The following is a 56815-nucleotide window of genomic DNA, read 5'->3' on the forward strand; positions in this document are numbered from 1 at the left end:
ACGGACGCCAGGTCTCGGACCCGAGCAGCTCGGCGGTGACCACGCCGTCGGCGCGCAGGCGCAGCACCCGCCCGCGCAGCCGCTCGCCCTCGTACGTGCCCTCTGCCGTGCGCTCGGCCTTGTGCCCGGGATCGGCGACCCAGGTCTCGCCGTGGTGATCGACCGCAAGGCCGTGCAGCTCGGTGCCGGGGAACGGCACGCGTTCGACCGTCTCGCCGCGGAGGATCACGAGATGGCGAGCCGAGGCATCCGCTGTGTGGATTGCGCCGTCGGGCGCGATGGCGACGCCGTGATGCGCCCAGGCCGTCTCGCCGGGCTCATCGATGATGACGGGCTCCTGGCGGTACTCGGTGCGGTCGAAGACGGTCTGGACGCCGAGGGCGGGAGATGGGGTCATGGTCTCACCCTGCGGCACCCGTCCGAGAAGCTCCATGGACTCGGTTGCGCGCCCGCTTGGACTTTCGCACGACGCCGCCGGTCCGGACACACGAATGGCCCCGCGGTGAGGATCGCGAGGCCATTCGTGCCGTGCCGGGGCGGTCCCCACCGCCCCGGCACCGGTCGATCAGTCGGTGCCGAAGAACTCCAGCTCCGCGATCGAGGCGAACGGCTGGCCGTTGTGCGAACTCGTCGCGACGACCTTGACGAAGCCGGCCGTCGCCGGCGTCGCGAACATCACCGTCTGCGCAGCGGTGCCCGCGCCGAGCTCACCGGTTGCGACCGGTGAACCCCAGTCCGTGCCGTCGGCACTCACGTACACCTCGTATCCCTTGATGCGGCCGTTGGGCTCGGTGCCCGGTCGCTGCTGGATCGAGATGCCGCGCAGCTCGTGCGAACCGCCCAGGTCGACGGCCACGTGGTGCGGATACGCCGGCGAGGCGTTCAGCCACTCGCTGTGCCAGCAGCTCGCGGCGTCGCCGTCGAGCACGTTCGTCGCGGCGCCGTCTTCTCCCTCGGTCTCCTCGGAGTCGACGTCGGAGATCGACATGGCGTCCTTCGGCAACGGTGTCGGTGCCGCCTCACGGGTGCCCCAGACGTTGATCTCGTTCGCGCCGGCGAAGGCCGCGCCGTTGATCGCGTTGAGGCCGACGAGCTTCACGAACCGTGCGTTCGCCGCCGGGAACGACAGGTGCTGCACCTCCGTCGCGCTCGCGAACTCACCCGTCTTCACGGGCGTGCCCCAGTTCGTGCCGTCGGTGCTCAGGTAGAGCTCGTACTTCTTGATCGAACCGTTGCCCCGCCGGACCTGGTAGTCGAACCCGTCGACGGCGTACGTGTCGCCGAGGTCGAGCGCGATCCAGTGGGGGTAGGGCGTGTCGGGGTTCACCTGCGACCAGGCCGAGTGCCACATCGTGGCCGCGTTGCCGTCGATCGCTGCACGCGCACTGCCGTCACCGGTGCCCGGCTCGGCATCGCTCACGCCCGCGATCGACAGTCGCGACTGCGGGATCAGCCCCGGCGGCAGGGTCGCCACCGAGACGGATGCCTCGACCGCGCGCGTTCCGCCGCCGACGCCGTAGCTCGTGGCCGCCGAGACCTCGTAGCTGCCCTGAGCGATGTCGGCCGGTGCCGACACTCGCCACGTGGTCTTCACCGTGGCGCCGGGCGCGACCGACGCGAATGCCGCGGCGCCCGACGGCTCGGCCGTCCAGCCCTCGGGGACCGCGAGCGTGGTCGCGACCTCGGTCGCCGTCTCCGCCTCGTGGTTCGTGAAGCTCGTGGTGAAGGCGTTCGCCTCGCCCGGCACGATGCCGCTGGCCGGTGCCGCGAGCGTGAGCCGCGCGCAGGCGCCCGGCTCTTCGCTCTCGCCGAGGTCGACGATGCGGAGGTCGTCGAGGATCAGGTCGGCGCCCGTGCTGCCGACCGCGTTGCGGCGGAGGCCGACGAAGGTGTCGCCGCACGCCGGGGCGTCGAACTCGTGCACGAACTCGGTGGTCTCGTGCACGGCTCCGAACTCCGTGGCCGTCAGGTCCGTCGGCGTCGAGGCGCCGGCCGCCCTCTGGTCGATGCCGGTCACGAACGAGTAGGCGCCCGCGACTCCGCTCTGGTAGTCGAACGAGACCCGATAGCGATGTCCGGCCTCGAACGGCACGGTGTACTCGGACGTGCGGTACACGAGGCCGCGGTTCTCCTCGTGCGCCATGAGCGAGTAGTCGCCCGAGAGCACCATGTCGAACTTTCGTCCTCTCCAGCCCTGCTGGGTGTAGGGCTCGTTGCGCTTCGCGATGTGCGTGCGCGGGTCGGTGGCACCGCCGGAGTCGCCCTTGAAGAACGGCCCCCAGCCCTGGTCGACCCGCTCGAAGTCCTCGTCGATCAGCACGTCGTCGCCGATCGTCGGGTCGTCGGTGGCGACCACGCGCACGTTGTCGATGTGCACCGCGGCGTCGCCGTCGCCCGCGGCGATCGTGAGGGTGGGGAGGGTCTCGTCCGTCACGGTGAGGAAGGTTCGCAGGCGTTGCAGGTTGGTGCCGTGCCAGGTGTCGGAGCCGACGAGGTTGGCCGCGCCCGAGCTGTCGACCGTGATCGAGGCATCCTCTCCGTCGTCGTCGCGCACGTCGACCGAGAGCGTCGTCTCGCGTGTCTGGCCTGCCGCGATGCCGACGTCCGCCGAGACCGCGTAGGTGCCGGGCTTCAGCAGGTCGAGGCGCTGGCTGATCGAAGCCTCACCGGCCCCGAGCAGCGCGGAGCGCCGTCCGAGCTCGTCGCTCACCGCGGTCGAGGCTCCGGTCGGGTTCCACGCGTCGAGGTCGCCCGCGTTGAAGCCGGGGTCGTCGACGGTCGTCCCCTGGCCGAACGAGACCTTCGTCGGCAGCGCCTGGGCGGCGGTCGCCTCCTCGCCGGCGGCCAGCAGGTACGGCTGACCCGCCACGGCGTCGATCGTCACGGTGCCGTCGACGACCGGCACGTCGGCGAGCTTCTCGCGGCCCGTGTCGCTGAGCTCGAACAGCTGCAGCGACTCGAGCCCGGCGAACTCATCGGTCAGGGTCCACGTGGTCGCTCCGCCGGCGGGGTTGTAGTGGTAGAGCTTGTCGGCCACGTCATCGGCGGTCGATGACCAGGGCAGCAGGTAGGTGCCACCGCGCAGCACCTCGGCGCCGTCCACGGTGATCGAGCGATCGGCGGCGGTGGTCCCCGTGACGCTCACGCCGTCTTCGAGGTCGATGCGCTCGGGCGTCCACCGCATGATCTCGTGGTGCTGCAGGAACTTCGTCGGCACGTTCGCGACCCACACGTTCTCGAGGAACGCGGTGAAGTCGTTCTGATTCGTCCAGCCCTCGAACTCGACGATGTGGCTCGTGCCCAGCTTCGGGTCGGGGTTCCACACATCGGCTTTCGTGTTGTTGACGAACCGCAGGATCTGCGAGTTCACGCCCTTGTTGGTCGCGCCGCCGTAGTTCTCGTCGTTCGCCCAGTGCGACCACGTGTTGTTCTCGGACAGCTTGTCGGCCCATTCGGAGCCGACCCGGAACCCGTGCTTCACGAGCGAGTCCTGGATCTTCTGCGCGAGCCATCCGTGCTGGTAGTACACGTCGACGTAGGCGAAGTCGAGGTTGTCGTCGGTCGCGTCGGCGAGCTGCCCGATGCGCTTGTCGAGGTCACCCGAGACGATGTCGTGGCGCTGGTCCATGTAGTACGACTGGTCGAGCCAGTTCCACCCGTTCGACGTCGTGGCGACCTCGTCGCTCATCGAGTTCGCCTCGGGGTAGATCTCGGTCGCGTTGATGTGCACGCCGAACGAGGCGTTCCACTTCGCGCCTTCCTTCGCGAGCCGGTTCAGGTCGTTCAGTCCGCCCGCCCGCTCGTTGAAGTTGTCGCCGTAGTCGGTGTTGGCCGAGTCGTGTCCCTCGCTCGTGAAGCCCTTGAGCATGGCGACCTGGCCGAGGCCGTCGGTCGCGAGCGCGATGCGCTTCACGTCGTCGAGGGTGCGCAGGAACGGATGCGTCGCCTGCGACGCGAAGTTGAACGGGATGTGGGTGATCACGTTCTCGGGAGTCTGGCCGCCCTTGAACGGGGCGACGCGGATGCCGCGCATCGCGATCGCGCCGTCCTGCCAGTCGACCACGTCGTCGTCGTTGGCGTCGGGAGTGATCGCGACCTTGACCCACGGCAGCTCCTCCGCGACATCCGACCCCTGTGCACGGTAGAGCCACGGGCCGCTCGCGACGCCCACCTCGACGCCGCCGTCACCGTCGGCGACGGCCTGGCGCCAGAAGTTGCCCGCATCCTTGCTGCTCGGTCCCGACGAGGTGTCGTAGAGCGCGTTCGTCGCGAACGCCGCGGCGAGCTCGCCCGTGTTCGCGATGATCGCCGTCGAACCCTTCGGGGCGGCGTCGATCGGGGTGTCGACCGTGACGGGGAGGAACGCATCACCCGAGACGCCGCGGTCGACCGAGAGGTTCGCCGCAGCGACGGCCGCGCCGGGCTCGTCGGAGGAGACGGTGACCAGGCGGTGATCGGGAATCTGCAGGCTCTTCACCACTCCCTGGGGGTCGACGATCTTCGTCACCTTGATCGTCACGACCCGGTGCGAGACCGAGAGACGCACGGCGATCGAGACGCCAGGAAGCGCGGTCGGCTTGAGCACGTAGTCGACCGCTGCGCGGCCGCTCGGCTTCGACACCACGCCCACGGGCTGGGCCTCGCCGTTGATGGTGATCGTCGTGATCGTCGTGTCGTTGCCGTGCAGGACGGCACCGGACTCACGATCGGTGTACGTGACGACCTGAGGGAACCCGGCGTCGGCCGCGACGGTCAACTCCTCGCTCCGAAGGTTGAGCGCTGCGCCGGCCGTGGAGGCGGCGAACGGTTGGATGGCCAGGTCCGGGGCGGCCGTCGCCGGCGCGGCCGCGAACGGCACGAGTGCGCCGCTGACGATCGCGCAGCCGAGGCCGAGCCGCCAGAGGCGGCCCGCTGGGCGAGGTGAAGGCATCTTCGTCTCCAATTCCTGCGTCACCGGGGGCAACGCATCCGTCGACCCGCACCGTCGGTGCGATCGGATCCAGTCCCGGCGCAGCCTCGAACGGGGCTCCGTGGGGGTGGTCCGATCGTGCCACAATTTGTTACCGATACCAAGGATTATTTCCGCACGAACGCTGGATTCTCGACGAGATCGGATCGCACGCTTGTTCTCGGTAGCATCGATGCTCCCGCCCAAGGCGGTCGCCCGAGACCGTGAGCGGTCGCCGTTCTGCGGGGTCGACGACGTAGCACTGGCATGACCAGGACGGGCTCTGACTCCAGCCGGCAGGCGCGCCAAAGGTCCTGTCAAGCCGCTGACCGCATGAATCGCATCGGCGTAGCATCCCGGCATGCGAGTCAATGATGAGAACCGAGCGCCCGGGAATCCGGAAGTCGCGAAGTCCGAGCCCGCACCACTGAACGACACCCAGCAGATACGGAAGGATGTCGCCTACAGCCCGTCGAGCGAGGCCGAGACGGCAGCGAAGCAGGACGGCGTCGACCCGGAGGACCTCGACGACGGCATCGATCCCGACGACGTGCGCGCTGTTCCGGGAACGGGCGGGCCCGACGATACGGGCGACGTCGACGTCGACCCCGATGATCTGAACCTTCCGTCCCGAGAACCGGGTAGCCGCGGGCCGAACTGAGGGGAGGCTGCTAGCCGAAGCGGAGAAAGGAGGTCCCCAGCCCCACCCGTCGAGCAGGCGATGAACGGGCGGGTGGGGCGGAGTCGAGAGGCGAAGCGATGTCGAGCGCGAAGGCCTACAGCGCTGCGAGCACGCGGCATCGCTCCGCGAGCGTTCGGCGCGACACGTCGATCTCCACGCTGACGCGGTCGTGACCGTGGGTGACGCCGGGCAGCACATGGAGTTCGCACGGTATGCCGGCCGCGAGCAGGCGCTGGGCGTAGCTGATCGATTCATCCCGGAAGATGTCGAGATCGCCGACCTCGATGTACGCCGGCGCCAGGCCGGTGAAATCGGCGAGACGTGCGGGAGCCGCGATCGGCGACACGGTGTCGCCGCCGACGTCGGCTCCGAGCACGGCACTCCAGCAGGTCCAGTTGGAGTCCCAGTCCCACGCAGCATAGGGGGCGATGTTGGGGTCGGGAACCGTGGTGCGATCGTCGAGCATCGGGTAGATGAGGACCTGTTTCGCGAGCGCGATGCCCCGGTCTCGAGCGAGGATCGCCGCTCCGGCGGCCACGCCGCCCCCGCCACTGTCACCCATGACGGCGATTCGCTCGATGTCGACACCGAGCTCGTCGGCGTGCTCGATGAGCCACTCCATGGCGTCGACGGCGTCGGTGGCCATGCCCGTGCCCGGGTTCTCGGGTGCCAGTCGGTAGTCCACCGAGGCGAAGGGTACTCGCGATTCCTGCACGTAGTACCGGACGAGGCCGTCGTAGTACTCCGCCTTTCCGGCGACCATGCCGCCGCCGTGCAAGTAGACGACTGCGGGCCGGATCTCATCGTCCTGCCGGGTCTCGGGCTCGTACCAGCGGAGGTCGAACCGTCCCTGCCGCGACGACGTGATCGTGTGCTCTCGCACGGAGACGCCCGTCGACAGCGGGGCGGGACATGCGGGCATCGACCCATCGATCATGGCGCGCAGCCCGTGCACGTCGCCGCGCACTGGAGGTGTGAAGTCTCCGAGCGATTGCAGATTCTCGGCCAGGGCTCGGTACATGGCGGCGATCTGTGGATCGAGCATCATCGTTGACATCTCGACGTCCTTTCAGCGGAAGTGGTGCGGATCACACTAACGGACATCTGTCCGATTGTCATCCGATACGCTCGTGCTGAGGAGGCGGACCGATGGGGCTGACAGGCATTCCACCCGCGGCGTTCATGCGCGACGGCGATCCGACCGACCCGAGGTCGGTGCGAACACGGAGTCAGTTGCTGTCCGCATACGAGCGACTCCTCGCCTCGTCGAGTTCACCCACGGTCGCCGACCTCGTGCGCGCAGCCGGGGTGAGCAGGAGTTCGTTCTACACCCATTTCGCGGGCATCGAGGAAGTGGGCGTCGCCGCACTCCGTTCGATTCTCGATTCCTTCGACCCGGTCGACGAACGCGAGCACAGGGGGCAGGTCGCGCCGACGGCGGCGAGTTTCCAGGACCTCTTCGACCACCTCGCCGCACATCGGGATCTGTGCGTCGCGGTGCTGGTCTCGGATGAGCAGATGCCCGCGCTTGCAGAGCTCCACGCCGCGCTGGTGACGCACGTCACCACCGCGATCGAACGCTCGCCGGCCATGCCCGTCGGCTTCGACGTCGACCGCGGGGCGCGGTTCCTCGTCGGCGGGATCCTCTCACTGCTGCACGAGGACCTGCAGACCGGCGCGGACGTCGACGGGGCGGGAAAGCTCGTCTCGGCGATGCTCCCCGAATGGCTGGCGCGCGACAACCTGCTCGACGCACCGCTGTCGGTGGCGCCCAGCGGCCTGACACCGACCCGCTGATGTGTCGGAAGCCCGTCGATGAGGGGGCGGGGCATACCGTCACCGGCTGCCAGGCTGGTCGCATGCCAACGGACCGATTCCGCGACAAGCCGAGTCCTGATGTTGTAGCGAGGGCGGGACTCGAACCCGCGACACCACGATTATGAGCCGTGTGCTCTAACCACCTGAGCTACCCCGCCGGGTAGGCTTCCCCGCTCAGCCGAACGGCCGAACGAAGTGAACCAGAGCCCCGAGTCAGGATTGAACTGACGACCCCTTCCTTACCATGGAAGTGCTCTACCACTGAGCTATCGGGGCATGTTGCCGCACTTGGCAACCGTACGAGGATATCACCTCTCGGCGGCACCTCCGAACCAGCGCGACCATGCCCTGCAACTAGCCTTCTGCGAGTCCCCAGAGCAGGTACGGCCAGAGAATCACCAGTGCGATGAGCACGAACCCGACCACGAACCACACCGCGGTCATCACATAGCCACCGATGATGCCGGTCAGGGCGAGCCCTCGCCCGCGTTGGGGAACTCGCCGCAACTGCGCCCACGCGAGATGGCCGAAGATGACGGCGGTGATCGAGGCGTTCAGTCCCAACACGAGGGTTCCGGCGAGCAGCGCCACACTCACCTTTGCGAAGGCGTTCGTGGCGTTCGGATCCGCCGACGGCGCGTGTCCGAGCCTCATGGGCGCCGGGGGCGTCGCGGGAGGCTGCATGAGTCGCGGGAGGCTGCATGAATGGTCCTCTCGGTTGGGGATTCCGACAGTAGCCATCCGCCCGCGACTTCGTCGAAACTATCCCCAGGACGGCGCCGAGATGCCCGGCAGGCTCCACGCGGCGAAGCCGGCTTCGTCGGCCTGAAGGGTCACGAGACCAGCGGATGCCTCGACTCGCGCGTGCCCGTACAGCGGCGCCGGGGCATCCGCTGCGGTGAGCTCCGCGCCGAGCGCGACCGAGTCGATCGACAGCGTCGCTTCCGAACGCGCGGCGAACACGAGCACCGACTCCTCGGCCGACTCGCGCACGAACGCCACCGCGTCGTCGCCGATCGCGAGCCAGCGGATGCCGCCGGTCGCGAGCACCGGGCGCTCGCGGCGCAACCGAAGCAGCGAGCGGTACGTCTCCAGCACGGGCACGACCTCGGGGGAGGTCTCGCTTCCCCACGGCATCGGCGTGCGCGAGGCCTCGCCGTCGACCCCGGTGAGCCCGAACTCGTCGCCGGCCCAGACCACGGGGATGCCGGGCAGCGAGACCGCGAGGCCGAGGGCCACGGGCAGGGCTCCGGGTCGCGCATGCGTCGCGAAGCGCGGGGTGTCATGGGTGTCGAGCGCGTTCATGGTCGCGAGGCGCGTGCGCCACGGGAAGCCCGAGGCGAACCGCAAGTGAGCCGAGTGGAAGTCGCCGCCCGTGAAGGCGGGCACCTGCTGCAGCGCGAAGCCGAGGCCGCCGCCGGCCGGGCTGCCCGGTTCCAGCAGCCAGCTCCAGAGCGGGCGGGTGAACGGCGTGTAGGTCATCGCCCCGTGCCACGCATCGCCCTGGAAGTCGCTCGCGGCGTCGTTCGTCGACTCCCCCAGCAGCAGCGTGTCGGGCTTCGCGTCGAGCATCGTGCGGCGGATCGTCCGGCGCACCTCGGCGTTCAGGTCGGCTGAGCCCAGCCGGCCGGTCATGTTGGCGACGTCGATGCGCCATCCGTCGAGGTGGAACGGCGCTCCGAGGAACCGAGCCACGACCGAGTCGGGGCCCTCGATGAAGCGGCGGCGCAGTTCGTCGGAGCTCCAGTCGAACTTCGGCAGGCTCGGCACCCCGAGCCACGACTCGTAGCCGCCGCCGTCGGCCTCGTCGCGGAAGAAGTAGAACTCGCGCTCCGGCGTCTCTCCGTCGGCCTGCGCCGCGCGGAACCATTCGTGCGCATCGCCCGAGTGGTTCGAGGTCAGGTCGCCGATGACGCGGATGCCTCGGGCGTGCGCCGCCTCGACGAGACGCACGAGCGCCTCGTCGCCGCCGAGCAGCGGGTCGACGAGGTCGAAGGTCGTGGCGTCGTAGCGATGGTTCGAGCGCGCCGGGAAGACGGGCGTGAGGTAGAGCAGGTCGACGCCGAGCGACGCGAGGTGGTCGAGCTTCTCGCGCACGCCGTCGAGGTCGCCCCCGAACAGCTGCTTCGACCGCCCGGGATACACGGGGTCGACGGTGTCGCCCCAGTCGGCCGCGATCGCCCATTCGGGCAGCTCGCCCGCCGCACGGAGCGCATCGAAGGGCGCAGCCCCCGACTTCGCGAAGCGATCGGGGAACACCTGGTACATCACGCTCGACGCCGCCCACTCGGGCGCGGGCTCGTGCGCGACGAGCCTGAAGTCGTCGTGGTCGCGGGTCTCCACCGTCGACAGGCCGAGCTGGTTCAGCCAGTGCTGGCGGCCGTCGTCGCCGACGAGCAGCCATCGGTACCCGTGCACGGGGTTCTCGACCTCGACGGATGCCTCCCACCACTGCCAGCCGTCGACCGAGCCGCCGCTGCCCGAGCCCGTCGAAGGCAGCAGCACGGCCTCGTCGAACCGCGGCTCGCGGTTCGGGTTCGACCGGGTGCCGACCCACGAGACCGGCCCGAACGACTCGGGCACGCGCAGGCGCAGCCGCACCGTCTCGCCGAGCGCGGGCGTCTGCGTCGAGACGTGCAGCGGTGATCCGTCGTGGTGCGGAGCAAGTGGAGTCGGCGGGGCCAGTGCGGTCGGCGGGGTCATTCCATCACCTTTCCACCTGCGCATGACACGCAGGTGACAGGCCGCACCGTCCGGGCGGGCGGCTGCTACTTCACGGCGCCGGCGGTCAGCCCGCCGACGATGTACTTCTGCAGGAAGAGGAAGAGCGCCACGACCGGCAGCGCCGCGATGACGGCACCCGCCGAGAAGGCGCTCCAGTCGGCGTAGCGCGGGTTCGACACGAGCTTCGTGAGGCCGACGGCGAGCGTCTGCTTGTCGGTGTCGATGAGCAGCACGGATGCCACGACGAACTCGTTGACCGAGGCGATGAACGACAGCAGTGCGACGACCGCGAGGATCGGGGCGACGAGCCGCAGGATGATCGTGAAGAAGATGCGGGCGTGACCGGCACCGTCGATCTTCGCGGCCTCGTCGATCGACGCCGGCACCGTGTTGAAGAAGCCGTACATGAGGTACGTGTTCACCCCGAGCGCGCCGCCGAGGTACACCATGATCAGGCCGATGTGCGTGTTCAGGCCGATCGCCGGGAACCAGTCTCCGATCGCGCTCATCAGCAGGAAGATCGCGACGACGGCGAGCAGCTGCGGGAACATCTGCACGACGACGATCGAGATCAGGCCGAAGCGACGGCCGGTGAAGCGCATTCGCGAGAACGAGTACGCGGCGAGCGCCCCGAGGAAGACCGTCAGCACCGCCGTGATGCCGGCGATCATGAGCGTGTTGCCGAACCAGGTGAGGAACGGCACCTGCGGGTCGGTGAGGATGCGCACGTAGCTCTCGAGGCCGATCGCCGAGAAGAGGGCGTTCGAGCCGGTGAGCGTGCCGTGCGGGTTCAGCGACGACGAGATCACGAAGACGATCGGGAAGAGCGAGAACACGACCATCACGATGCCGACGATGTGGCGCCACCCGGTCGCAGCGAACCAGCGACGAAGGTTGAACGGCCGGCGCGCGATCTCACGGCCGGGGCCGCCGTCGCCGCCGTCGCGTGCGATCGAGACGCTCGCACGCGTCGAGGCATCCGCGAACTCCGCCGCCTCGCCGATGACGAGGCCGGTCTGGGTTCCGGGAACGGGCTGCTGGGCGGCCATCAGTTCAGCTCCTCGAGGGACTTGGTGCGTCGGAAGGCGATGACCGAGATCACGGCCACGATGATGAAGATGATGATCGAGTAGGCGCTCGCGAGACCGTAGTCGCGCGTCTGCCCGGTGAACGCCACCTTGTAGACCATCGAGATCAGGATGTCGGTGAACCCGACGGGGATCGGGGCGTTCGAGTCCCTCGGCCCGCCGTCGGTGAGCATGTAGATCACGTTGAAGTTGTTGAAGTTGAACGCGAACGACGCGATGAGCAGGGGCGCGACCGAGACGAGCAGCAGCGGCAGCTTGATGAGCCGGAACACCGCCCACGGCTTCGCGCCGTCGACCGTCGCCGCCTCCTGCAGCTCCTCGGGAATCGACTGCAGGGCGCCCGTGCACACGAGGAACATGTATGGGAAGCCGAGCCACAGGTTCACGAGCAGCACCGAGAACTTGGCGAGCACGGGATCGGTCAGCCAGGGAATGGATGCCCCGCCGAAGAGCACCTGGTTGATGAAGCCGAAGCTCTCGTTCATCATGCCGGCCCAGATCAGCGCCGAGAGGAACGACGGCACGGCGTACGGGAGGATCATGAGCACGCGGTAGTACTTGCGGCCCTTCATGCGCATGTCGTTGAAGACGATCGCGAGGAAGAGGCCGAGGAAGAACGTCGACGCGACCGAGATGAGCGCGAACGCGAAGGTCCAGAGCGTGACGTAGACGAGCGGGCCGGCGAGGCGCTCGTCGGTGACGGCGCGCACGAAGTTGTCGAAGCCGACCACGATCTGCCAGCCGGGCAGGAGCTCTTCGCCGCTCTCGGAGGTGAAGGCGCCGGTGCCGACGTCAGAGTAAACGGTGCCGGTGTCGAGGTTCGTCATCGTGCCGGCGGCCTCGTCGTACTCGAGGTTCGAGAGGTAGAGGTAGGCGCTCGAGCCGTCGGGGGTGCGCAGCGCTCCGTCGTTCGGGTCGTCGGAGAACGGCACGGCGAGTTCGGTGATCTCGTCGGTGCGGGAGATCACGTCGGCGAACTGCAGGGTCGTCCAGCCGTCGACGGCGACGGCCTTGTCGCCGTCCATCTCGGCGTCGACGGGGGCGAGCGGCTGCTCGCTGGTGCCGAGCAGCGCCTCGCCGTCGGGGTCCGTCACGAGCAGGCCGAGCGTGCCGCCCTGGTCGACGACGGTGACGGGGTAGGTGGGCGAGTCCTCGACGCGCTGGAGCGAGGAGGCCATGAGCGACGAGACCGCCTGCTCCTTCGACCCGTTGTGGCCGGTGCCGTAGTTCGTGAAGGCGATGTAGCCCGTGTAGACGAGCACGAACACCTGGAAGACGACGAGGAAGATCACGCCGGGCGTGAGGTACTTCGCGGGGAGCTTGCGACGCGAGAAGTAGATCCAGTTGACGATCACCGCGACGACCGCGACGATCGCCGCGACGAGCCACTGCTCGGCGCTCGCGAGGATGATGACCCCGTAGATCGCGATCGCGTCGACGAGGCCGAGCATCAGCAGCTTCACGAGGAGCATCTTCAGCCCACCGGATGCCGCGTCGGCGATGTTCGCGGCACGCCGCTGCTTCTTCGTCGGCTTCTGCGGCGTCGCCGCGGAGACCTCGTCGTCGATCGTGGTGCTCATCCTGCTCGCTCTTCTCGTCGAACGTGAGTGCTCCGGGCCGGATGCCGCAGCGGCATCCGGCCCGGAGCTTCTCAGTCGTTACTTGCTGATCGCGGCCTGCACGTCGGCGGCGAGCTTCTGCCACGTCGCGACGGGGTCGGCACCGTTGATGATGTCGGCCTCGGCGATGCCCCAGTACTGCCACACGGCGCCCATCGCGGGGATCGCGGGCATCGGCACTGCCTCGGCGCCGACGGCGGCGAAGCCGGCGACGATCGGGTCGCTCGACGCGGTCTCAGCGGCAGCCGAGAGCGCGGGGAGCACGTTGCCGGCCTTGAACAGCTCGAGCTGAACGTCTTCGGTGCCGATGTAGTTGACGAGGAAGTCGTTCGCGGCGACCTTGTTCTTCGACTCGGACGAGACGAAGAAGCCCTTGACGCCGGCGAACGGCGACGCGACCTCGGCGGTCGGGCTCGGCACGGAGTCGATCGCGACGTTGATGCCGGCGTCGGTCGCGGCGCCGACGTTCCACGGGCCGGTCAGCCAGAAGGCCGCGGTGCCGTCGATGAAGGCCTGCTTGGCGATGTCGCCGTCGATGTCGGTGTTGAAGACGCCGGTGCCGTTCTTGCCCTGGCTGCCGAGCCACGTGGCGAACTGCTCGCCGCCCGCGTTGCCGAGCTGCAGGTCGGTGGGGTCGTAGCCCTCTGCGCCGCTGCCGAAGACGGGAGCGCCGAACGCGGTCTGGAACGGGTACAGGTGGTAGGGGTTGCCCTCTGCGCCCTGCTCGACCACGAACGGCTGGGTGAGGCCGGCGGCCTGGCCCTTGGCGATCATGTCGTCGAAGCTCGTGGCGGCCTCGGGAACGAGGTCGGCGTTGCGGAGCACCGCGATGTTCTCCACCGCGTAGGGGAGCATGTAGGTCGTGCCCTCGTAGGTCGACGCGTCGATCGCGACCGGGAGGTAGTCGGCGGCCGAGTCGCCGAGTTCGATGGGGGCGACGACGCCGTTGGTCGAGAGCTCGCCCAGCCAGTCGTGGGCGCCCATGGTGATGTCGGGGCCCTTGCCGGTCGGAACCTGCTGGATGAAGTCGTCCTTGATGTCGGCGTTGTCCTTGCCGACGAGGTCGACCTTGACGCCGGTCTTCTCGGTGTATGCGTCAGCCGCGCCCTTCAGCGCGTCGACGCGCTCGGCGTCGACCCAGACCGTCAGCGTGCTGCTCGCCGAGGCTTCGCCCTCGGAGCCGCTGTCGCCGGCGGAGCAGCTCGCGAGCCCGAGCGTCGCGACAACCGCGACGGCCCCGGCAGCAAGGAGGCTCTTCGTGTTCACCCTCATTGGTGTGCCCTTCTCAGTGTGCGTGAGACGGCGCCTTCGCCTGGTGAGAGTCGCCCGTTCCGCTGTGAAACGGGGCACCGCGCCCGAAAGGCCGTTCTTCCGTATGGAGTGCTCGCTTGGTGCAAGCGATTACAGGTATACCTTGCCTCGTCCCCTTTACCAAATGAGGTAGCGCGTATTGATACCGGTTTGTAACCATCGTGCGACGAGTAGAAACTGCAAGCGTTTCCATCAGGTATCGAGATGACGTACAGTTTCCGCATGACTTCCGAATGGTGGCGCACCGCCGCGATCTACCAGATCTACCCCCGGTCGTTCGCCGACGCGAACGGCGACGGCATGGGCGACCTCGCCGGCATCACCTCGCGCCTCGGTGCGCTGCAGGAGCTCGGCATCGACGCGATCTGGCTCTCCCCCTTCTACACGTCGCCCCAGCGGGACGCCGGCTACGACGTCGCCGACTACTGCGACGTCGACCCGCTCTTCGGCACCCTCGCCGACTTCGACGCGATGGTCGCCGAGGCGCATGCCCGCGGCATCCGCGTCATCGTCGACCTCGTGCCGAACCACTCCTCCGACGAGCACGAGTGGTTCCAGGCAGCACTCGCCGCAGCGCCGGGCAGCGCGGAGCGCGCCCGCTACCTGTTCCGCGACGGCCGCGGCGCCGACGGCTCCGAGGCACCCAACAACTGGGAGTCCGTCTTCGGCGGGCCGGCATGGACCCGCGTCGTCGAAGCCGACGGCACGCTCGGCCAGTGGTACCTGCACCTCTTCGACAGCTCGCAGCCCGACTTCGACTGGACGAACCCCGAGGTCCGCGAGGAGTTCCGCAGCATCCTGCGCTTCTGGCTCGACCGCGGGGTCGACGGCTTCCGCGTCGACGTCGCCCACGGCATGATCAAGGCCGAGGGACTCCCCGACTTCACGCCCCCGGCCGAGGGCGGCAGCATGGGCGGCGCGGCGACCTCGGGTGTGCCGCTCGAGCCCGAGATCTCGGCGGAGCCCGGCGACGGCGCTCCGTACTGGGGTCAGGACGGCGTGCACGAGATCTACCGCGACTGGCGGAAGCTGCTCGACGAGTACCCCGACGACCGCGTGCTCGCGGCCGAGGCCTGGGTCGATCCGCTGCCCCGACTCGCGAAGTGGGTGCGCCCCGACGAGATGCACCAGGCGTTCAACTTCGCCTACCTCGAGACGCCGTGGAACGCCGAGGCGCTGCGCCACGTCATCGACGACTCGCTCGCCGCGTTCGCCGCGGTCGGCGCGCCGTCGACCTGGGTGCTCTCGAACCACGACGTCGTGCGCCACGCCACTCGATTGTCGGTCACCGAGGCGAACCCGCAGGGCCACGGCCTCGGCCCGCGCTCGAAGGGCCTGCCCGAGTACGCACCCGGCCTCCGCCGCGCCCGCGCCGCGACCGCGCTCATGCTCGCGCTGCCCGGTTCGGTCTACCTCTACCAGGGCGAGGAGCTCGGCCTGCCCGAGGTCATCGACCTGCCCGACGACGCCCGCCAGGACCCGACGTGGTTCCGCACGAACCACGAGCGCTACGGGCGAGACGGATGCCGCGTGCCCCTGCCCTGGGAATCGGCGGCGCCCTCGTACGGCTTCGGCCCGACGGATGCCTCGTGGCTCCCGCAGCCCGAGCAGTGGGCCGCGCTCGCGCGCGACGTGCAGCGCGGCGACGCCTCATCGACCCTCTCGCTCTACCGCGACGCCCTCGCGCGGCGCCGGGCGCACGACCTCGGTGCGGGCACGCTCGAGTGGCTGCCCGGCTACCCCGAGTCGACCGTGGCGTTCCGCAACGGCGACGTCGTCGTGGTCGCGAACGCCGGGGACTCCCCCGTCGACCTGCCTGACGGCGACGTGCTGCTCTCGAGCGAGCCGATCGACGGCCGCACGCTGCCCGCCGACACCACGGTGTGGCTCTCGGCGTAGCCTCACGCGTCACCTGCGGCGCCGTTCCCGTCTCGACGGGGGCGGCGCCGTCGTCGTTCGTGCTGCGCGCACCGGGGCCCGGGCGCGCGCCTGCGCCTATGCCTACGCCTACGCCTACGCCTCGAAGTAGAGATCCCAGTGCAGGCGGCAGCGCGGGTTGAAGTCGGCGGCGCAGGCGGGGCAGGAATCGGTTGACCGGTACGCGGTCACCGAGAGCTCGGTGCCGCACGCTCCGCACAGGATGCCGGGTTCGTCCCACTCGGCGCGCGGCCGGACCACGACGGGGTGCCCCTCGGCCTCGGCATGACAGGCGTGGCACGGGTAGTAACGATCGCAGCACGCGAAGCGGATGGCGACGATGTCGACGTCGGTCGCGTAGTGCACGCACCGGGTCTCACCGTCGACGGTGCGCCCGTGGACGTGCGGTCGCATGTCAGTTGGTATTGGCGTACAGCCAGTCGAGCGGGTCGACCTTGGTGCCGCTCATGCCGCCGAGGCGGATCTCGAAGTGGAGGTGCGGGCCGGTCGACATGCCGGTGTCGCCGGTCTGGCCGATCACGTCGCCGACCTTGACGGTGTCGCCCGTCTCGAAGCGGCGGGAGTTGTACTCCATGTGCGCGTAGACGCTCGTGACGAGCTCGCCGTCGATGATGTGGTCGATCATCATCACGACGCCGAGCGATCCGCCGGAGTCCGTCGAGTTGGCGACGACGCCGTCGGCGATGGACTGGATCTCGGCGCCGAGTCCGGGGTTGAAGTCCTGGCCGCCGTGGTCGCTCGAGCAACCGGCGCAGTCGCGGTACCCGAACCGGTCGCCGATGTGGACGCCGACCGCGAACGGCCACTGGATGGTGCCCGACGGGTTGTTCGTGAACGTCGCCTCGGGCCGGATGCCGGCTGCGCGCGCGTACTCGTCGATGGTCTGCGTCTCGTAGCCGTCGCGCTGGACGGTCTGCGCGAGCGTGCCGCCGGTGATCTCGACCTGCTGGCCGGGCTCGCTGCCGATCGTCGCCTGCTCGAGCGCCATGGCCTGCACGTCGGCGGGTGAGAGGAGCGAGAGCGAGGGCACGGATGTCGCGACGGCGAGCAGTGCCGCGAAGCTCATGGCGACGAAGCCGCTGGACATGCGGGCGACTCGCCCTGCGCGCGTCACCCGGCGCTTCGCCGTGGGCTTCGGGGAGCCGGTCGTGGCCCGGGGAGCCGACGACCCCTCGCGAGCCGTGGAGCGTCGCGCACCGACGGCGTCGGGACCCGCGGAACGACGAGGCCGTTCCTGCGCCGCGGCGACGCCGTTCGACGGCTGCCAGACCGCGGTGGGCACGAACTGCTCGGCGGACTGCGAATCGGGCGCGGGTGCCTCGGCGCCGCTCGGGATGCGCGTCATCGCAGAGGCGGCGATCACCGCGGCGAAGTCGGCGGTCGCCGACGGAGCCGCCTCGGGCGCTGCGACCGGAACCGCTGGGGTCGTGGCCACGGCGGCGGAACGGGAGGACTTGGCGGCCTTGGCGCCCTTCGGCGCCTTCTCGGCCTTCGCGGCCTTGCGCTCGGCGCGCGACGGCCGAGCCGAGCGAGCGGATGCGTCGGCACGGCGCCCGCCGGACGCCGACGCGTCGGGCTCGTCTCCGAGGTCGGCGAAGAGGTCGTCGAAGGCGGCGCCCGCCTCGGAGCCGGCCCGTGACACGGAGAAGGCCGAGTTCCTGTCGACCGGGAGGTCGACCGGCTCGGCCTGGGGGGTCGGAGCGGGGGCTGCGATGACGACGGGGACTGCGGGAGCTGCGGGGACTGCGGGGACCGCGTGTGTTGCGGGGACTGCATGTGTTGCGGGGGCGACGGGCGCGAACGGTTCCGACTGCGCCTGCGATGCCGGGATCTCGGCCGCCGATCGCCTCGGCCGCAAGGCCCCGGGAACCGGAACGGTGGGGGCCGCGGCGAAGGCCGGAGCGGGCGATGCCGGAGCCGGGGTATGCACCGGGGCCGTGGGATACGCGGGAGCGGGGGGAGCCGTGAACGCGGGAGCGTCATACACGGGAGCCGTGGGATACGCCGGTGCGGTGAACGCGGGGGCCGGCGGCGCCGGCTCGGCCGCAGCGGCGGGGGTGAAGACCGCCTGCCACGAGGCATCCGTCTGCCGCTCGAACGGAGCGCCCTGTGCGGCCGCCGGGGCCGTCTGCTGCTGCCCGAAGGCCGCGGCACGCTGCGCCGCGGCGGTCTCGGCCGACTCGCGCTCACGCAGTTCACGACGAGTCAGGGGTCGCTCGGGCCGCGAAAGGGCCTGGGTGCCTGGCGTGGAATCGTCGGGCACGAGGGGGGACTCGAGCACGTGGGGGAAAACTCTCGGCTTCGTGGAAAACGGACAACGCGGGGAGGTGGACATCCCGACGGGGCCGAGATAACAGGTTGGTAAAGACTACCCGTTCTCAGTCGCTCATGCCACGTCGAACCGCGAACTCCGCCTGTCAGAACGCTGCACGTCCACGAGATCCGCGGCGATCGCCGGAGATGCGTCAGGCATCGACACCGGCGCGTCGCAGCGCCTCGGCGATCTCCTCGTAGAGCCCGGGCGCCGCGGCGATCACGAGTTCGAACGTCGCGGCTCCCCCGCCGGGGCCACCGACCTTCGCGCCCGCCTCGGCTGCGATCAGCGCGCCGGCCGCGTGGTCCCACGGGTTCAGTCCGCGCTCGTAATAGGCGTCGAGACTGCCCGCGGCCACCGCGCACAGGTCGAGGGCGGCCGAGCCGATGCGACGGATGTCCCGCGCGAGCGGCAGCAGCTCGAGCAGCACCTCGGCCTGGGCGCGTCGCACCTCGGCCGCGTACCCGAACCCCGTGCCGAGGAGGGCGTGGCTCAGCGGGACATCCGTGTTGACCTGCAGTCGCCGACCGTCGAGCCACGCTCCGCCGCCGGCGCGGGCCTCGAAGACCTCGCCCGTGCTCGGATTCACGACGACGGCCGCGAGCGCCGTCCACCGCGCCGGATCCGCCGAGCCCTCGACCACCGCGATGCTGATCGCCCACGCGGGAATGCCGTAGAGGAAGTTCACGGTGCCGTCGATCGGGTCCACGACCCAGTTGACGCCGCTCGTTCCGATGCGGGCGGCGTCCTCCTCTCCGACGAAGCCGTCGTCGGGTCGCGCCTCGAGCACGAGACGCCGGATGAGCGCCTCGGTGTCACGGTCGACCGCGGTGACGACGTCGACCGGCGACGACTTCGTCTCGGCGATGCTCACCCCGCCGCGTCGCGCCTCGAACGCGAACTCCGCCGCCTGCAGCGCGATGCGCCGAGCGAGGTCGAGCAGGGCAGCGGATGCGTCGTCACTCATGTTGACACGCTAGCCCGACGGGATCCGCGGCGCACCGGGGCATCCGCCCCTGAAACCACGAAAGCCCCGGCTGACCGGGGCTTCTTTGGTGGCGAGTGAGGGATTCGAACCCCCGAATGCTGAGCAGTCTGATTTACAGTCAGATCCCTTTGGCCGCTTGGGTAACTCGCCATCGCACCCGACCACGTTCTGCACACAACCGGGGGCCTGTCAAGGATACCCGCCGAGGGCCGGTGCGAGAAATCGACGGCCTACGACCGCCACCAGGGCATCTCGGCGGTGTCGTTCGGGTCGCGCGGCGGGGTCGTGTCGTAGCGATCGGGCTGCGGCGCGGGGTCGTAGCGCGGCGGTACCGGCGTCGGCGCGGGCGCCGTGTCGAACTGCTCGCTGCGGCCGATCTGCCGGGCGGGGCCGCGCAGGCCGGAGCGCTGGATGACGCGCTGGATCGTGGCGCCGCGCTGGTCCGGCGACCCGACGAAGCGGATCTCGCGGAGCCCCTGGTCTTGCGCGGCCGACTCGAAGACGAAGTGGCCGTAGCCGAACACCCGACCGATGAGCGGGGTGTGCACCGAGATGTCGAGGATGCGGGAGATCGGCATGGTCGCGATGCGCTGCGACAGGATGCCGTGCACGCGGAACACGCGCATGTTCGTGATCACGAAGCGGTCCATGCGGGCCTGCAGGATGCGCCAGAACCCGTGCAGGAAGAGGAACAGCGCGAGGAAGATGGGGAACCAGTACAGGGGCTGCGGCACCCACGCGAGCAGGATCAGCGCCGGCACGGCCAAGGTCATCTCGAGCATCGCCCCGACGACCGCCGCCCAGTGCTTGCGCACTTCGTCGACGATCACCTCGCCCTCATCGGCGATGAGGTGGCGCTCGACGCGCGGATCGAACCCGAACACGCTCATGGCGTCATGAGGCGAGGGAGCTGAAGAACCTGCCGACGGCCTCGGTGGCCGAGACGACTGCGCCGAACGCGCCTTGCACGACGTTGGCAGCGTCTTCAGGACGACTGATCATGTAGAACAAGGCGAAGATCACGACCAACGCCACGGCGATGCCCTTGAGCCACTTCACGGGTGCTTTCCCTTCGAGACGGCGACAAGGGGCGAGCCGCCACCCCCGTGAGCCAGCCCCGACTCGTATTTCTATCCCACCCGCCGCTGGGAGACAACGCGCCACGCGGGGCGCGGCGGGCACGGCCGAGTAGGATTCCCCTGACTCGGCATGGCCGGGGACCGACTCGGCGAGGCCGGGAGATCGACTCGGCATGGCCGGGAATGAGGAGCCATGGCCGGCATCGAAGAGGTCGCGAGACTCGCGGGAGTCTCCACCGCGACGGTCTCGCGCGCGCTCAGCGGGCGCGGCCACGTCTCCCCCGGATCGAAGGCGAAGGTCGAAGAGGCCGCTGCGCGGCTCGGCTACGTCGTCTCCTCCAACGCCTCGAGCCTCGCTTCGGGCCGCACCCGCAACATCGGCGTCGTCGTGCCGTTCCTGAACCGCTGGTTCTTCTCCTCGGTGCTCGAGGGCGCCCAGCAGGCGCTGCTGCGCCGCGGATACGACCTCACCCTCTACAACCTCTCCGGCGACGGCCAGGAGCGTTCGAGCGTGTTCGAGCACTTCCTGCTGCGGCAGCGGGTCGACGCGGTCATCGCAGTCTCGCTCGAGCTCACCGAGCGCGAGGTCGCGCGCCTGCACGAGCTCGGCAAGCCGCTCGTCGGCGTCGGCGGCCCGATCCCCGGCGTGCGCACCCTCACGATCGACGACGTCGCCGTCGCCCGCCTCGCGACCGAACACCTCATCGGGCTCGGCCACACCCGCATCGCCCACATCGGCGGCGACCTCGAGTTCGACATGGACTTCCACCTGCCGACGAACCGCCGCATCGGCTACGAGGGCGCGCTCCGCGACGCCGGCCTCGATGTCGACCCCCGGCTCTTCGCCCCCGCCGACTTCACGATCCGCGGCGGCTACCACGCCGCGAAGCAGCTGCTCGGCGCCCCGCACGACCGGCCGACCGCGATCTTCGCGGCATCCGACGAGATGGCCATCGGCTCGATCCTCGCGGCCCGCGACCTCGGACTCGTCGTGCCGCGCGACGTCTCGATCGCCGGCATCGACGATCACGACCTCTCCGACTTCTTCGGCCTCACGACCGTCGCGCAATTCCCTCGCGTGCAGGGCGAGATGGCGGTCGACATCCTGATGGACGAGCTCGAGCCGGGCGATGCGGATGCCGCGACGCCCGCCGCCACTCCCCTGCCGTACGAGTTGCGCGTGCGCTCGTCGACGGCGCGCCCGCCGGCCTGACGCCGGCCTGACGTCGGTCGAGTAGGCCGCGCCCACGGCCGTATCGAGACCAGCCACGCGGCATCCGCTCGCCGATACACTGGGCGGCATGGCAGATGCAACGTTCGACATCGTTTCCAAGGTCGACCAGATGGAGGCCGACAACGCCCTCCACCAGGCGCAGAAAGAGGTCGCGCAGCGCTACGACTTCAAGAACGTCGGCGCGTCGATCGAGCAGTCCGGTGAGAAGGTGCTGATCAAGGCCAACAGCGAGGAGCGCGCGAAGGCGATCCTCGAGGTCTACGAGGCCAAGCTCATCAAGCGCGGCATCTCGCTGCGTTCGCTCGACGCCGGGGAGCCGTTCCCGTCGGGCAAGGAGTTCCGCATCGAGACCACGATGAAGGCCGGCATCGACTCCGAGAACGCGAAGAAGATCAACAAGATCATCCGCGACGAGGCACCGAAGAGCGTGAAGAGCCAGACGCAGGGCGACGAGGTGCGCGTCTCCTCGAAGAGCCGCGACGACCTGCAGGCCACGATGGCGCTGCTCAAGGGTAAAGACCTCGAGGTCGCGCTGCAGTTCGTCAACTTCCGGTAGGCGCGCCGCTCCGCGCCGCGCGCTTCGTGTCTCGTTCGCGCGACGTTGTGCGCCGTGGAGGTCTTGCGTTGTCCGTCCTCTGGGGCGCGGACCGTCGCGCGAACGGCCGCTACAGCGCGGTGCCAATGGTTCAGAGCAGGCGAATCGGGCGCCGCACGACAGGAAGCCCGACCGCACGCAGACGGTTCCGCACGGGGAAGCGTTGGCGCATCTCGGTCCAGTCCCATCTGTCGAACCCCCGCAGTTGCCTGCGAATGGCGTTCTCACGGTCCTTCTCCTCGACGACGGTGCGAGCGGATGCCGCGGCATCCGTTTGCCCGAGGTATTTGCCGCGTCCGTCGGCTTCTGCGCCGACGCCGTACTCCTCCCAGTAGAAGTCGAGGAAGGCGCGCTTGCCGAGCTCCGGCAACCAGAGTTCGTGCTGCAGTTCGGGTTCGGGGAACCCCCATTCCTCGATGACGAGCCGACTGCAGGTTTCGAGCGGCGTATCGGCCAGCGTGCTCGATCGCTCCAGCACCGCTCGAACCTTGCGCACGCCCGTATAGCGGCCCATCCGCTCGTGTTCGGCCCACAGTCGTTCGATCGTCGTCTTCGGCGGATGAGTGCGGAGGCGTGTCGTTCGAATCGCTGCATCGACCGCAGTCAGGGCCGCAGCAAGCGGGGCGTCGCGCGCGAACTGTATGACGGATGCCTCGACCGCGGTCACGGCGCACCCCTCGATCGTCTCGATGGCGGGGTCGTGGCACCGCGCGATCGAAATGAGCCCTGTTCGACGGTGGCCGTGTCCATCAGGTGAGAGCACGTGGATGTTCGGCGACCACTCGCCGTAGATCGGGAGCCGGTGCAGCGCCACAGCCGAGTACGAGGCGAAGACCGGCGCGGTCAACGTCTGGCCGGCGGCGAGTACTTGTCGGCGATACGCCATGGCTCGCTGCTCGGCCTTGCTCATCTTCGGGTCGGGTTCGCGCCGGAGGACGTAGACGCCCTTCCGCACTCGGTCGATCTCGCCTGCCGCGAGGGCTCGGTGGAGACTCGATGCAAGGCCGGCTGCCCGAGCATCGCGAGCGAGGATGAAGCCGTTCTCGTTGACGATCAGACCATCGGGCATCTGCTGATCATGGCGAGTCGCGGCATCCGATCTGTGGTGCGCCAGCCTTTTCGGGAGGGGGCCGGAAGCCGTGGCGCCTGTGGAGGCTCAGTGGCGAGCGATGCGTCCTCGTACGGCACTCGCGGAGTCCTTCCCGCGAGGGGATGCGCGGTGGAGGTCGTGCGCGACGTGTCCTCTGCAGCGCAGCTCGTCGCGCGAGCGGGAGCGGGAGCGGGAGCGGGAGCGGGAGCGGGAGCGAGGCCTCAGCGGCGGTGCGGGGCGTAGCCGCGCAGCCACTGCGTGATCGCGTCGTACGCCGCCTCACGCACGGGAGCCCGCGACAGGAACACGTCGTGCAGCGCGCCGTCGATGCGCGCCACGGCGCCGACCTGGCTGAGCCGCAGCGTGCGCTCGGCGACCTCGTCGACGACGAGCACGATGTCGCTCGAGGCCATCGCCGGATCCCAGCGCGCCTGCAGCGTCGATCGCTTCGACAGCAGGGTGAGCACCGGGGCGCCCACGTCGATGCGCGCGGCGACCGTGGCATGCCCCACGAGCACGGCGTTCAGCCAGGCCGGATGCACCGTGAACCCGCGGTCGGGCCGCCACTCGTGGTTGTACTCCCACTCGCCGTCGAGCTCCTTCGAGACCGTGCGGGTGTAGAAGCCCAGGTCGACGTTCGGCAGCGGCGCGAGCGGGTTGACCCTCGCCCCCCAGCCGATGACCGGTGCGAGGGCCTCGCGCCCCATCTTGCTCGCCTGGAACTCGAGCCACGGGCTGTTGAGCACGAGCGCCGCGGCCCGGCCCCGGTGCCGTGCAGCCCAGAGGCTGAGCGTGAGCCCGCCGGTCGAGTGCCCGAGCAGGATCAGCGGCCGACTGTTGCTGGCCCGCGCCGCGGCATCCTCACCGTCGGAGCCGTCGGGCGCACCGTGCCCCATCGCGGCGAGCGCGGCGTCGATGTCGGCGTCGTAGTCGGCGAGGTCGGTGATGTACCCGGGCGTCTGGCCGGGACGCAGGCTGCGGCCGTACTTGCGCAGGTCGAGCGCGAAGAACCGTGCGCCGGCGTTCGACCAGTACTCGGCGAGGCCGGGGTTGAAGAAGTAGTCGCTCCAGCCATGCACGTAGAGCACGTCGGCTCCGGATGCCGCGCCTCGCGCCAATCGAAGGCGCCACGGCGGCCGGTGCCGCACGAGGGTGGCCACGACCTCGCCCTCATTGTCGCTGCCGAGTGGGAGGGTGAGCTGCTCGAAGCCGGGTCCGAGTACGTCGGGACGCCAGGTTTCGGGGCCGCGGGGCTCGGGGTGCGCAGGCTCCACCATGCCGCCTCCCCTCGGTCTGGCCTCAGCCTAGCGACGTCGACCCCGGCATCCGGAGCAGGGCTGGTCGGAGTCGTCGATTGCACTCTCGGCCGCGGTCCGTCTCGCTCCTGCCGAGTGGCCCAACAACGTGGGCGTTGGTGCCGGGCAGCGAAGGCCCTAGCGTGAGAGCGTGGGCAGCCCTGACGACGAAGCCGGCGCCGGCGCGACCGGCCGCACGGTGATGTCGTCTGGTCGCCATCTGGGTGGAGTGATCGGAACAGTCGCGATCTGCGCCGTGATCTGCCTGCAGATCGCGCTCCCGCTCATAGCACTGCTCCAACCGCCTCCACAGGAGTTCGGTTTCCAGATGTACTCGTCCCTCGGTGGCGTGACGGCGATCACTGTCGGTGCCGACGGAGCCGAACACCCGGTCGTCGACCTCGACCGGATCGTGGCGAAGGATCGCCCGGAAATCGATTGGCTGCCGTTGCTTCCGGAGGCGATCTGCGAGGCAGACGCTGCCGCGGTGAGCGTGCAGGTGGAGCAGTCGGGCCGGGTTCGGAGCATCGAATGCGACTGATCGACATCCGAACCGACGCACGCCCGGTGGCCATCGCCAGAATCGGGCTCGGCATCGCCACGATCCTCAATGCGATCGAGGCATTCACCATCTTGGAACGCGTCTCGGCCGGCTACCTCGCCGCGCCCGTCTTCACCGGGCTGCCCGCGCTCGAACTGCCGTGGCTGATCGCCGGCCTCGTGCTCGCCATCGCAGCGGGGGTCGCGGTGACGATCGGCTGGATGACGGCGCCCGCGGCCATCCTCACCGTCGTGCTGAATGCGGCGATCCTGCTCGCCGACCAGCAGGCCTACAGCAGCCACCGGTGGCTCGCCACGCTGCTGATGGCGTACCTCGTGTTCGCACGCTCGGACTCGACCTGGGCCGTCACTCGGCGCAGTCACGCCACCGTGCCCTGGTGGCCGCAGCTGCTCATGATGAGTCAGCTCTCGGTGCTGTACTTCTTCTCAGCCGTGAGCAAGATGAACCCGACGTTCATCACCGGCGCACCACTCTCGAAATGGGTGTGGATCCCCCTTCCGTGGCAGCTCTTCTTCATGGCCGCCGTGCTCACCGTCGTCGTGGAGCTCATCATCGCGATCGGCCTCTGGTTCCCCGCGAGTCGCCGGCTGGCGGCGCTGCTCGGCGTCGGCCTCCACATTTCGATCGTGGTGCTCATGAACAACGAGACGTTCGCACTCATCGCGTTCGCGATCACGTGCGTGTCGCTGTATCCGCTCTTCCTGTTCCGCCCGCGACTCCGCAGGAACGGCGGCGTCTCCGAGGGACCTGAGGATTCACCGGACCTGGCTGAACGCGTCCATGATCCCGATGACCGCAGGCGCCATGACCACGATGAGAAGGACCGGCAGTAGGCAGAAGATGAGCGGGAAGAGGATCTTGACGGTGACTTTCTGCGCCTGCTCCTCGGCACGCTGACGACGCTTCAATCGCATCTCGCCGGCCTGCACGCGCAGCACGTCGCCGAGTGCGATCCCATAGGCATCTGCCTGCACCACCGCTCGGACGAACCGCTTCAGATCGACCGAGTTCGTTCGGTGGTCGAGTTCCAGAAAGGCGTCGCGTCGCGTTCGGCCGATCGACATGTCCTGCAGTACGCGGATCAGTTCTTCGGCCAAGGGACCTTTTCCGTTTCGAGCGGACTTCGCCATCGCCGCATCGAATCCGAGGCCCGCCTCGACGGCGATCGTCATCTGATCGAGCGTGTCGGGCAACGCATTGTTGATCGCGGTCTGACGATCGTGGGCCCTGCTGTTGATGAGCACATCGGGCAGGGCGAACGCGATCGCGACGAGCACGACGGCGACGAGCACCTTGAACGGCTCGACCCCTCCCGACACGACGAACATCCACCCGAAGACCACGGCGAGGAGCGTGAGCACGACCTTCCACACGAGGATCCGTGCGACCGTCCATCCTCCAGGCCGGCCCGCGTGCAGGATCTGGCGCTCGATCCACGCGATATAGCCCTTCGGAGCGGCAGCCACGAACCTCGTGCCGATCGTCGACTGCTGCACCGGAACCGCGGTCGGTTGCGCGATCTCGGAGACGTCGACCGCTGCCACCGGACCCTTCGTCGTCGCTGGGAACAGCAGGAAGACGAACACCCCGAACGCCGCTGCGCTGAGCAGTCCGATCACCATGATGAATACGGGCATCTCAGAACTTCACCTTCACCGTGAACGAGATCCAGATCATGCCGACGATCAACAGCAACACGGCGATGACGAGCGAGATGAGGCCGAGCACCGTCTCGAACAGCACGCTCATATAGCTCGGGCGCGTGGCCATCAGGAGGAGGAACACCGCAATCGGAAGGGCCACGAGAATGATCGCCGAGAGACGGCCTTCTGCTGACAGCGCACTGACCTGTCGCCGGATCTCGTTGCGGTCGCGGATCGTCTTGCCGACCTGGTCGAGCACCTCCGCGAGGTTGCCGCCGGTCTCCTGGTTGATTGCGATCGCCTGAGCGATCCATTCGAAGTCGGGGCTCCGCATGCGAGCGGCCGTGGTCAGGAGCGAATCCGCCAAAGGTCGTCCCAAGCGCGTCTCATTCACCACTCGTGCGAGTTCCTCGCGCATGGGTGATTCGGATTCCGTCGCGACAGCGGTGATCGACCGGCTGAGACCGTGCCCCGCCCGCAGACCGCCCGCGATCATCTGCACCATGTCGTCGATCTGCTCGGCGAACTTGGCACGCCGCTTTGCCGTTCGCGAGATGAGGACGACCTTGGCCAGGATCGGGGTGAGCGCTGCGAACAACAACGCGAGGAGGACCGACGACCCGTTGGCCAGGCCGAGCAACGCGCCCACCAATGCGAGGACAGCCGCCGCCGACGTCACGAGCACGAGGAAGCCCGACGGCTCCGACTGCACGCCGGCGAGTTCAAGTTCCTCCTGACCAAAGAATCGCGATTTGCGACGGGACGCGACCGAGTCGAGCGCGCCGACGGTCCGATCGGTGATGCGAGTCAGCGCGGAGACGTGCTCCACCCCGGGAGCACTTCGCCGATCGCGTGCGACGCGAGGCGCGGGAGGCGCGAACACGAAGAAGACCGCGACCAGGCCGGCGAGCAGGACGGTGCTGATGCCGACGATCAGGAGGAGCGGAGTCACCGGATCTCCCCGAGCATTTCGCGATGTTGCACCTGGAAGAGCGCGATTGGAAGCGCAATACCCTGGTCCGCGATCCGTTCCGCGAAGCGAGGCCTGACACCGGTCGGTTCGATGGTCCCCTTCAACCGGCCTTCGTCGTCGTAGCCGGCCGAGTAGTCGAACGAGAAGGCGTCCTGAAGTGTGATGACGTCGCCCTCCATCCCGTGTACTTCGGTGATGGCAGTGACTCGACGGACGCCGTCTTTGTGGCGGCTGATCTGCACGATGATGTCGATCGCCGAGGCGATTTGCTCGCGGATCGCGCGAAGCGGGAGCTCCATGCCCGCCATGAGCACGAGCGTCTCCATTCGCGCGATCGCATCGCGCGGCGCGTTGGCGTGAAGGGTCGAGATGGAGCCCTCATGGCCGGTGTTCATCGCCTGCAGCATGTCGAGGGACTCGGCGCCGCGAACCTCGCCGACGACGATGCGGTCGGGGCGCATGCGAAGGGAGTTACGCACCAGGTCGCGAATGGTGATCTCGCCGCGGCCCTCGATGTTCGGCGGTCTCGACTCGAGACGCACGACATGCTCCTGTTGGAGTTGGAGCTCGACCGCGTCCTCGATCGTCACGATCCGCTCATCGCCCGGGATGAATGCCGACAGGACGTTCAGCAGGGTCGTCTTTCCGGTGCCCGTTCCTCCTGAGACCAGAATGTTCAGCTTCGCTCGCACTGCAGCGTCGAGAACCGTCGCAGCTTCGCGCGTCAGAGTTCCGAACCTGATGAGATCGTCGACCGTGTACGGGGTGCCCGCGAATTTCCGGATCGTGAGCGACGAGCCGTCGACGGCGAGCGGAGGAATGATGGCGTTCACACGCGAGCCGTCTTCGAGTCGAGCATCGACGAGCGGTGATGCCTCGTCGATGCGTCGACCGACCCGCGACACGATCCGTTCGATCACTCGCCGCAATTGCGGTTCACCGGTGAACCGGTACGGCGTCTCCTGAAGCCGGCCGTATCGCTCGACATAGATCTGGTCATGGCGATTGACCATGATCTCGCTGACGGACTCGTCGTCGAGCAGCGGCTCGAGCGGCCCGTAGCCGAGGACGTCGGCGCCGATGTCGTCGATGAGCCGATTCCGCTCCGCGGTCGTCAGGGCGAGCTGCTCCGCGGCGACGATCTCGGAGAGTTCGTGCCGAGCGAGCTGATGCAATTGCTCTTCGGTCAACGAGGAGTCGTTCAGGCGCGACCCGATCCGCCCGAACAGCTCTTGGGCAGCCTTCTCCTTCATCTCCGCCAGTGGGTCGACTGCCGGCGCCGGGCGTCGCAGCTGTGCCGAGACCGGCTGGGGTGACACGAAAGCGTTGGCCCCCCGGGGGTCGGAGTGCGCGAGTGGTTCCACCGAGGCGGCGACCACCTGGGGCTGCTCCGGAACCGCTACGGCTTCGTTGGGCGGGCCGGGGTAGGCGGCCGGGCGCTCCGTGTCGGAGGGCGCGCGCTCCTCTGCATTGCGAAGGGCGTTCAGCCGATCATTCAGGTTCATTCGACCGCCGCCTTCTCTGGATCCTGCTGCGCTTCGGGAAAGCCTCCGGCGCGATACGAAGCACGATCGAACGGATCGCCTTCGCTGCGGGATCTCGCACATCGTCGTGGATGAGCGGCACACCCCGGTTCGATGCCAGGAGTACGGCTGACGACTTCGGCACTTCGAAATCGACGGGGGCTCCGAGGATGCTCTCGACGTCCTTCGTCGTGAGCCCGCTGTTCTTGTCGGTCTGATTGACGACGATGTGCCGGTTGCCCGGCATGAGGGCGAGTCTGGTCAGCAATTCGAACTCCGTGCGCATCGCACGTAGGCTCGGCACGCCCATGACCGTGACGAACACGGCGTCGGTGACATGCTCCAGCGTGATCAGCGTGTGCTCACCGAGGCCGGGCGTCGTGTCGATGATGACGTAGCGGAACGCTGAGCGGAGCCGGTCGATGAGCTGGGCGAGCGCACGAGGCGACACCTGGTCGCCGAGCTCCGGAGACGGCGCACTCGCCACCACGAAGAACCCGTCCTCGTGGTGTGTGAGGGTCGTCTTCAGCACGAGTTCATCGGCCGCGGCGTCGGCGACCGCGTCGACGATCGTGCGTGCGGGCGAGAGCGCGAGAGCTGCGGTGATATCGCCGAACTGCAGGTCGGCGTCGACAAGCACGACGGAGTTGGGCGCGACCTCGGCGAGCCCGGTCGCGAGGTTGATGGCGATGGTCGTCTTGCCTTGGCCCCCCTTCGGCGCGACGACGGCGATCGCTTCGGTCGGCGTACCGGCGTCAAGTGGCGGGAACTCCCACGCAGGAGCCTCGGGCTCGGGCTCGGGCTCGGGCCGGGGCTCGGGCTCGGGCTCCTCAGGGACTGGCGCGGAAGAATCGACGCCACTCTCGAGGCCAACGTCGAGGACCCCGAGGATCTCTTCATCGATCTCCAGCGCCGCGGGCGCATCGAAGTCACTCGCGATCGCTCGACCGTTCTCGACAAGCCACTCGGCGAGCCGATCGAGCAGCCTGATCGTGGTGTCGTCGCCGGCGTCGGGGCTCAGGACCGCGTGAAGTGCGAGCTCGTCGACCCAGTCCTCGAGATCCGAGCGTTGCTCACGCACGACGATGAGCCCGAGATCCGGATGCTTCGCAGTGAGGGCTTCGACGAGGCCTCGTGTCTCCTCGTAGTTGAGCACGGGCCCGAGGAGCGCGATGCGCGGGCTCCCGGCTACGCGGCTCACGACCGAGTCGGGGCCGAAGGTGAGGAATTCCCCCGGGATCACGGCAAGCCGTTCGCCGAGCAGAGACTGCAGACGAGTCTCATACTCGGCGGAACGACTGACCAACAGGTAGGCGGACACTAGAACGCGTTGCTCCCGGTCACCGGCTCGGTACCGGTATTGACGGTCTTGTCGTTCTCGAGGGTGAGCCACATCTGCGCGTAGCTCGCCGCCTCGCCCTCGGTGAACCACACCCATCGTTCGATGTCGTGAGCATTCAAGGCGATGGTCACCATGATGCTGTCACCGGAGTTCTGCTCGGGTTGCGCAGCGGCGTCTTCGGTCTCCGTATCCGCTTCGCCGTTCGCCTGCACCGCGACCGCTCCCTGAACCTTCGTGACGAGCACGTTGTGGAAGGCGAACTGCGTGATCGGGTTCACCACGTCCTCCTGATCGCCGACCTCGTCCGGATCGACCGTCCCGACGAGCCCGATCGTGTCGCCGGCTCGAACCTGACCGCCGACCACTCGATCGGCGGGGAGCGTGAACGACATCAGCTGCATGCCGTCGGGGATCACGACGTCGCCCCGCGCCGCAAGTTCGAGCGGGTCGACGAAACGCTCGACGAGGAGCTGCTCGCCGGGGAGCAGCTCGGCGTCCGCGACGAGTCCGCTGATCTCCTCGAGATCCGTGACCTGTCCGGCGGCGAGGTTCTTCGTCGGAACGGTGTCCAGCTCGACGAAGTCGCCGACCGCGGCGCCTGCGGTGCCCTTGGGGATGGGTTGCTGAACGATGTAGACGTCGGCCATCTCCATGCCTTCGGCAGCTCGAGCGTCAGCACCGCGCACATAGGTGATGATGACGAACGCGCCCAGCGCCGCGAGCACGAGAGCGACGATCGCACCGATGATTCGGGTCTTCATTGGTTCGGGTCCTATGGATTCGGTGATCTAGGGAGATCAGTTGACGAGGGTCGTCTTCGGCACGGTCGGTCCGATGAACCAGTTCGGGTTCACTGTCGTGTACTCGATGAACCTTCCGAAGAAGGCGAGTGAGCCCCAGTCCTTGGGCTTGGTCGGATCCTTCTTGTCTTCACACTTGACGTCATAGAAGGGAGTGCTCTTCGGTGCGCAGTAGTCGACCTGATCCGAGCCGTTGTCCTTGACGTGGATACCACTGACCTCGAAGACCGCGAACTTGTCGATGCAGTAGGTCTTGCCGGCCGGCGGAGTCGCTGGGGCGCAGGCGCTCGCAGTGTTGTACACGGGCACGTAGATGGTCTTGCCGACGAGGCACGCGAACAGCTTCTCGGCATTCGACTTCAACGAGCTCGGAAGCGAGCCCAGGTTGCAGCCGAGTTGGGTGACCGCCTCGGCGAGTTCCTGATCCGACACAGAGCACTTGCCCGTGTTTCCCGTCGTGATGGTGACGAATTCGTACAGTGCGACGTCCTTCGAGCACGAGGCGGTGCCGTCATCGAGCCATCCGAAGCCGCCCGTTGCGAAGCCGGGGCAGGTGACGTTGTCGATCGGAATCCACGCGTTCGTGCCGCTGCCGCTCGTCGGGATGCTGCAGTGGCCGATCGCCCACGGTACGACTGGGCCCTTCGTTCCGGGAACCCACTTCGCGGTCGCGCCGGCGCCGACATCGCTCTGCGCCATACCGATCGCCGCGGCGAGCGGATGCTTCATCGCGAGCGTCGCCGCCGGTACCGTGACGGTGTCCGAGGTATAACTCAAGGCGCCGACCGTCGGTGCCGGCCCGATGAGGTTTCCGCCGGTGACCGAAAGCGCAGCAGCACGCGCGCCGGTCTTGTCGGTCGCCGAGGCGCAGTTCGAGTGCTTCGCGCAGTACTGTGCAGCGGCGAGTGCGCCGGCGTCTGCGGAGTTCTGCAGCTGGGCGCGTTCGGAGTACATCGCGCCGACGTCGACGGCGATCGCGCCGAAGCCGATGAGCACGACGAGCATGAGGCCCACGAGCACGGCGCTCGCGCCGTGCTCGTCTCCTCGGAGGCGATCCATCATTCGATGCATGCCATCTGTCCATTCGCAGAGAGGGTCGGGCCGAGCATCGAGGTGAAGAATCCCGTCAGCGACGGCATCGGGATGCTCGCTGTCGTGGACACGCTCTTCGACGCTGCGAGCGCAGCACTGTAGTTGGCCTTCGAACTGTCGCAGCCCTGCAGGAGGGTGATGCCGGCACCGGCGACGGTCCAATCGACGGTCGGCGCAGCCGACTCGCCGATGGCGATAGCTGAGGCAACGGTTCCTGGGGGCGTGTCCGCTTGATGCACGACGTAGTGCCTCGCCGATTCGCGCGCCGAATTCGCCAGCGACACCTGCTGGTTGAAGACCCAGCCGAAGTCGATGATTCCGAGGAGCAGGAAGCAGAGCGGCAGCAGCACGAGTGCGAACTCGACTGCTGCCGCTCCCCGTTCACGGTCTCTGGTCACGTGAATCGCGCGCGGTGAGACGGGATCAGGTCGCCGGGGTATTGCCGGTCGTGATGGCGTCCGAGACGTCCTGGAACGCCTGCTGGATCTGACCGCCGAGCGTGAACACGACGACGACGATGACCGCAGCGATCGCGGCGACGATGAGGCCGTACTCGACCGCGGTCGCGCCCTCTTCTTCGGTGCGGAGCGAGTTGATGCGCGCCTGAATGCGCGAGTATGCCTTGAGCATTTCGGGTTCCTTCGGGTTCAGGGGTTGCTGTGACGACCTGGGTGGGGTAGTCAGTTGAAGGTAGCCGTGCGCATACGGCGAAAGAATGCCCCCCTTCGGGGGCATTGCGGGCAACACACGCAAAGAACCGCCCAGGTGCGCCGATATCCGCGCAAGATCCGACGACGTGTACCCCGCTCTGGGGGTACTCGATGTACCCCGCGATGGGGTACGCGTACCCCGGTTTCGGGGTACGTCGTGTACCCCGAAATCGAAGCGGAGACTGGCCTCCTCTAACGACGGCTCAGCCTGCCGGCCCCACGAACACCACCGCAATGAGCGCCCCGACGAGCATCGATGGCCCGAACGGGATCGACCCGCGCAGCGTCACCCGTTTCAGCAGGAGCGCGACGATCGCGACCACTCCCCCGACGACGAAGGCGGCGAGCAGCCCCACGAGCCAGGCCGACAGCCCGAACCATCCGAGCAGCAGCCCGATCACGAGCGCGAGCTTCACGTCGCCCATGCCCATCGATGCGGGCGAGATGAGGGCGAGCAGGAAGTACACGGCGAACATCGCCGCCGAGCCGACGAGCGCCCACACGAGCGACATCCACATGCCCGTCGCCCACGTCGCCGGCACGAGCAGCACCGCGACCGCGCCGAGTGCCGGGAAGACCACGGCGTTCGGCAGGCGCTTCTCGGCGAGGTCGACGATCGAGAGCACCGTCGCGCATGCGGCGAACGCGAGCAGCGCCGGCAGGATCCACGAGAGGCCGAACCGCAAGGCGAGCGCGCCGAAGACCACGGCGGTCGTGGTCGAGGCAACAAGACGCACGGTGCGGGGCGCGAGCTGAGGCATCCGCTCGCCCTTCATCGACCGTTCGGTCCAGGCGGCGAGCGGCCACCAGCCGAGCGCGAAGCCGAGGAGCACGGCCACGATCGTCACGACGAGGCTCGACCATGCGAAGGGCATGGGTTGGAGCGTAGCGGGTCGCGGGGCCTCGATACGGCGCTGGAGCGCCTACTCGACCGGCGGAGCGGCGCTGGCGCGCCTACTCGACCGGCGTCACGGCGCTGGCGCGCCTAGGCGACCGACGACGGGCCGCTACGCGTCAGCGCGCGAGATGTCGACCATCTCGCCGCGCGGCACGACCTTCACGCGCACGCGACCCTCGGCCGAGCCGAGCGCCTGCTCGTGCTCGTCGAGCCGGTGCCAGCCGTCGAGGTCGGTCCAGCGGATGCCTCGCGACTCGAGCAGCTCGATGACCGACTCCTCTGACGGGGACTCGGGGTCCCACCAGTTGCCGAGGTCGTTGATGAGGTGCTTGATGGTCTCCATGGCGTCGGACTTCGTGTGCCCGATGAGGCCGACGGGCCCGCGCTTGATCCAGCCGGTCGCGTAGACGCCGTACATCTGGCGCGCCTCGCCGGTCTGCTTGTCGCGAGTGAGCACCTGGCCCTCGTGGTTCGGGATCACGCCGAACTTCTTGTCGAAGGGGATGCCGGGCAGCGGCGAGCCGAAGTAGCCGACGGCGCGGTAGACGGCCTGCACCGGCAGCTCGCGGAACTCGCCGGTGCCGACCACGCCGCCCTCGCCGTCGGGCGCGGTGCGCTCCCAGCGGATGGCGCCGACCCGGCCCTCGCCGTCGTCGACGAGTTCGAGCGGCTTCGCGAAGAAGTGCAGGTGAAGACGGCGCGACGCCTGGCCGACCTCGCGCTGGCGCCACTGGTTCAGCACCTTGTCGATGACGAAGACCTGCTTGTTGCCGGCGACGGCGGCGCGTGCGGCGTCGTCGTAGTCGAAGTCCTCATCGTGCAGGATCATGTCGACGTCGCGGAGCTCGCCGAGCTCGCGCAGCTCGAGCGGCGTGAACTTCACCGAGGTCGGGCCGCGGCGACCGAAGACATGCACGTCGGTGACGGGCGAGGCCGCGAGACCGGCCGCGACGTTCGCGGGGATCTCGGTCGACATGAGGTCTTCGACGTGCTTGGCGAGGATGCGCGCGACGTCGAGCGCGACGTTGCCGTTGCCGATGACGGCCACCGACTCGGCGTCGAGCGGCCACGTGCGCGGGAAGTCGGGGTGCCCGTCGAACCAGCTGACGAACTCGGCCGCGCCGTAAGAGCCCTCGAGCTCCGCGCCGGGGATGTTCAGCGAGGCGTCCTTCACGGCACCGGTCGCGAAGATCACGGCGTTGTAGTGCTTCTTCAGGTCTTCGAGCGTGATGTCCTCACCGAACTTCACGTTGCCGAAGATGCGGATGTCGCCGCGGTCGAGCACCTCGCGGAGCGCGGTGATGATGCCCTTGATGCGCGGGTGGTCGGGCGCGACGCCGTAGCGCACGAGCCCGTAGGGCGCGGGCAGGTGATCGAAGAGGTCGATCGAGACGTCGAAGTTGCGCTCGGCCTTCAGCAGGATGTCCGCGGCGTAGATGCCGGCGGGGCCTGCCCCGACGATCGCCAGTCTCAGCTTGTTCCTCGTCACGTGCGTGGTCTCTCCATCAGCTCTCGCGCTCGACGACCGTCTCTGCGAATCGTGTGAGCGCCTTCTTCACACTGCCCTCGGGCAGCGGCGCGAGGGCGGCGACCGCCTCGCGCGCCCAACGGTGGGCCTCAGCGAGCGTAGCGCGCGTAGCTTCGTGTTCCCGAAGTTCGGCGACGATCGCGTCGATCGTCTCCTTCGAGGGCACGATGCGCGAGGCCATCGTGTTCGTGTCGATCGGGTCGGCGGCAGCGAGCGGGCCGGTGGCGATGACCACGTCGCGTTCGATGCGCTCGAGCAGTGCAGCGGATGCCGCGTCGGTGCGGGCATGCTCGGCGAGCCGGAGCATCGGCAGCGTCACGACACCTGCGCGCAGGTCGGTGCCGGGCACCTTGCCGGTCTCGGCGGGCTGCGGCGAGAGGTCGATGACGTCGTCGACGAGCTGGAACGCCACGCCGATCTTCTCGCCGAACTCGATGATGGGTGCTTCGAAGCCGGGGTCTGCGCCCGAGAAGATGATGCCCGACTGCGCGGCGGCCGCGATGAGCGAACCGGTCTTGTCGGCGAGCACCTGGATGTAGTGGGCGATGGGGTCGTCGCCCGGCTGCGGGCCGACGGTCTCGTGCAGCTGGCCGAGCACGAGCCGCTCGAAGGTGCGGGCCTGCATGCGGATCGCGCCTTCGCCGAGGCCGGCCATGAGTTGGCTGGCGCGAGCGAAGAGCAGGTCGCCGGTGAGGATGGCGACGGAGTTGCCCCACACCGCCTGCGCGCTCGGCACGCCGCGGCGCCGGTCGGCGTCGTCCATGACGTCGTCGTGGTACAGGCTCGCGAGGTGCGTGATCTCGATGGCCTCGGCCGCGGTGACCACGTCGTCGGTCACGCCGGCGCCGAGCTGCGCGGTGAGGAGGGTCAGCATCGGGCGCACGCGCTTGCCGCCCGCCTGGAGCAGGTAGCGCGTCGAGACATCCGCGATGGTGTCGGCGAACCGGACCTCTTGCAGGAGGCCGGCCTCTACGCGATCGAGCCCGGCGTCGATGGCCTTCACCATGGCCTTGTCGGCCGAGGTCGCGAAGACGCGCTCGCTGAGCCCGAGATTGGCGGCGAGCGATGAGCCTCGACGGGCGACCGGGTGACTCGGTTTCACGCTCACTAGCCTATCGGGGTCGATCTGCCCGGCCGCGCGACGGCCGCGGCGAACCGGTGCCGCGCCGATCGCCGCTCAGGCGAGTGGGCTCAGGCGTGCGGCTTGGTCGCGCGGTGCAGGGCCACGACGCCGAGGGTGAGGTTGCGCCACGCGACCTCCTCATAGCCGGCCTCGCGGATCCACGAGGCGAGGGTGCGCTGGTCGGGCCACGCGTTGATCGACTCGTTGAGATAGTCGTAGGCCGTGTCGTTGGAGCTCGAGAGCTTCACGAGCGGCGGCATGACGTAGCGCTGGTAGATGCCGTAGCCCGTGCGCACGAGCGGCGCTGGCGGCGTCGAGAACTCGCAGATGACGAGCCGGCCGCCGGGCTTGGTCACGCGGAAGAACTCGGCGATCGCCTGCTTCGGCTCGTTGACGTTGCGCAGGCCGAACGAGATCGTCACGGCGTCGAACTCGTCGTCGCCGAAGGGCAGCTTCGTGGCGTCGGCCTCGACGAACACGAGGTTCTGCACGCCGGCCTGGCGCTTGCGACCGACCTCGATCATGCCGGGCGAGAAGTCCGCGGCGACGACGGATGCCCCCGACTTCGCGAGGCTCGCGCTCGAGGTGCCGGTGCCGGCGGCGACATCGAGGATGCGCTGGCCCGGCTTCGGGTCGACGGCACGCGTCGTCGCGACGCGCCAGAGCGGGGCGTTGCCCACCGAGAGCACGTTGTTGGTGCGGTCGTAGCTCGCGGCGACGCGATCGAACATCGCCGACACCTGGTCGGGCTGCTTGCCGAGATCTGCGCGGGTCATCCCTCGATCCTACGGCGCGCGGCCGGGCGTAGGCTGGGGCGGTGAGTCAGACGGATGGCGCGGCGCGAGCCGCGAGTGCTCGGCTCGTCGTTCGCACCGTGGCCGTCGATGAGACGGAGCCGCTGATCCCGCGCGCCGATCCGCGGCATCCGCTCGTCTGGATGCGCCGCGGCGAGGGCATCGTGGGGCTCGGCGAAGTCGTTCGCATCGAGACCACCGGCGCGACCCGGGTCGAAGACGCGGCGGCGGCGTGGACCTCGCTCGCCGCCCTCGCCGAGATCGACGACCGCGTGGGGCTGCCCGGCACCGGGCTCGTGGCGTTCGGCGCGTTCGCGTTCGCCGACGAGTCCGAGGCGACGAGCGTGCTCATCGTGCCCGAGCTCGTGATGGGCCGTCGCGACGGCCGCTCATGGGTCACGAGGATCACGCTCGACCCGGCCGACGAGGCGACGGATGCCTCCGGCTCCGCCGACGACGCCGAGCTCGAGGTCGTGCTCCCGGAACCTGCGCCGAAGCGGCAGGTGCCGCGCGTCGCGTTCACCCCTGGCTCGATGCCGCCTGAGGCATACGAGACGGCCGTCGCCGAGGCCGTGCGGCGCATCGACGCCGGCGAGCTCGAGAAGGCCGGCCGACTCGAAAAGGTGGTTCTCGCCCGCCAGCTCGTGGGCGAGCTGCATGAGGACGCTGGGCTGCGAGCCACGATCAACCGGCTCGCCGAGGACTATCCCGACACCTGGGTCTTCGCCGTCGACGGGCTCATCGGCGCGAGCCCCGAGACCCTCGTGCGCGTCGACCACGGCACCGTCTCCGCTCGCGTGCTCGCCGGCACGGCGTCGCGCGGCGCCGGCGAGGCCTCCGACCGAGAGCGGGCGCTCACCCTCGCGGCATCCGAGAAGGACCGCGCCGAGCACGCCCTCGCCGTGGAGAGCGCCGTGAAGCGGCTCGCCCCGCACACCGCCCGCCTCGACACGAGCCCCGAGCCCTTCACCCTGCAGCTGCCGAACCTCTGGCACCTCGCCACCGACCTCAAGGGCACGCTCGGCGACGGCTCGAGCTCGCTCGACCTCGTGCGGGCCGTGCACCCGACGGCCGCCGTCGCCGGCACCCCGCGTCGCATCGCGCTGCCCGCGATCGCCGAGCTCGAGGGCTTCGACCGCGGCCGCTACGCCGGCCCGGTGGGATGGATCGACGGCGGCGGCGACGGCGAGTGGGCGATCGCACTGCGCTGCGCGCAGGTCGACCCCGACGGCACCGTCACCGCATATGCCGGTTGCGGCATCGTGCACGACTCCGTGCCGGCCGACGAGCTCGCCGAGACCGTCATGAAGTTCCGGCCGATCGTCGAGGCGTTCGGCGGCTGACCGCGGCCTGGTTCAGCTCGCGGCGAGCCGCGCCTGCTGCTCGGCGACGTCGTAGTCGGCCTTCGGCCAGTCGAGATCCATGCCCTCGAGCGCGTCGATCAGCAGGTGCTGCACGGCCAGCCGCGCGTACCACTTGCGGTCGGCGGGCACGACGAACCACGGGGCATCCGGGGTCGCGGTGCGCTCGAAGACGAGCTGGTACGCCGCCGCGTAGTCGTCCCAGAGCAGTCGCTCGTCGACGTCGCCGGGATTGAACTTCCAATGCTTGTCGGACCGCGCGAGCCGCTCGGTGAGCCGTGCCTTCTGCTCGTCGCGCGAGATGTGCAGCATGACCTTGATGATCGTCGTGCCGGTGGCGGTGAGCTCGGCCTCGAACTCGTTGATCGCCTCGTAGCGCCGCTCGATCTCCTCGGGCGAGGCGAACTCGCGAACCCGGCCGATGAGCACGTCTTCGTAGTGCGATCGGTCGAAGACGCCGATCATGCCGGCGCCCGGCACCTGCTTGTGGATGCGCCAGAGGAAGTCGTGCTGGAGCTCTTCGGGCGTCGGCTTCTTGAACGCGGCGAGCTGCACACCCTGCGGGTCGACGGAGCCCATGACGTGCTTGACGATGCCGCCCTTGCCCGCCGTGTCCATGGCCTGCAGCACGAGCAGCACGCGCCGCTCGTCGCCCATGCGACTCATGGCGAAGAGCTGCTCCTGCAGTTCGGCGAGGACCTCGGCGCCCTCGGCGAGCGCCTCCTGCCCCGCCGCCTTGTCGCCGTCGAAGCCGGGGCTCGCCCGGGTGCCGGTCTTCGCGAGCTCGAAGCCGTCGCCGACGCGCAGCAGCTCGGCAGGGTCGGCGGTCCAGTACTTCTCGCGGCTCATGGCTCCATGATGCCGAGCGAGCGGATGCCGCGGCAAGCGTCAGCGCGGAAGCGGGACCTCGAGGATCGACGGCCCGTCGACCCGGGTGCCGAGCGCATCGTGGAGCTCGGACCGGGTGGTCGCCCGCGTGTACCTCCAGCCGTAGGCGGCGGCGAGCGACGCGAGGTCGACGTGCTGCGGCGTGAACTGCACGCGGTCGAAGGCATCGGCAGGGGCGGATGCCGCGACCTCGAGCGAATCGAAGATGGTGCCGCCGCCGTCGTTGCCGACGATGAGCTGCACGCGCGGCCGGTGCTCGCCCTCGCCGAGCAGCATCGACCCGACATCGTGCAGCAGGGTGAGGTCGCCGATGACGGCGCGGGTCACGCCGCCACGGGCCGCGAGTGCGGGCGACGATGCCGTGGCCGCGGCGTGAGCTGCGGCATCCGCTTCGCTCGGAAGGCCGGCCGACGCGTCGCTTTCGCCCGGGTGCGCGACCTGGCTCGCGATCGCGATGCCGATCGCGGTCGCCACGGTGCCGTCGATGCCGGCGAGCCCGCGATTGGCGTGCACGGGGATGCGGCGGCCGGGCACCGCCCGGTCGGCGTCGCGGATGAGCCGCGAGGCGCCGAAGAGGAGCCGGTCGTGCGGCCAGGTCGCCGACCACACGGCATCGACGAGCATCCGCCGGGTGATGGGTGCCCGCATCGCGGCGAGCTGCGCCTTCATGTACTCGCGCTGCGCCTCGAAGTCCGACGCATGGCCGGTCTCGTCGACGCCGTCGCGCTGCAGCGGCACGGTCGGGAGCCCGGCCTCGACGAGCATGCGGCTCGCGCGCACCCAGCGGCCGGTCCACGCGCGTTCTTCACTGCTCTGCGGTCGCGACTCCGTGTGCACGGCGCGTTCGAACCGGGCGACGCGGCGCCCCGGGTTGAACCACTCGATGCCCCACGGCGCCACGACGATCGTCTCGACGCCCTCTCGCTGCACGAGTGCGGGCACCTCGCGCGAGAGCGTCGGGTGGCCGAAGACCACGACCCGCTCGATCTCGTCGCCGAAGCCCGGTTCGTGCAGCAGTTCGCGGTAGGCGACGACGAGGTTCGGTCCGAAGTGTGCGCCGCTCGAGACCTCGGCGATGAGCGGCCAGCCGCCGTCGCGCGCGAACTCCTCGGCGCCCGGCCCCGCTCCGGCGCCGGCCACGACGATCGTGCGCGGACCGGATGGGATGGGCGCGCTGTGCCCCTCGCTGTTCCCCGAGCCTGCCGAAGGGGCCCCGGCCCGAGTGGCCCCGCGTGCTTCGACAGGCTCAGCGAGCAGACCACGCTCAGCGAGCAGATCCGCCGTGATCGCCGAGGACAGCGGCTCCCGCAGTTGCAGGTTGAGGTGCACCGGGCCCGGGCCCGGGTGCGGCACCGGCCGGCCGTCGGCGTCGCGGCCGAGCGCTGCGGCGACGGCCTCGCGGGCGAGGCGCGCCGCGGCATCCGCTTCACCGGCGCCGCCGTCGGGAGCCGCGACATCGCGCTCGAGCCGCACCGCGCCCGCGAAGATGCCGGGCTGCATGGTCGTCTGGTTCGAGCGGATGCCGCGCAGCTCCGCCGGACGGTCGGCCGAGAGCACGATCAGCGGCACGCCCGAGTGATGCGCCTCGAGCACCGCGGGGTGCAGGTTCGCGACCGCCGTGCCGGAGGTCGTGATGACCGGCACCGGACGACCCGACTCGACCGCGAGGCCCAGGGCGAGGAACGCCGCGCCGCGCTCGTCGATGCGAACGTGCAGCCGCACGACGCCGGCCCGTTCGAGTTCGGCGGCAGCGAGGGCGAGGGCCTGCGAACGCGAGCCCGGCGCCACGACGAGGTCGACGACGCCCTCGCGCACGAACGCCGCGAGCAGCGACAGCGCGCTGTCGCTCGCGGGGCTCGCTGGGGTTCGACGGTCGGGCTCAGCCATTCGGCCGGCCGGACGGACCGGGCTCACCCGGCGTCTCGGGGGTGTCGGGTCGCTGGCGCTCGGTGCCGGGGGTGCCGGCGGTGCCGGGCGTGCCGTCTGGCGGCGAGACGTCGCCGGTCGCGGCGTCGCGATCGAGTTCGGCGAGCTCCTGCTCCATGCGGCGGATGCGCTCCGCCTGCTCGGCCTCGGTGCCGAGTCGGCGCAGGAACTCGGCGTCGTCGTCGGGAGCCACCGTGCGGCTGCGCCCACCGGGGATGCGCCCGGCACGGCCCCGCCCGATGATGAACCAGAGCAGGCCGCCGATGATCGGCACGAAGACGATGACGACGATCCACCAGCCGCGGCTCAGCCCGCGGACCCGTGAACGGTCGAAGAAGGCGCAGTCGGCGATGGCGTAGATGGAGAAGACCACCGCGGCCACGATCAGCACCACGTACAACCGCACCATGGCCCCAGTCTAGGCGTGTGCGCGGGGTTCCCGGCTGTGAGTGCGCTCAGCCGCGCCGACCTAGACTGATCGGGTGAAATCCGTGCCCGTCTGGATCTGGTACACCGCGCTGCGGGTGCTGCTGTTCGCCGTTCCGCTCGCGGTGCTCCTGATCGCGGGCGTCAACGTCTGGGTCTCCGCGGCGATCGCCGCACTGTTCGGGCTGAGCGCATCGCTCATCTTCCTGCGCCGTGCGCGCAACGCGATGTCGAGCGACCTCTACGCGGCCCGCCACCGCGAGACGCCGGTCGCGAACGCCGACGACGAGGCCGAAGACGCCGCGCTCGAACGCGGCGTCGACGAGCGCTGATCGCACCGCCGGTCGAGGAGGCCCGCCAGGGGCCACCACCGTCGGTCGAGGAGGCCCGCAAGGGCCGTATCGAGACCCGATCAGAGCGCGAACGCCAGCCCGAGCCCGATGCCGTAGACGAGTGCCGTGAGGCTCGCGAGCTGCAGGGCGATGATCAGCTCCCGCGGGGTCTTCGCCGTGAGCACGATGAGGCAGGCGGGCAGTGCCGCGAGCAGGGCGAACATGACGAGCCACGCCGCCGGGTAGAACAGCGCGAAGAAGCCGACGATGACGAACGGCACGAGCATGAAGACGGCGAACAGGATGCGTCCCGCGAGCGGACCGACGAGCACGGCGAGCGTGCGCTTGCCGGCCACCTTGTCTTGCACGACGTCGCGCAGGTTGTTGGCCATGAGCACCGCGCAGGCGATGAGCCCGACCCCGACGCCGCCGAGCCACGCCTCGAAGTTGACGGTGAGCGCCTGCACGAACGCGGAACCCGCGGTCGCGACGAGCCCGAAGAAGACGAAGACGAAGAGCTCGCCGAGGCCGTAGTAGCCGTATGGATGCTTGCCGCCGGTGTAGAACCAGGCGGCGACGATCGCGACCGCGCCCACGGCGAGGAGCCACCACTGGCCCGTCACGATCGTGAGCGCGAGCCCGGCGATGCCCGCGAGCGCGAAGAAGCTCAGCGCGACGGCGAGCACCTGCTTGGGCTTGGCCACGCCCGACCCCGTGAGACGGGCCGGGCCGACCCGGTGCTCGTCGGTGCCGCGCACCCCGTCGGAGTAGTCGTTGGCGTAGTTGACGCCGATCTGCAGCGCGAGCGCGACGACGAGGGCGAGCAGCGCCCGCGCCGGGTGCCACGGTCCGTCGGGGATCGCGACGATGCCGGCGCCCGTGCCGAGGGCGACCGGTGCGATCGCGAGCGGCAGGGTTCGCAGCCGCGCACCCGAGACCCAGTCGGCGGCCGTGGCGCGGTCGCGCGCGCCAGACTTCGCAGCCGGCTTCGCGCCGGGCTTGGCGCCGGACTTGGCGCCGGGCTTGGCGGCCGGATCCGCGCCTCGAGCGGCCTTCGCGGGGTTCCCGCTGCGCTCCGGCGTGCGGGACTTTCCGGCGAGATCGGCGGCGGGGTTCAGGCGTTGGGGTTTCGGGCGGGCCACACGAACATGCTAGTTCGCGTCCGGCTCGGAGAACCCGGTGCCGGCTTCCCTCGCGGCATCCGCGAACAACCGTGCGAGGCGTCTCCGGTCGGGCTTGCCCGAGGCCAGCAGCGGCAGCGCGTCGAGTCGCAGCAGCCGCACGGGGCGGGCCGCAGGCCCGAGCCCCGCGGCATCCGTCGCCGTCGCGAGCGCCGCGAGGTTCGCGGATGTCGCTGCATCCGCACGCCCGAGGTGACGCGATCCGTCGTTCCCGTCGCGCGCAGCGTCGGTTCGCGTCATCTCACCGATCGCGACGACGACCCCCGGCCGCTGACCCCACTCGGCGTCGTCCGCCGCGACCACGACGGCCTCGGAGAACCCGGGAACGCCCCGGATCGCGCGCTCGACCTCCCCGAGCGCGACCTTGACGCCGCCCGAGATGATGACGTCGTCGACTCGACCCGAGATGCGGAGCCTGCTGAGACCGTGATCGGCGGGGATGAGCTCGCCGAGGTCGCCGGTGCGGTACCAACGGGTGCCGTCGGCGTCGGTGATGAAGGCCTCTGCCGTGCGCCCGGGGTCGTCGAGGTAGCCGCTCGCGAGCATCGGGCCGCTGAGCTGCACCTCTCCCCCGACGATGCGCACGCCGACCCCTGGCAGCGGTACACCGTCGTAGACGCAGCCGCCCGCGGTCTCGCTCGACCCGTAGGTGCGGTGCACGCGGGCACCGAGTCCGGCGGCACGCTCGACGAGCCCGGCGGGCGCCGCCTGGCCCCCGAGGAGGATCCGGTCGAACGAGCGCAGGGCATCCGCCACCGCGGCATCGTCGGCGGCGGCCTCCACGAGCCGGGCGAGCTGAACGGGAACCAGCGAGGTGAACCGTGCGCCTGCGGCGCCGAGCCGAGCGGATGCCGCGGCGAACGCCGGCGGGTCGAAATGCCCCTGCGGCATCACGACCGGCTCTGTGCCCGCGAGGATCGAGCGCACGAGCACCTGCACGCCCGCGATGTAGGTCGCCGGCAGCGCGAGCAGCCACTGGCCGTGCTGCCCGCCGAACCACTGCTCGGTCGCGCCGGCGCTCGCCCGGAGGGCACCGGCCGAGAGCATCACGCGCTTGGGGACATCCGTCGACCCGCTCGTCTCGACGACGACGGCGCTGTCGCCCGGTACGTGCCCGGCGACCAGGTCGGCACTCGCGGGCTCGGCGTCGCCCGCGACCGGCAGCACCGCGAGAGCCGCGTCGTCGAAGAGCACGGCCTGCCGCAGCTGCGCGATCAGGGCAGGTGTGTCGCCGGCTGCAACTCGGATGAGCGGTTTCACGGGCGCCACCGGCACCGCCTGAACCGGTGACCCGTAACCGGCATCAGTAGTGCCACGGGTACGGGCCCCAGTCGGGGTCGCGCTTCTCGAGGAAGGCGTCGCGGCCCTCGACGGCCTCGTCGGTGCCGTAGGCGAGTCGCGTCGCCTCACCCGCGAAGACCTGCTGGCCGACCATGCCGTCGTCGACCGCGTTGAACGCGAACTTCAGCATGCGCACGGCGGTCGGCGACTTCGTCAGGATCGTGCGCGCCATCGCGATGGCCTCACGTTCGAGCTCGGCGTGGGGCACGACGCGGTTCACGGCACCCATCTCGTAGGCGCGCTCGGCCGAGTACTCCTCGGCGAGGAAGAACACCTCGCGAGCGAACTTCTGCCCGATCTGGCGGGCGAAGTACGCAGACCCGTAGCCGGCGTCGAAGCTGCCGACATCGGCGTCCGTCTGCTTGAAGCGGCCGTGCTCGCGGCTCGCGATCGTCAGGTCGCAGACGACGTGCAGCGAGTGGCCGCCGCCGGCCGCCCAGCCGGGCACGACCGCGATGACGACCTTCGGCATGAAGCGGATGAGCCGCTGCACCTCGAGGATGTGGAGGCGGCCCGTGCTCGCCGCGGCCGCGGGGTCACGGACGACCTCGGTCTCGTCGGCCGAGTACTGGTAGCCGTCGCGCCCGCGGATGCGCTGGTCGCCGCCCGAGCAGAACGCCCAGCCGCCGTCCTTCGCACTCGGCCCGTTGCCGGTCAGCAGCACCACGCCGATGCGCGGGTTGGTGCGCGCGTCTTCGAGGGCACGGTAGAGCTCGTCGACCGTGTGCGGCCGGAAGGCGTTGCGCACCTCGGGCCGGTGGAACGCGATGCGCGCGATGCGGCCGTCGTTCGAGTGGTGGTAGGTGATGTCGGTGAGGCCCGCAGCACCGGCGACAGCGGATGCCGCGTCGGTCCACTCGCTCGGATCGAACAGGTCGGACACCTCGGCGCTCATGACCCCAAGCCTATTCCGCGCGTGCTGGCTAGAGGCCGAGCATGGCGCCGCCGTACGTCGTCACGACGACCACGACGGTGATCACCGCAGCGGTGATCGGGATCAGGGCCGCGATCACGAGCAGCACGCCACCGACGCCGATGAGCACGTTCTTCGCGACCGGCTCCTCGGCCACCTCGGCGCCCTCGATGCCGAGTTGCTGCAGTCCGTCCATGTGCGCCTCCTCGTGGGCGTTCACCCTAACAGGCCCCCATCTTCGCGAGCCGGGGTGCGAGACTGGGCACATGCTGCCCGAGCCGAACGAACTGCTCGCCACCGCCAGAGTCGTGGCCCTCCCCCTCGTGACGCGGTTCCGCGGCATCGACGTGCGCGAGGCCGTGCTCTTCGAAGGGCCGGAGGGGTGGACCGAGTTCTCGCCGTTCGTCGAGTACGACGACGACGAGGCATCCGCTTGGCTCGCGGCCGCGATCGACTTCGGCTGGACGGCCCCGCCGCCCGCGCTCCGCGACCGCATCCCGGTCAACGCGACCGTGCCGGCCGTCGACCCCGACAGCGTCGCGGCGGTGCTCGCGCGATTCCCCGGATGCCGTACGGCGAAAGTGAAGGTCGCGAGCGCCGACCAGACCCTGGCGCAGGATGTCGCCCGTGTGCGGGCGGTGCGCGAGGCACTCGGACCCGAGGGGCGCATCCGCATCGACGCGAACGCGGGCTGGAACGTCGACGAGGCCGAGCACGCGATCCACGCGCTCGCACCGTTCGACCTCGAGTACGTCGAGCAGCCCTGCGCGAGCGTCGAGGAGCTCGCCGAGATCCGGCGCCGCACGAAGTACATGGGGGTGCCGATCGCGGCCGACGAGAGCGTGCGCCGCGCCGACGACCCGCTCGCCGTGGCCGAGGCCGGTGCCGCCGACCTGCTCGTGATCAAGGCCCAGCCGCTCGGCGGCATCCATCGTGCACTCGAGCTCATCAGCCGCACGGGCCTGCCCGTGGTCGTCTCGAGCGCCCTCGACACGAGCATCGGCCTCGCGATGGGCGCGCAGCTCGCGGCATCCGTGCCCTCGCTCGAATTCGACTGCGGACTCGGCACCGCGTCGCTCCTGGCGGCGGATGTCACGCGGTCGCCGCTCATCCCCGAGGGCGGGTCGATCCCGGTGGGCCGGGTGCTGCCCGACCCCGCGCTGCTCGAGCGCTATGCGGCCTCGCCCGAGCGCACCGAGTGGTGGTTCGAGCGCGTCGTGCGATGCCACGCAGTGCTCGCGCAGCCGGTCGCCTGACGACCGCGGAGACGATCGACGGTGGCATCAGGCCACGCGCAGCATCGACGCGTGATCGCGCGCGAAGGTCGCGAAGTCCCGCGCCGGGCGACCGACCACTCGCTCGAAATCGGGCGTGGTGAGATCACCCCAGTTCGACGCGTACGCCCGCCCGTACTCGACGCTGACCGCCGCCACCCATTCGGTGAGCCCGAAGCCGAGCATCGCCGTGTATGCCTGGTCGTCACTCAGCCGGCGGTACGCGACCGGCGTCTCGAGCACGGATGCCGCAGCATCGGCCGCATCGTGCAGCGAAATGCTCTCGGGCCCCGTGATCGTGTACGTGGCACCGGCATGTGCGTGCGGATCGGCGAGCACGGCGGCCGCGAACTCGGCGATGTCGCGCACGTCGATGAACCCGACGCGGCCATCGCCGAGCGCCCCGTAGAGGGCGTCGCCGTTCACGCTGCCGAGCAGGTTCTGCATGAAGAACGCGGGCCTGATGATGGTCCAGTCGATGCCCGAGGCACGCAGCTCGGCGTCGGAGAGGGCATGCAGCCTCCCGTTCCTGGTCGGGGCGTCGTGTGCCGCCCCGATCGCCGAGAGGCGCACGATGTGGCGCACACCGGCGGCGCGGGCCGCCCAGATCGCGTTCATGCTCGCGTGCGGCGCCTGCGGGCCCATGGCGGTGAGCAGCCAGAGGGTCTCGACGCCGTCGAAGGCGGCGCCGAGAGAGCTCGGGTCGTCGAGGTCGCCGACGACGACGTCGACGCCCGGGATCGCGGGAGCCTTCGCGATGTCGCGCACCATGGCCCGCACCTCGAGACCGGAGTCGGCGAGTCGTTCGAGGAGGGCGCTGGAGATGTTGCCGTTGGCGCCGGTGATGAGCACGGTCATGACGCCGGCCCTTCTTCGGAGACGATGAGCTCGTCGATGGCGGAGAAGAAGCCGGCGATGCCGGGCAGGTTCGCCCCTCGCTCACGCGAGAGCGCGAGGTCGGCAGCGCTTCGCCACTCGACGACGTCGAGCCATTCGTGGTCCGGGAGCTCCACGAGCCGGGCGCCGATGAAGCCCGGGCGATCGGTGCGGAAGTCGGCGAGCATGGCCGGTCGTGCCGCCAGCAGCGCCTCGCGGCCGGCGCGGAACCTGGTGAGTTCGATGATCATGTGCGTGTTCTCCTTCGCTACACTGGCGAAGGTATAGTAAGAATTCATGATCGTCAAGATCAGTGACTAAATGCGAGGAACTCGATGAGACGCAGTGAACGCAAGGCCGCCTCGCCCGACCTCGGCATCCTCGCCAATCGCGCACTGCACGCGGTGCAGCGAGAGCTGTTCCGCACGCTCGCCGAGCAGGGCCATCCCGATCTGCGCCCGCGTCATGGCGCGGTCATGGCGTTCATCGACGAAGAGGGCAGCCGTGCCACCGATCTCGCCCAGCAGTCGGGTCAGCACAAGCAGGTGATCGGCACCCTCGTCGACGAACTGGCCGCCCTCGGCTACGTTCGGCGCGAGCCCGACCCCGACGACCGTCGCGCCAAGCTCGTGGTACCGACCGAGCGCGGACTCGACCAGATGCAGCGTTCGGACGCGATCGTCGCCGAGATCGAAGCCCGCCACGCGGAGGCGGCTGGCGACGCGGCGTACGACGCGTTCAAGCGGCTGCTCCGGCAGGTCGGCGAAGCGCCATCGGCCGACGTCGACGCCGGCGTCACCCCGTGACGGTCGCGCGCTCCAGGTAACTCGTGATGGCGTCGCGGTTCTTCGCGAGACATCCGATGCGCTGATCGAGTTGGGCGCGGCGCTCGGCGAGCGTCTCGGCGAGATCGCGCTGGATCACGGGCGCCACGGCGTTCGACGTGCTCGCGAGGCACGGCAGCATGTCACGGATCACGGCGGTGGGGATGCCGGCCTCGATGAGGCCGCGCACCTGGTTCACCCGCTCGATCGCCGCGTCGGCGTAGTCGCGGTAGCCGTTGTGCTCGCGGGTCGAGCTCACGAGACCCTGCTCCTCGTAGTACCGCAGCAGGCGCGTGGCCACGCCCGTTCTCGTCGAGAGTTCGCCGATGCGCATGCCGCCTCCTGTGTCGTCGCGTTCGTCGTCTGATCCTCACGACTTGACCTTCACATTAGTGTCAAGGTTCGACACTGTCGACATGGCTTCACCGATCACCGACTCCCTGACCCTGCCGAAGCGTGCCGCAGCCCCCGGCCCCTCGCGCCGCAGCGGCCGCACCCGCCTTCCGCTGAACGGACTGCTCGCCCTCGCCGCCGTCGTCTTCACCGGCGTCGTCACCGAGATCCTGCCGGCCGGCCTCCTGCCGCAGATGAGCGCCGACCTCGGGGCATCCGAGTCCCAGATCGGCCAGCTCGTGGCGATCTACGCGGTCACGACCGCGATCACCGCGATCCCGCTGACCGCACTCACCCGGAGCGTGCCCCGCAAGCCGCTGCTGGTGACGCTCGTGCTCGGCTTCGCCCTCGTCAACGGGGTCACGGCGATCGCCGACTCGTACGCGCTCATCCTCATCGCCCGCGTGCTCGGCGGCGTGCTCGCCGGGCTGCTCTGGGCGATGGCCGCCGGCTACGCCATGCGCACCGTCGAACCCGAGCACTCGGGCCGGGCGCTCTCGATCGCCATGGTCGGCACTCCCCTGGCGTTCGCCTTCGGCCTGCCGATTGCGACCATGCTCGGCGGCGCCGTCGGCTGGCGCGCGGCGTTCGGCCTCATCGCGATCGTCGGCGTCGGCCTCGCCGTCTGGGCGGTCGCCGCCCTGCCGTCGTTCCCAGGAGAGCGGGCGGGGGCTCGCCCGTCACTGGCATCGGTGCTGCGGATGCCCGGACTGGCCGCGGTGCTCGCGACCACGGCGTTCTTCATCCTCGCCCACAACATCGCCTACACCTACATCGCGCCCCTGACCGTGGCGTCCGGCCTCGACGCGCACCTCGACCTCTCGCTGCTCGTGTTCGGCGTGCTCGCCGTGGTGGGCGTGATCGGGGCCGGCGCCCTCGTCGACCGGCGTATGCGCTCGATGGTCATCGTCGCGGCGCTGCTGCTCGGCGCCGCGATGATCGCGATCGGGCTCTGGGCCGCCCAGCCGATCGTGGTCTTCCTCGCACTCGGCGTCTGGGGTCTCGCCTACGGCAGTGCGCCCACGCTGCTGCAGGCCGCGCCGGCGCGGATCGCGGGCGACGCAGCGGATGTCGCGCAGTCGATGGTCGTCGCGACGTGGAACGGCTCGATCGCTGCGGGCGCGTTCGTCGGCGGTCTCGCGCTCGATGCGCTGGGCGTCGACTGGCTGCCGTGGCTCGCGCTGGCGCTGCTCGCGGTTGCGGCGGCGATCGCCGCGACCGTACGCACGGCCTTCGCGCCGATCACCCCGCCGGTCGAGTAGCGCGGAGCGCGTATCGAGACCGCTTCCGAGGTCTCGATACGCCTCCTTCGTCGGCTCCTCGACCGACGAGACCCTGCTCACCAGAGGATGAGCGGCACCGCGAACGATTGCGAGTCGGCGTAGCCCTCGCCGCCGTCGAACACCGCACGCACGAGGTGCAGCCCGCGCGGCAGCTTCGGCAGCTTCACGTCGATGCGGCCGGCGTCGGCCGCCTCCAGTTCGGTCTCGGCGATGAGCGTGCCGCCGTCGTACACGCGCACGGTGCCGACCGCTGCGCTGCCGTCGAGCGCGAACACCGTGCCCCGCAGCTTCACCGCGGAGCCCGCCTTCGCGAGCAGCTTGTTCGGCGTGGCGACCGTGAAGGTCGTCACCGCCGGCGGCGCCTGCTCGTCGACGAGCACGGCGACGCTGCGGGCCGGCACGGTGACCGTGCCGGTCGCGGCATCCCACGTCGTCGTCTTCACGACGGCGTCGGACCCGTTCGCCTGGGCCTCGGCGAGCGCGAACTCGCGACCGGCGAGCGCGGCGACCGTCTCGGTCACCGGCTCCGGCGACGCGTTGAACACGACGAGCGCACCGTCGAGCTCGGGGTCGACGTCGTCGCCCACGAGGTCGTCGATCTGCATCGCGATCACGCCGGGCGTCGCCTCGGCGCCGCTGTTCGGGAACGACACCTTCTCGTCGATGAGCTCAGCGGAGCCGAGCTGCAGCAGGTCCACCGTCGAGCGCACGCGCAGCAGGTCGAGAGCGGATGCCTCGGCGGCGGCGATGTCCGCAGCGCCCGGCTTGAGGGCCGGGTCTGCGAGGAGGGGCGCCATGTCGGCCCACTTGGTGCCGTTGTCGGCCTCTCCAGGCAGGCCGGAGCCGAAGGTCGACTCCTGCCCGGTCCAGTCGATGCGGTTGAACCAGTCGCCCGAGTTGTAGCTGTTGCGGTCGAGCGACTTCGAGCGAAGCAGCTCGGTGCCGGCGTGCCAGAACGAGGGCGACTGCGAGAGCGTCACGGTCGCGAGCTCGAGCGTGTTCATGCGCACCCGGTCGGCCATCGTCGTATCGGTCGGCAGCTTGAACACCGAGAGGTCGTACAGCGTCTCGTTGTCGTGGGCATCGACGTAGTTGATGACCTCGTCGGGCTGATCGGCGTAGCCGGCCGGCGCACCGCGGTAGTCGAGCGCGTCGCCGCGCACCGTCTGCCCCGAGGCATCCGTCAGCTCGTAGCCGCGGAGGTTGCCCGCGAGGCCGAGCTTCACCAGGTCGGTCTGGTGCCCGAGGTCGGCGAGCTGGTCGTCCTGCGAGGGCGTGCCGGGCCGTCCGTTCGGGTCGGTGCCGAGCCCGGTGCCGAAGCCCTGCTGGAACGTCGAGGAGCTGTCGACCGGGCTGCCGCCGTGCACGGCGTCGCGCAGCCGGTCGTTGAAGGTGCCGATACCCGTGCCGCCGAGCTGGCCCTGCGTGGCCTGCTCGAACAGCGCGTTGTTCGCGACCTCGCCGAAGTTCCACCCCTCGCCGTACAGGTAGACGGATGACCCGTCGACCCCGTCCTCCTCGAGCGTGAGCTCGTCGAGAGCCGCGCGCACGGCGAGCATGTTCGCCTTCGAGTGATGACCCATGAGGTCGAAGCGGAAGCCGTCGACCTTGTACTCCTTCGCCCACAGCACGACCGAGTCGACCATGAGCTTCTGCGCCACGTCGTGCTCGGTCGCCACGTTCTGGCAGCACGTCGAGGTCTCGACGTTGCCGGCCGCGTTCAGTCGCTGGTAGTAGCCGGGAACGATGCGGTCGAGCACCGACTTGGCGCCCTGGCCGGCCTCGGCCGTGTGGTTGTAGACCTCGTCGAGCACGACCTGGAGGCCGGTGTCGTGCAGCGCCCCGACCATCTCGCGGAACTCGGCGACCCGGGCGCCGCCATCGGGGTCGACGGCGTACGAGCCCTCGGGCGTCTGGAAGTGGAACGGGTCGTACCCCCAGTTGAAGCCGTCGAGGTCGCGGATCGCGTCGATGCAGGCCTGCTGCTCGGGCGACGCCGGGCCGAACGACGCGAGGTCGCAGTCGGGCGTCGTCTGGGCAGCTCGGTTCTCCTCGATCGTGGCGATGTCGAACGTCGGCAGCAGGTGCACCGTGTTGATGCCGGCGTCGGCGAGCTGCTGCAGCTGGGCGGTGCCGGCCGACTCCCGGGTGAAGGCGCGGTAGGTACCGCGCTCTTCGGCGGGAACGGTCTCGTCGCCGATCGAGAAGTCGCGCACGTGCAGTTCGTAGATCGCACGGTCGACGGCGCGTTCGACAACGGGCGCGGCCGTCTCCTCCCATTGTTCGGGTCGCAGCGACTCGTCGTCGAGGTCGACGACGACCGAGCGCACCGAGTTGGCCGTGAGTGCGACCGAGTACGGGTCGGTGACCGAGTTCGTCTCGATCTCGCCCGTGCTCGGCGCGAAGACCTCGACCGACCAGCGGTACTCGTCGCCCGCCTCGAGCCCGTCCACACTCCAGGTGCCGTCGGCCTGGTCGAAGCTCGCCTCGACGAGCTCGGCGTCACCGGATGCCCCGGCGCTCCAACGTTCGAGCGACACCGTGCGAGCGGTCGGCGCCCAGAGCGTCGCGTTCGCGCCGCCGTCGGTCCAGTTCACGCCGAGCGGCACGGATGCCACGGCGTCGCCGTAGAGCGCGTCGAGCACGCCGGGCAGCTGCACGCCCGTGAAGGCGGTGAGCTCGTCGTCCGTCTGCTGTGCGACCGCGAGCTGCTCGGTGAGGAGCCCCTGCACGTCGCTCCGGTCGAGGCCGACCGGGCGCAGGGCGAGGAAGCCCTCGAGCGCGGGGAACGCCGCGAGCTGCTCGTCGGAGAGCCCCTCGGGGTCGAGCTCGAGTTCGACGGGGTCGCCCCCGCCGGTGACGGCACCTGCCTCGACCGCGAGCGAGGCGTCGCCCGAGTGCTCGAGGGTCCACGAGGCATCCGTCGCCTCTGCGCCGCCGAGCAGTTCGGCGGGCCACGCGAGCGTGTCCTCGCTCACCCAGTGGGCGCGCGTCTCACCGGTGCCGGCGAGCGGCGGGTCGGTGACGACGATCTCGAGCTCGTGCGTGGCGAGCGTGTAGCGGAACTCGACGAGCTTGCCCGTGGCCGCCGTGAACGTGTAGTTCGCCCCGCCCGGTGCGCCGCCGACGCCGTAGTTCTCGTCCCAGCTGCGGCCGTGGGCGACCTTCGTCTCGTAGGCGCCGTCGGGGATCTCATCGGTCGCGTAGGTGTAGACGCCGTCCTTGTCGCCGTCCTGCATGAGCGAGGCGAGGCAGTCGGGCTGCCAGTCGCCGGGGCATCCGACCTCCGACTGGAAGCTGCCGGGCAGCGTCACGACGGGGCCCTCGGCGGTCGAGGAGACGACCTTCGTGTCGGGGTTCCAGAAGAACGTGATCGGTCCGCCCGGGTGCGAGTAGGTGACGTTGCCGCCATTGGGCTCGCCGTTCGCGCCGTAGTTGACGTCCCAGCTGCCGTTGATCGCGACCTTGTACTCGTAGTCGCCGGGCGCCACGTCGAACGTGCCGGAGTAGATGCCGTCCGCGCGCAGCGTGAGCTTCGCCGCCTCGCAACCGGGAGCCCAGTCGCCCGCGCAGCCCATCTCGGAGTTGTGCGAACCGGGCACCGTCACGAGGTCGATCGGCTGCTCGGGCTCCTCCTCCTCGACGAGGTTCACGGCGTTGCCGACGGAGGCGTAGGTGCTCGCCGCGGCACGGTTGCCCGCGGCATCCGTCGAGATCGCGCGGTACTCGAGCAGGGTGCCCTTCTCGAGGCCCGCCGTGTCGTGGAACACGCGCGGACTCGTGTCTTCGGCCGTGCCGAGCGCGTGCCAGGCGTCGTCGCCCGTGGCGCCGGCAACGCGCCAGGCGAAGCTCGTCTCCTGCCACGTGGCGTCGTCGACGTCGGCGACGACGGGGGTGATGCCGGAGACACCGGCACCGGCGACCGGCGTCGACACCGAGATGGCGGATGCCGCGTCGGGCGCGCTCACCGCACGGTCGGCCTTCCAGACGACCGCACCGAGCGGCGGCACCGTGATCGAGGCGACCCCGTCGGCGTCCGCGGTGACGGCCGTGCCGTCGCCCGAGAGCACCGAGAACGAGCCGTCCTTCGTGAGCGTCGAGACGTCGACCGTCTTCGCGGCGGCCGAGTTGTTCGCGGCCACGAGGTACTCGACCTGCTCGGTGCGGTCGACGCGGCTGAAGGCGTAGACGCCCGCGCCGCTGTCGACGTAGCGTTCGATCTGCGCGCCCGTCGCGAGGGCAGGGTGGGCGCTGCGCAGCGCGGCGAGCTCGGAGATGTGCTCGTAGAGCGGGGCATCCGTCGCATAGCGGTCGACGCTGCCGGCCGTCTCGCCGGTGACGAGCGGCTGGTTCTGGTACTCGGCCACCTGGCTCGCGAAGAGCGTCTGCCGCGCGTCCTTGTCGCCGCCGGTGCCGGCGAAACCCTGCTCGTCGCCGTAGTAGACGACCGGCTGGCCCCGGGTGAGGAAGAGCAGCTCGTGCGCGAGCTCGTCGCGCTGCAGCGGGGCATCCGTCGAATTCAGGAAGTAGCCGACGCGGCCCATGTCGTGGTTGCCGAGGAAGGTCGGCAGCGCCGTCGCCGAGGAGTCGGGGGTCGTGTAGTAGTCGTCACCGGCGAAGAGCGACTGCAGGTTCTTGGCCGAGTTGCCCGCCGCGAAGCTCACGGCCTGCGACTGGAAGGTGAAGTCGAGCACCGAGTTCATGTCGGTCTTGCGCACGTAGGGCGAGAGCTTCTGCGGGTCGGCGTCGTAGACCTCGCCGAACATGAAGAAGTCATCCTTGCCCAGGCCGTGCGCGTAGTCGAGCACCTCGGTCGACCACTGCTCCCAGAACTCGAAGTTCACGTGCTTGGCGGTGTCGATGCGGAAGCCGTCGATGCCGAGGTCGATCCACTGCTCGTAGACGTCGACGAAGCCGTTCACGACGGTCGGGTGCTCGGTCATGAGGTCGTCGAGGCCCGAGAAGTCGCCGTAGGTGACCGACTCCCCCTCCCACGTCGAGTCGCCGCGGTTGTGGTACAGCGTCGGGTCGTTGAGCCAGGCCGGCACCTTGAGGTCGGCGTCGTCGGCCGTGAGGCTCGGCGTGTACGGGAAGCTCGTCGCAGCGTCGAGCGCCGGGAAGTCCGCACCGGTGTCGGCGTCGGCGAAGTCGGCCGGGTCGAAGGCGGCGCCGTCGGCGTCGAGGTAGGGGCTCGTCGCCTGGTCGATGTACGAGTACTGCTGCTCCTCGTAGTCGATCACGTCGGCCGTGTGGTTCGTGATGATGTCGAAGTAGACCTTGATGCCCTTGTCGTGGGCCTCGCCGATGAGCGCCTCGAGCTCGGCGTTCGTGCCGAGGTGCGGGTCGATCTGGGTGAAGTCGGTGATCCAGTAGCCGTGGTAGCCGGCGCTCGCGTTCGCGCCCTCGCCCTGCACCGGCCGGTTCTTGAAGCTCGGGGTCAGCCAGATCGCGGTCGTGCCGAGTCCGTCGATGTAGTCGAGCTGCTGCCGCAGGCCGGCGAGGTCGCCGCCGTTGTAGAAGCCCTTGTCGGTGGGGTCGTAGCCCGTCGCCATGCGGTCGCCGTCGAGGCCGCCCTCGTCGTTGGAGGTGTCGCCGTTCGCGAAGCGGTCGGTCATGACGAAGTAGAACACCTCGTCGCTGCCGGGCTGGCGCACGGGATCGGCCGCCAGCTGGGCGTCGGATGCCTCGTCGTAGGCGCCGCGCAGCGTCGCCCCGGTCGCCTCGAGTCCGACCTTCTTCAGGTTGTCGTCGAAGACGACGCGCACCGCGGTGTCGCCGGCGACGGTCAGGGGAATGTTGTCGCCCCCGCCGTTCAGCCCGTACGCTTCGTCCCAGCTGTCATTCACCGCGACCTTGTACTCCCAGCTGCCCGCGGGGATCGTGAAGTCGGCCGCGAAGACGCCGGGGGTGCCGGTGGCGGTCAGCTCGGTCTCGGCGCAGTCGGGCGCCCAGTCGGCGCCGCATCCGAGCTCGCTCTGCAGCGAGCCGACGAGGGCGAAGGTGCGCGCCTCGTCTGCCGCGGCGGCGAGGCCCGGGATCACCGTGAGCACGGATGCCGCGAGCCCTCCCGCCACCACGAGGGCGAA

The 56815-nt window shown here is 69.6% G+C and carries 50 protein-coding genes and 3 tRNA genes (2 of these 53 cut by a window edge); 12 read left to right on the plus strand and 41 right to left on the minus strand.

The genetic code is table 11. The features are described from left to right. Together ASD23_RS02855 and ASD23_RS02860 are read right to left on the minus strand one after the other, a co-directional pair. Positions 1-397 carry the 5' end (the start) of a hypothetical protein gene (locus ASD23_RS02855; RefSeq protein ID WP_157376988.1) on the minus strand. Its footprint begins 575 nt before the window's first position, so only the first 397 of its 972 coding nucleotides appear in the window; it begins with the start codon at positions 395-397; its stop codon lies beyond the left edge, outside the window. 168 nt (positions 398-565) lie between these two features. Further along, complete coding sequence (locus ASD23_RS02860) at positions 566-4930, minus strand: endo-alpha-N-acetylgalactosaminidase family protein (RefSeq protein WP_082571235.1); 4365 nt, start codon at positions 4928-4930, stop codon at positions 566-568. 379 nt (positions 4931-5309) lie between these two features. Between ASD23_RS02860 and ASD23_RS02865 the strand changes: the two genes are divergently transcribed. Then, complete coding sequence (locus ASD23_RS02865; protein ID WP_056005970.1) at positions 5310-5609, plus strand: hypothetical protein; 300 nt, start codon at positions 5310-5312, stop codon at positions 5607-5609. Positions 5610-5724: 115 nt separating this feature from the next. On the opposite strand, the gene ASD23_RS02870 is transcribed toward ASD23_RS02865, so the two are convergent. Beyond that, positions 5725-6678 (minus strand): alpha/beta hydrolase, encoded by a 954-nt coding sequence (locus ASD23_RS02870; protein WP_056005973.1) that lies wholly within the window; start codon positions 6676-6678, stop codon positions 5725-5727. Between the two features lie 245 nt (positions 6679-6923). On the opposite strand from ASD23_RS02870, the gene ASD23_RS02875 reads away from it, so the two are divergent. Then, on the plus strand, positions 6924-7427 hold the full coding sequence (locus ASD23_RS02875) for a TetR/AcrR family transcriptional regulator (protein WP_162248721.1): 504 nt from the start codon (positions 6924-6926) through the stop codon (positions 7425-7427). Positions 7428-7532: 105 nt separating this feature from the next. On the opposite strand, the gene ASD23_RS02880 is transcribed toward ASD23_RS02875, so the two are convergent. The 7 genes from ASD23_RS02880 to ASD23_RS02910 form a co-directional block, all read right to left on the minus strand. Continuing rightward, positions 7533-7606: transfer RNA gene (locus ASD23_RS02880), tRNA-Met, on the minus strand. A gap of 46 nt (positions 7607-7652) precedes the next feature. Then, positions 7653-7724: transfer RNA gene (locus ASD23_RS02885), tRNA-Thr, on the minus strand. 78 nt (positions 7725-7802) lie between these two features. Next, positions 7803-8102: a DUF4190 domain-containing protein gene (locus ASD23_RS02890; protein ID WP_162248722.1), complete on the minus strand. Its 300-nt coding sequence runs from the start codon at positions 8100-8102 to the stop codon at positions 7803-7805. A gap of 108 nt (positions 8103-8210) precedes the next feature. Beyond that, positions 8211-10151, minus strand: a complete 1941-nt coding sequence (locus tag ASD23_RS02895; protein ID WP_056005982.1) for a glycoside hydrolase family 13 protein — start codon at positions 10149-10151, stop codon at positions 8211-8213. A 65-nt stretch (positions 10152-10216) separates the two neighbouring features. Further along, positions 10217-11221, minus strand: coding sequence for a sugar ABC transporter permease (locus ASD23_RS02900; protein ID WP_082571135.1), 1005 nt, complete (start codon positions 11219-11221; stop codon positions 10217-10219). Continuing rightward, complete coding sequence (locus ASD23_RS02905; protein ID WP_056005985.1) at positions 11221-12840, minus strand: ABC transporter permease subunit; 1620 nt, start codon at positions 12838-12840, stop codon at positions 11221-11223. Before ASD23_RS02905 ends, ASD23_RS02900 begins: the two co-directional genes overlap by 1 nt. A gap of 78 nt (positions 12841-12918) precedes the next feature. Next, positions 12919-14151 (minus strand): sugar ABC transporter substrate-binding protein, encoded by a 1233-nt coding sequence (locus tag ASD23_RS02910; protein ID WP_056005987.1) that lies wholly within the window; start codon positions 14149-14151, stop codon positions 12919-12921. A 261-nt stretch (positions 14152-14412) separates the two neighbouring features. Here ASD23_RS02910 and ASD23_RS02915 point away from each other — a divergent pair, with 261 nt between their 5' ends. Continuing rightward, positions 14413-16089: a glycoside hydrolase family 13 protein gene (locus tag ASD23_RS02915; RefSeq protein WP_082571136.1), complete on the plus strand. Its 1677-nt coding sequence runs from the start codon at positions 14413-14415 to the stop codon at positions 16087-16089. Between the two features lie 114 nt (positions 16090-16203). Here the strand turns inward: ASD23_RS02915 and ASD23_RS02920 are convergent, their stop codons facing one another. The 6 genes from ASD23_RS02920 to ASD23_RS19030 form a co-directional block, all read right to left on the minus strand. Then, positions 16204-16473: a CHY zinc finger protein gene (locus ASD23_RS02920; RefSeq protein ID WP_327019775.1), complete on the minus strand. Its 270-nt coding sequence runs from the start codon at positions 16471-16473 to the stop codon at positions 16204-16206. A gap of 49 nt (positions 16474-16522) precedes the next feature. Continuing rightward, positions 16523-18409: a M23 family metallopeptidase gene (locus tag ASD23_RS19420; protein WP_056005996.1), complete on the minus strand. Its 1887-nt coding sequence runs from the start codon at positions 18407-18409 to the stop codon at positions 16523-16525. Positions 18410-18593: 184 nt separating this feature from the next. After that, positions 18594-19409: an inositol monophosphatase family protein gene (locus tag ASD23_RS02930; protein ID WP_056005999.1), complete on the minus strand. Its 816-nt coding sequence runs from the start codon at positions 19407-19409 to the stop codon at positions 18594-18596. 86 nt (positions 19410-19495) lie between these two features. Beyond that, a tRNA-Tyr gene (locus ASD23_RS02935) sits at positions 19496-19580 on the minus strand. A gap of 80 nt (positions 19581-19660) precedes the next feature. Then, positions 19661-20320: a PH domain-containing protein gene (locus tag ASD23_RS02940; RefSeq protein WP_082571137.1), complete on the minus strand. Its 660-nt coding sequence runs from the start codon at positions 20318-20320 to the stop codon at positions 19661-19663. Positions 20321-20324: 4 nt separating this feature from the next. After that, on the minus strand, positions 20325-20489 hold the full coding sequence (locus ASD23_RS19030) for a hypothetical protein (RefSeq protein WP_165877421.1): 165 nt from the start codon (positions 20487-20489) through the stop codon (positions 20325-20327). Between the two features lie 213 nt (positions 20490-20702). Here ASD23_RS19030 and ASD23_RS02945 point away from each other — a divergent pair, with 213 nt between their 5' ends. Then, positions 20703-21722: a LacI family DNA-binding transcriptional regulator gene (locus ASD23_RS02945; protein ID WP_056006002.1), complete on the plus strand. Its 1020-nt coding sequence runs from the start codon at positions 20703-20705 to the stop codon at positions 21720-21722. Between the two features lie 88 nt (positions 21723-21810). After that, positions 21811-22299, plus strand: a complete 489-nt coding sequence (locus ASD23_RS02950) for a YajQ family cyclic di-GMP-binding protein (protein WP_022891219.1) — start codon at positions 21811-21813, stop codon at positions 22297-22299. 130 nt (positions 22300-22429) lie between these two features. Here ASD23_RS02950 and ASD23_RS02955 read toward each other — a convergent pair whose 3' ends face one another. Together ASD23_RS02955 and ASD23_RS02960 are read right to left on the minus strand one after the other, a co-directional pair. Further along, positions 22430-23407, minus strand: coding sequence for a type IV toxin-antitoxin system AbiEi family antitoxin domain-containing protein (locus tag ASD23_RS02955; RefSeq protein ID WP_056006007.1), 978 nt, complete (start codon positions 23405-23407; stop codon positions 22430-22432). Between the two features lie 242 nt (positions 23408-23649). After that, entirely contained in the window at positions 23650-24705 is a 1056-nt protein-coding gene (locus tag ASD23_RS02960) for an alpha/beta hydrolase (protein ID WP_056006010.1), read from the minus strand. Positions 24706-24874: 169 nt separating this feature from the next. Between ASD23_RS02960 and ASD23_RS18755 the strand changes: the two genes are divergently transcribed. Both ASD23_RS18755 and ASD23_RS02970 read left to right on the plus strand, forming a co-directional pair. After that, complete coding sequence (locus ASD23_RS18755) at positions 24875-25264, plus strand: hypothetical protein (RefSeq protein WP_157376989.1); 390 nt, start codon at positions 24875-24877, stop codon at positions 25262-25264. Then, entirely contained in the window at positions 25255-26118 is an 864-nt protein-coding gene (locus ASD23_RS02970; RefSeq protein ID WP_056006016.1) for an HTTM domain-containing protein, read from the plus strand. Before ASD23_RS18755 ends, ASD23_RS02970 begins: the two co-directional genes overlap by 10 nt. Here ASD23_RS02970 and ASD23_RS02975 read toward each other — a convergent pair. From ASD23_RS02975 to ASD23_RS03030, 12 genes are all read right to left on the minus strand, one after another. Next, the gene (locus tag ASD23_RS02975; RefSeq protein WP_056006019.1) at positions 26041-26922 is read right to left on the minus strand and encodes a type II secretion system F family protein; all 882 of its coding nucleotides are present in this window, start codon (positions 26920-26922) and stop codon (positions 26041-26043) included. The two genes, ASD23_RS02970 and ASD23_RS02975, sit on opposite strands and share 78 nt — an antisense overlap. Before the next feature lies 1 nt (position 26923). Then, positions 26924-27607 carry a type II secretion system F family protein gene (locus ASD23_RS02980; protein WP_157376990.1) on the minus strand — a complete coding sequence of 228 codons (684 nt, stop codon included), beginning with the start codon at positions 27605-27607 and terminating at the stop codon, positions 26924-26926. 269 nt (positions 27608-27876) lie between these two features. Next, on the minus strand, positions 27877-29406 hold the full coding sequence (locus ASD23_RS02985; RefSeq protein WP_056006025.1) for a CpaF family protein: 1530 nt from the start codon (positions 29404-29406) through the stop codon (positions 27877-27879). Beyond that, positions 29393-30667 (minus strand): AAA family ATPase, encoded by a 1275-nt coding sequence (locus ASD23_RS02990; RefSeq protein ID WP_162248724.1) that lies wholly within the window; start codon positions 30665-30667, stop codon positions 29393-29395. Before ASD23_RS02990 ends, ASD23_RS02985 begins: the two co-directional genes overlap by 14 nt. 77 nt (positions 30668-30744) lie before the next feature. Beyond that, positions 30745-31527: a Flp pilus assembly protein CpaB gene (gene cpaB, locus ASD23_RS18760; protein ID WP_056006031.1), complete on the minus strand. Its 783-nt coding sequence runs from the start codon at positions 31525-31527 to the stop codon at positions 30745-30747. A 36-nt stretch (positions 31528-31563) separates the two neighbouring features. Then, on the minus strand, positions 31564-32625 hold the full coding sequence (locus ASD23_RS03000; RefSeq protein WP_056006034.1) for a pilus assembly protein TadG-related protein: 1062 nt from the start codon (positions 32623-32625) through the stop codon (positions 31564-31566). Beyond that, positions 32625-33056, minus strand: coding sequence for a TadE/TadG family type IV pilus assembly protein (locus ASD23_RS03005; protein WP_268753179.1), 432 nt, complete (start codon positions 33054-33056; stop codon positions 32625-32627). The genes ASD23_RS03000 and ASD23_RS03005 overlap by 1 nt, the downstream gene beginning before the upstream one ends. A gap of 25 nt (positions 33057-33081) precedes the next feature. Beyond that, entirely contained in the window at positions 33082-33288 is a 207-nt protein-coding gene (locus ASD23_RS03010; RefSeq protein WP_056006040.1) for a Flp family type IVb pilin, read from the minus strand. Between the two features lie 283 nt (positions 33289-33571). Then, positions 33572-34243, minus strand: a complete 672-nt coding sequence (locus ASD23_RS03015; RefSeq protein WP_056006043.1) for a prepilin peptidase — start codon at positions 34241-34243, stop codon at positions 33572-33574. Between the two features lie 132 nt (positions 34244-34375). Then, the gene (locus ASD23_RS03020; protein WP_056006045.1) at positions 34376-35755 is read right to left on the minus strand and encodes an FAD-dependent oxidoreductase; all 1380 of its coding nucleotides are present in this window, start codon (positions 35753-35755) and stop codon (positions 34376-34378) included. Between the two features lie 16 nt (positions 35756-35771). After that, complete coding sequence (locus tag ASD23_RS03025; RefSeq protein ID WP_056007731.1) at positions 35772-36896, minus strand: polyprenyl synthetase family protein; 1125 nt, start codon at positions 36894-36896, stop codon at positions 35772-35774. An 89-nt stretch (positions 36897-36985) separates the two neighbouring features. Further along, positions 36986-37693, minus strand: a complete 708-nt coding sequence (locus ASD23_RS03030; RefSeq protein WP_056006048.1) for a class I SAM-dependent methyltransferase — start codon at positions 37691-37693, stop codon at positions 36986-36988. 41 nt (positions 37694-37734) lie between these two features. On the opposite strand from ASD23_RS03030, the gene ASD23_RS03035 reads away from it, so the two are divergent. Further along, positions 37735-39054 (plus strand): isochorismate synthase, encoded by a 1320-nt coding sequence (locus ASD23_RS03035; protein ID WP_056006051.1) that lies wholly within the window; start codon positions 37735-37737, stop codon positions 39052-39054. 12 nt (positions 39055-39066) lie between these two features. On the opposite strand, the gene ASD23_RS03040 is transcribed toward ASD23_RS03035, so the two are convergent. Genes ASD23_RS03040 through ASD23_RS03050 form a run of 3 tightly spaced genes read right to left on the minus strand, consistent with a single transcriptional unit; the run spans position 39067 to position 42295 of the window. After that, a complete protein-coding gene (locus tag ASD23_RS03040; protein ID WP_056006054.1) occupies positions 39067-39921 on the minus strand; it encodes a polyphosphate kinase 2 family protein in 855 nt (284 codons plus the stop codon). A 39-nt stretch (positions 39922-39960) separates the two neighbouring features. After that, entirely contained in the window at positions 39961-41847 is a 1887-nt protein-coding gene (gene menD / locus ASD23_RS03045) for a 2-succinyl-5-enolpyruvyl-6-hydroxy-3-cyclohexene-1-carboxylic-acid synthase (protein WP_056006057.1), read from the minus strand. Continuing rightward, positions 41840-42295: a PLDc N-terminal domain-containing protein gene (locus tag ASD23_RS03050; protein WP_082571141.1), complete on the minus strand. Its 456-nt coding sequence runs from the start codon at positions 42293-42295 to the stop codon at positions 41840-41842. The genes menD and ASD23_RS03050 overlap by 8 nt, the downstream gene beginning before the upstream one ends. A 73-nt stretch (positions 42296-42368) precedes the next feature. Here ASD23_RS03050 and ASD23_RS03055 point away from each other — a divergent pair, with 73 nt between their 5' ends. Then, positions 42369-42644, plus strand: a complete 276-nt coding sequence (locus tag ASD23_RS03055; protein WP_082571142.1) for a DUF4229 domain-containing protein — start codon at positions 42369-42371, stop codon at positions 42642-42644. Between the two features lie 80 nt (positions 42645-42724). Here the strand turns inward: ASD23_RS03055 and ASD23_RS03060 are convergent, their stop codons facing one another. The 4 genes from ASD23_RS03060 to ASD23_RS03075 are packed head-to-tail and all read right to left on the minus strand — an operon-like array spanning position 42725 to position 46275. After that, positions 42725-43786: a 1,4-dihydroxy-2-naphthoate polyprenyltransferase gene (locus ASD23_RS03060; RefSeq protein WP_056006060.1), complete on the minus strand. Its 1062-nt coding sequence runs from the start codon at positions 43784-43786 to the stop codon at positions 42725-42727. Between the two features lie 9 nt (positions 43787-43795). Then, positions 43796-45085: an AMP-binding protein gene (locus ASD23_RS03065; protein ID WP_082571237.1), complete on the minus strand. Its 1290-nt coding sequence runs from the start codon at positions 45083-45085 to the stop codon at positions 43796-43798. Between the two features lie 43 nt (positions 45086-45128). After that, positions 45129-46061, minus strand: coding sequence for a 1,4-dihydroxy-2-naphthoyl-CoA synthase (locus tag ASD23_RS03070; RefSeq protein ID WP_056006063.1), 933 nt, complete (start codon positions 46059-46061; stop codon positions 45129-45131). A gap of 28 nt (positions 46062-46089) precedes the next feature. After that, positions 46090-46275, minus strand: a complete 186-nt coding sequence (locus ASD23_RS03075; RefSeq protein WP_056006066.1) for a hypothetical protein — start codon at positions 46273-46275, stop codon at positions 46090-46092. Positions 46276-46345: 70 nt separating this feature from the next. Here ASD23_RS03075 and ASD23_RS03080 point away from each other — a divergent pair, with 70 nt between their 5' ends. Then, complete coding sequence (locus tag ASD23_RS03080) at positions 46346-47335, plus strand: o-succinylbenzoate synthase (protein WP_056006069.1); 990 nt, start codon at positions 46346-46348, stop codon at positions 47333-47335. A 27-nt stretch (positions 47336-47362) separates the two neighbouring features. Here ASD23_RS03080 and ASD23_RS03085 read toward each other — a convergent pair whose 3' ends face one another. Together ASD23_RS03085 and ASD23_RS03090 are read right to left on the minus strand one after the other, a co-directional pair. Further along, positions 47363-48211, minus strand: a complete 849-nt coding sequence (locus ASD23_RS03085; protein WP_056006072.1) for an SDR family oxidoreductase — start codon at positions 48209-48211, stop codon at positions 47363-47365. Next, positions 48208-48480, minus strand: a complete 273-nt coding sequence (locus tag ASD23_RS03090) for a hypothetical protein (protein WP_056006075.1) — start codon at positions 48478-48480, stop codon at positions 48208-48210. The genes ASD23_RS03085 and ASD23_RS03090 overlap by 4 nt, the downstream gene beginning before the upstream one ends. An 84-nt stretch (positions 48481-48564) precedes the next feature. Between ASD23_RS03090 and ASD23_RS03095 the strand changes: the two genes are divergently transcribed. Beyond that, a complete protein-coding gene (locus ASD23_RS03095) occupies positions 48565-49035 on the plus strand; it encodes a MarR family winged helix-turn-helix transcriptional regulator (protein WP_056006078.1) in 471 nt (156 codons plus the stop codon). Here ASD23_RS03095 and ASD23_RS03100 read toward each other — a convergent pair. Next, positions 49025-49387: a MerR family transcriptional regulator gene (locus ASD23_RS03100; RefSeq protein WP_056006081.1), complete on the minus strand. Its 363-nt coding sequence runs from the start codon at positions 49385-49387 to the stop codon at positions 49025-49027. The two genes, ASD23_RS03095 and ASD23_RS03100, sit on opposite strands and share 11 nt — an antisense overlap. An 82-nt stretch (positions 49388-49469) precedes the next feature. Here ASD23_RS03100 and ASD23_RS03105 point away from each other — a divergent pair, with 82 nt between their 5' ends. Beyond that, positions 49470-50708 carry an MFS transporter gene (locus tag ASD23_RS03105; RefSeq protein WP_082571143.1) on the plus strand — a complete coding sequence of 413 codons (1239 nt, stop codon included), beginning with the start codon at positions 49470-49472 and terminating at the stop codon, positions 50706-50708. A gap of 77 nt (positions 50709-50785) precedes the next feature. On the opposite strand, the gene pulA is transcribed toward ASD23_RS03105, so the two are convergent. Then, positions 50786-56815, minus strand: the 3' portion of a protein-coding gene (pulA, locus tag ASD23_RS03110; RefSeq protein WP_082571144.1) for a pullulanase-type alpha-1,6-glucosidase. The gene runs 30 nt beyond the window's last position; only the last 6030 of its 6060 coding nucleotides appear in the window; its start codon lies beyond the right edge, outside the window; it ends in the stop codon at positions 50786-50788.

Origin of the sequence: Agromyces sp. Root1464 (assembly GCF_001427265.1) — a bacterium.
Classification (GTDB): domain Bacteria; phylum Actinomycetota; class Actinomycetes; order Actinomycetales; family Microbacteriaceae; genus Agromyces; species Agromyces fucosus.

What these genes read in the sequence shown, in the direction of transcription:
- ASD23_RS02860 (WP_082571235.1), bottom strand. Translation starts at nt 4,930, where the DNA reads ATGCCTTCACCTCGCCCAGCGGGCCGCCTCTGGCGGCTCGGCCTCGGC.
- ASD23_RS02865 (WP_056005970.1), top strand. Translation starts at nt 5,310, where the DNA reads ATGCGAGTCAATGATGAGAACCGAGCGCCCGGGAATCCGGAAGTCGCG.
- ASD23_RS02870 (WP_056005973.1), bottom strand. Translation starts at nt 6,678, where the DNA reads ATGATGCTCGATCCACAGATCGCCGCCATGTACCGAGCCCTGGCCGAG.
- ASD23_RS02890 (WP_162248722.1), bottom strand. Translation starts at nt 8,102, where the DNA reads ATGAGGCTCGGACACGCGCCGTCGGCGGATCCGAACGCCACGAACGCC.
- ASD23_RS02895 (WP_056005982.1), bottom strand. Translation starts at nt 10,151, where the DNA reads ATGACCCCGCCGACCGCACTGGCCCCGCCGACTCCACTTGCTCCGCAC.
- ASD23_RS02900 (WP_082571135.1), bottom strand. Translation starts at nt 11,221, where the DNA reads ATGGCCGCCCAGCAGCCCGTTCCCGGAACCCAGACCGGCCTCGTCATC.
- ASD23_RS02905 (WP_056005985.1), bottom strand. Translation starts at nt 12,840, where the DNA reads ATGAGCACCACGATCGACGACGAGGTCTCCGCGGCGACGCCGCAGAAG.
- ASD23_RS02910 (WP_056005987.1), bottom strand. Translation starts at nt 14,151, where the DNA reads ATGAGGGTGAACACGAAGAGCCTCCTTGCTGCCGGGGCCGTCGCGGTT.
- ASD23_RS02915 (WP_082571136.1), top strand. Translation starts at nt 14,413, where the DNA reads ATGACTTCCGAATGGTGGCGCACCGCCGCGATCTACCAGATCTACCCC.
- ASD23_RS02930 (WP_056005999.1), bottom strand. Translation starts at nt 19,409, where the DNA reads ATGAGTGACGACGCATCCGCTGCCCTGCTCGACCTCGCTCGGCGCATC.
- ASD23_RS02940 (WP_082571137.1), bottom strand. Translation starts at nt 20,320, where the DNA reads ATGAGCGTGTTCGGGTTCGATCCGCGCGTCGAGCGCCACCTCATCGCC.
- ASD23_RS02945 (WP_056006002.1), top strand. Translation starts at nt 20,703, where the DNA reads ATGGCCGGCATCGAAGAGGTCGCGAGACTCGCGGGAGTCTCCACCGCG.
- ASD23_RS02950 (WP_022891219.1), top strand. Translation starts at nt 21,811, where the DNA reads ATGGCAGATGCAACGTTCGACATCGTTTCCAAGGTCGACCAGATGGAG.
- ASD23_RS02955 (WP_056006007.1), bottom strand. Translation starts at nt 23,407, where the DNA reads ATGCCCGATGGTCTGATCGTCAACGAGAACGGCTTCATCCTCGCTCGC.
- ASD23_RS02960 (WP_056006010.1), bottom strand. Translation starts at nt 24,705, where the DNA reads ATGGTGGAGCCTGCGCACCCCGAGCCCCGCGGCCCCGAAACCTGGCGT.
- ASD23_RS02970 (WP_056006016.1), top strand. Translation starts at nt 25,255, where the DNA reads ATGCGACTGATCGACATCCGAACCGACGCACGCCCGGTGGCCATCGCC.
- ASD23_RS02975 (WP_056006019.1), bottom strand. Translation starts at nt 26,922, where the DNA reads ATGCCCGTATTCATCATGGTGATCGGACTGCTCAGCGCAGCGGCGTTC.
- ASD23_RS02985 (WP_056006025.1), bottom strand. Translation starts at nt 29,406, where the DNA reads ATGAACCTGAATGATCGGCTGAACGCCCTTCGCAATGCAGAGGAGCGC.
- cpaB (WP_056006031.1), bottom strand. Translation starts at nt 31,527, where the DNA reads ATGAAGACCCGAATCATCGGTGCGATCGTCGCTCTCGTGCTCGCGGCG.
- ASD23_RS03000 (WP_056006034.1), bottom strand. Translation starts at nt 32,625, where the DNA reads ATGGATCGCCTCCGAGGAGACGAGCACGGCGCGAGCGCCGTGCTCGTG.
- ASD23_RS03010 (WP_056006040.1), bottom strand. Translation starts at nt 33,288, where the DNA reads ATGCTCAAGGCATACTCGCGCATTCAGGCGCGCATCAACTCGCTCCGC.
- ASD23_RS03015 (WP_056006043.1), bottom strand. Translation starts at nt 34,243, where the DNA reads ATGCCCTTCGCATGGTCGAGCCTCGTCGTGACGATCGTGGCCGTGCTC.
- ASD23_RS03030 (WP_056006048.1), bottom strand. Translation starts at nt 37,693, where the DNA reads ATGACCCGCGCAGATCTCGGCAAGCAGCCCGACCAGGTGTCGGCGATG.
- ASD23_RS03040 (WP_056006054.1), bottom strand. Translation starts at nt 39,921, where the DNA reads ATGAGCCGCGAGAAGTACTGGACCGCCGACCCTGCCGAGCTGCTGCGC.
- menD (WP_056006057.1), bottom strand. Translation starts at nt 41,847, where the DNA reads ATGGCTGAGCCCGACCGTCGAACCCCAGCGAGCCCCGCGAGCGACAGC.
- ASD23_RS03050 (WP_082571141.1), bottom strand. Translation starts at nt 42,295, where the DNA reads ATGGTGCGGTTGTACGTGGTGCTGATCGTGGCCGCGGTGGTCTTCTCC.
- ASD23_RS03070 (WP_056006063.1), bottom strand. Translation starts at nt 46,061, where the DNA reads ATGAGCGCCGAGGTGTCCGACCTGTTCGATCCGAGCGAGTGGACCGAC.
- ASD23_RS03075 (WP_056006066.1), bottom strand. Translation starts at nt 46,275, where the DNA reads ATGGACGGACTGCAGCAACTCGGCATCGAGGGCGCCGAGGTGGCCGAG.
- ASD23_RS03080 (WP_056006069.1), top strand. Translation starts at nt 46,346, where the DNA reads ATGCTGCCCGAGCCGAACGAACTGCTCGCCACCGCCAGAGTCGTGGCC.
- ASD23_RS03085 (WP_056006072.1), bottom strand. Translation starts at nt 48,211, where the DNA reads ATGACCGTGCTCATCACCGGCGCCAACGGCAACATCTCCAGCGCCCTC.
- ASD23_RS03090 (WP_056006075.1), bottom strand. Translation starts at nt 48,480, where the DNA reads ATGATCATCGAACTCACCAGGTTCCGCGCCGGCCGCGAGGCGCTGCTG.
- ASD23_RS03095 (WP_056006078.1), top strand. Translation starts at nt 48,565, where the DNA reads ATGAGACGCAGTGAACGCAAGGCCGCCTCGCCCGACCTCGGCATCCTC.
- ASD23_RS03100 (WP_056006081.1), bottom strand. Translation starts at nt 49,387, where the DNA reads ATGCGCATCGGCGAACTCTCGACGAGAACGGGCGTGGCCACGCGCCTG.
- ASD23_RS03105 (WP_082571143.1), top strand. Translation starts at nt 49,470, where the DNA reads ATGGCTTCACCGATCACCGACTCCCTGACCCTGCCGAAGCGTGCCGCA.